Raw genomic sequence first — 54,673 nt, forward strand, 5'->3', positions numbered from 1 at the left:
TATGAATCGCCCGAGGGTGATCGGGTGATTCTCACCGATGAGGATTTCTCGAAACTGCCGGCGGCGGAGAAGCACGAGATTCCGGTGTTGCAGTTCGTGCCGTCGGATCAGATCGATCCGATTCTGTACGACAAGAGTTATTACCTCGAACCGGATTCCACCACGCCGAAAGCGTATGTGCTGCTGGCGAAGACGCTCGAAGAGGTGGATCGGGTGGCGCTGGTGCACTTCACGCTGCGGCAGAAGACGCGGCTGGCGGCGCTGCGGGTGCGCGACGGGGTGCTGGTGCTGCAGACGCTGTTGTGGCCGGACGAGGTGCGGGCCGTCGCCTTCGACAAACTCGACGGGGTCGGCGAACCCAAGGCGCAGGAATTGAAGATGGCGGAGACCCTGGTCGATACGCTGTCCGATGATTTCGATCCGGGCCTCTACGTCGACGAATATCAGATCGAATTGAAGCGGCTGCTCGACGAGGCCATTGCCAGCGGCAGCAGCAAGGTGACCCGGGCTCCGGAGGCGGCCGCGCCGGAGATGGACGCCGAGGTCGTGGACCTGGTCGCGGCCTTGCAGCGCAGCCTCGAAGCCTCCGGCCGCCGCGCCGCCAAGTCCGCGCCCGCCGCACCGGCCAAGGCCACCAAGGCGGCGAAGGCCGCACCGGAGATAGCCACTGCCGAGAAGAAGCCGGCCAAGAAGGCCGCGAAGAAGGCGCCCAGCAAACAGGCCCGCAAGGGCGCCTGATAGCACGGCGGCCGCTCGGCGGGCACACCCGGAGGGTCCACGCCCGAACAGCAGCTACCTGGCAAACTAGGCGTCATGGAATCCGACATATCCATCCATTCCGAGATCGCCATCGTCCCCATGGGGCTCGGGCATCTGCGCCAGGTCATCGACCTCGGCTACCAGGTGTTCGACACCTACGCCAAGCCCTACACCTCGTGGTCGCTGACCTCGGTGGCCGAGCACCTGGACAGTGCGGGCAAATCCTGCTGGGTGGCGGTGGATTCGGATCGGGTGGTCGGATTCGTGCTGGCCTCCATGGAATTCGAGCTGCGCGAGGACTGGGCCTATCTGGAGTGGATCGCGGTCTCCCCCGATATGCAGGGCCGCGGCGTCGCCGGCAAGCTCATGACCGCCTGCTGCGACACGCTTTTCAAGCACGGCGCGCGCCGCATCGTCACCGATGTGGAGAACCACAATGTGGCCTCGGCGTCGATGATGCGCAAGAACGGTTTCACCGAGGGCACCACGGTGACCCTGTTCGTGCGGCCGAACCCGGACGAGACGGTCGCCGGCGACGAGCAGGTCACCCTGGGTCCCGGCACCAAGCGCGACCTCATCCGCCGCGGCCGGATCGCCGGCGACGGCCGCCACGGCCGGGTGACCCGCTAGCCGGAGGCCCCGCGCGGGGCCGGAGTCTGTCGGTCCCCGCGCGTACGGTGTCGCCATGACCTCAGTCGACGAGACCATGGCCGCCATCAATGATGCTGTAACCCTTGGGCGGCAAGGGGATCCGGTGCGCGCCCGCACCGAGCTCGCCGCCCTGTGGGAGCGGATCGGGGCAGCCGGTGACGCACTGCACCGGGTCAGCCTGGCGCACTTTCTCGCCGATCTGCAGGAGCACGCGGCCGACGCGCTGACCTGGGATATCCGGGCGCTGGACGCGGCCGACGCACTCACCGACGAGCGCGCCAAGCAGGAGCACGAATCGCTGAGCGTGCAGGGTGTCTATCCCTCGCTACATCTGAATCTCGCCGACAATTACCGGCGCCTGGGTGCATTCGATACGGCACAACGGCATCTGGACGAGGCCACGGAACGGCTGCACGTGCTCGACGAGGACGAGTACGGACTCGGGGTGCGGGCGGGCATTGCCAATGTCGAAGCGGCACTGGCGAATCGGTCGACCGATCAGCTACCTACGCATCCGTGATCCGCTAGGCATCCTCGGCGGCGCGGATCCGGCCCTCGCGGAAGAACTCGAGCAGGCTCTCCACCGTGGGCACCTCCGCGCGCGGGCGCTTGGCGCCGAACGGGGCATTCCAGAACTCGCCGTGGCGGCGCGTCCACGGGCCCACATACGCGTAGGGTTGCGGGTTTTCCCAATCACCCGGGGAGACACCGTAATTCACCTCGTCCACGGCGACCGATAGGTCGAAGTGCTCCGGCCAGAGCACCGGCTGCTCCTCGGCGAAACGGCGCAAGGCGGTGTCCCCCACCGCGAACCAGTCGTGCACGGTGGAGGCGGCGATATCGTCGACGGTGAACGGTTCGTCCGGATCCATATGGGTGCCCTCGGTGTACAGGCCGTCGGGCGGGCCGTCGGCGGCGAAGCCGGCGGCCAGTGCGAGCTCACTGTAGGTGCCGTGCAGGCGGATGCGGCCCTGCGGCCACACCAGATCGGTGCCCGTCACCGACACCGGCCATTTGATGCCGGAGAAGCCACCCAGCACGATCCGCATGCGGATGCTGCCGAACCTGCGGTACTGCGGGCCGGCGATCAGCAGCTCGGCCGCCGCGTGCAACGCGAATCGGGTGTCCTCGTAGGTGATGTCGTCCACTACGAAATCATCTCCGGCCGAGCGGCCAGTTTGCTGGAAAATGGACTGTAGCAACCAGAAACGCAAACCGACCGGCACTCACGGAAGCAAACCGACCGGCAACCATGAACACGAAAATCCCGGCCGCTGCCACGGGAACGGGGCTTCCGTTCCCACGACCTCGACCGGGATCACGATCCCGCCGTTTCCGGCGTTCTAGTGTGCGTTGTCCGTGCAAGCGGACAGGATGACCTTGGCCTGGCGCGGCGAGGCCGACCCCGAATCCGGGAAGGACGGCGCGCTCTTGCCCAGCGCGTCGACGGCGGCCGACTCGGCCTCCACCTTGCTCGGCGCCCACGCCCACCCGAAGCGGGTGTCGGCGCCCTGAGCGACGGCACCGCAGGCATTGGCGAAGTGCACCACGACCTGACAGTCACCGCCGCCGCATTTGCTGACGGCCGCGTCATCGGCGCCGTCATAACCGCCGTAATTGACCGCGTAAGCGACATTTCCGGAGCTCCGGGACAGCGCCAGGGCGCCGTAGAGATCGCCCGAGGTGGCGACGAACACCGGTTCATTGTCCGCCGCGCTGGCGGAACCGGCGGACACCGCGCCCATCGCGGCCATCGATGTGACGGCGAGGCCGACACCGGCCTTGCGCAGCAACGACATTCGATACTCCCCGTGATGAAAGGTGATAACGGGACGAATCATGGTCGAGCGGAACCCGGTTGTCCAATCCGACCCGCCCTTTTGGTGGGGACGATATTCCGGTCAGGCACCGATGTCGAATCGGACACCCGCCTCCAGCACCGCCGTCGCCGAGGTTCCGAACGTCTCCCGGAAGGTGTCACTGAAGTGAGAAGGGGACGCGAAACCCGCCTCGATAGCACTCCTGGTCAGGTCATGGCCCGCCGCCAGCCCGCCGATCACATGCCGCAACCGCGCCCACTGCTGGTACCGACGGAAGGTGGTGCCGGTCGACTGCGCGAACAGCCGCAGGAAATGCGAGGCCGACAGCCCGAGCTCCGCCGCGGTGGCGGGCGCCCGATACTCCCGGCCGGGATCGGATCGAATTGCGATCGCCAGTGCCGTGATCCGCGGATCCGCGGCCATGGCGGCGCCCGCCGCGGCGCGCACCACCACCGCCGGGTCCGCGCCCGCCAGGCACGCCGTGCTCAGTGCCTGTTCCCGCCGATGCCCGAGTCCGAACGGACCGGCGAATTCCCGCATGGCCGCCGCCGTGTCCGCGGCCCGCGGGCCCGCCGGGTCGAGGAACAACAGCAGAATCCTGCTCTCCGGCGCGATGATTCGATGCGAGGCCCGCGCGGGGGCGTACACGCTGCGCGCGGTGGCGCCCGGGCATTCGGGCGCCTCCAGCAGGATCGGCCCGTCCACGCCGACCGTGAGCACCGCGACCGAGGTCGAGTGCAGCGCCACACCGAGATCCGGCCCGAAGTACCCGATCGAATCGGGCCGCACCCAGATCACCGGATCACCGCACGTTTCCGGAAGCGCCACACTCAACACCTCAACCAGGCTATTCATACGACGCGACCGCGTCGACCGGCCGGCCGTCGGCATGAATACGCCACCGCGGCAGCACGAAAGGACTTCCCATGACCTCGCTGCGCAATGATGCCGAGCGGGACGTGCGCGCACCCGGCAGCTCACCCGGGCTCTATCGCGCCGGCGCCGGCGAGCCGCTGGTGCTGCTGCACGCACCCAACCTCAGCTGGCACATCTGGCAGCCGGTGCTGCCCGAACTCGTCGCCCGCTACCAGGTGATCGCGCCGAACCTGCCCGGCCATCCGCACGCGCCGGAGTTCCGCGACCCCGAGCCGAGCATCGCGAGCATGGCCGACGTGTTCGAGAAGTACCTGGAGGAACTCGGGATCGAGGACGCCCATCTGGCCGGTATCTCCGGAGGCGGCACGCTCGCAATGGAATTGGCCAAGCGCGGGCGCGCCCGCAGCGTGGTGGCCATCGGCCCGGTGGGCGGCTGGCCCGACGGCAGCCGGGACGCGGACCGCATCGCCGACGGCTTCGTGCGCCAGCACCAGCTCATCGAGCGCACCGCCGGCATCATGCCGGCGGTGGTGGCGCGGCCGCTGCTGCGCCGCTACGTCATGCGTAATTCGTTCCGCCGCGGCGAATTGGTGCCCGCCCGGGAGGTGCTGGGCATGGCGGAGGTGATGTCCTCGGGCACCTTCTTCGCGACCGATATCGCCATGCTCCGCGCCGACCGGCTGACCGTCACCGACCTCGATCGGGTCGCGGCCCCGGTCCTGTTGGCCTGGCCCGAATTCGACCGCGTCGTCCCCAAGGAGACCTGCTCGCAACGCTTCCGGGCGGAGCTGCCCACCGCCGAGTACCGGGTGCTGCCCGGTCTCGGCCATCTGGCGACCTGGGATGACGCTCAGCTGGTCGCCAGCACCATCATCGACTGGATCACACGCGCCGCATGACGGAGACGACCTTGCCCAGCACCATGGCCTTGTCACCGTCGATAACGGAGTAGGCGGGGTTACGCGGTTCGAGGTAGACGTGGCCGTTGGCGCGCCGGTACACCTTCACGGTGGCCTCGCCGTCGATCATGGCGGCCACGATCTCGCCATTGTGCGCCTCGTGTTCCTGGCGCACCACGACGATGTCGCCATCGCAGATGGCGGCGTCGACCATCGAGTCACCGCGCACCCGGAGCCCGAAAACCGTTCCCCGGCCGACCAGTTCGCGCGGCAGCGACAGCACGTCGTCGGTGTGCTGTTCGGCGAGGATGGGCGTTCCCGCGGCGATATCGCCGACCACGGGCACGGACACCGAATCCGCGTTCTGCTGCTGCGGCGCGCCCGCCTTGAGGAACAGTCGCACGTCCATGGGCCGGGTCACCGACTCGCTGCGCTTCAGGATGCCCTGATCCTCCAGCGCCTTCAGATGCCGCGACACCGTCGACGACGATTTCAGCCCCACGGCCTCGCCGATCTCCCGGGTGCTGGGCGAATACCCGTGCCGCTGCACCCAATCCCGGATGGTCAGCAGAATCCGCTGTTGCCGCTCGGGCAGGGTGGAGGTGTCGAAATGTTCGAACCCGTCGAAGTCGTCGTATCCGGTCACCGGGGCATCCTAATGGCGTATGCGCGGATACTGCCGCAGCGCCGCCTTGAATAGGCTTGTGGCGTGCAAGATCACGAGAAGCTTTTCGACCGGGTACGCGGGTCCATGGTGGGCGGGGCGATCGGGGACGCTCTGGGGTGGCCCATCGAGTTCTTGACACTGAAGCAGATTCGCGGGCGCTACGGGGCGGCAGGCGTCATGGACTACCTGCCGAACGTGACGCCGGGGGCGCCGCAGCAGATCACCGATGATACCCAGATGACCCTGTTCACGGCCGAGGGGCTGCTGCGCAGTCCCGCCGATACCGATCCGGCGCCGGCGCTGCGGCGGGCCTACCTGCGCTGGTATGCGACACAGCGGCAGGAGAAGCCCGATCCGCACGCCGATGGCTGGCTGGCCGGGTTGCCGTTCCTGTACGCGGTACGCGCGCCCGGCAATGCGTGCCTGGGCGGGCTGCGGCAACAGGTCGACGAGTACCTGCCGCCGCTGGAGTTCGGCGAACCGGGACCGGTGAATCCGAAATCGAAGGGCTGCGGCAGCGTCATGCGCGCCGCACCCTTCGGCCTGACCGGCGCCGGTCCGGATCGCGCGTTCTACAACGCCATGCGCTGCGCCCAGATCACCCACGGCCACCCGACCGGGTATCTGGCCGCGGGCGCCTTCGCGACCATTGTCGACAGCGTGCTCGGCGGCGCCGAACTGCCGATCGCGGTGCGCGACACCATCGATCGGCTCGCGGTCATGCCGTCCAGCGCCGAAACCGTGTCGGCGCTGAGCGGCGCGCTCGCCATCGCTCATCTGGGCGAGGCCACGCCGGAACGGCTCGAGATGGTCGGTGCGGGTTGGTGTGCCGAGCAGTGCCTGGCCATTGCCGTCTACTGCGCGTTGCACACCTATCGGACCGGGGATATCCGCGCCGGATTACTGCTGTCGGTCAACCACTCCGGCGATTCCGACTCCACGGGAGCGGTCACCGGCAATCTACTCGGCGCCATGTACGGCGTCTCGGCCCTGCCGATGGAGTGGATAGCTCCGCTGGAGGGCCGGGACGAATTGTTCCGTATCGCAGACGATCTCGTCCTGAACTTCTTCTATCAGGACCGTTCCGGCTTCGGCGATCGCTATCCCATCGACCGCGCGATCCAGTACTGATCCGGTACTAGACGGTGAAGCCCAGGGCGCGCAGCTGTTCGCGGCCGTCGTCGGTGATCTTGTCCGGGCCCCACGGCGGCATCCAGACCCAATTGATCTGCAGCTCTTCGGCCAGCCCGGAACGCACCAGGGCATTGCGGGACTGGTCCTCGATGACATCGGTCAGCGGGCAGGCCGGGGAGGTCAGCGTCATGTCGAGCTTGGCGATGCCGTCCTCGAAGGCCATGCCGTAGACGAGGCCGAGGTCGACCACATTGATGCCGAGTTCGGGGTCGACGACGTCACGCATCGCCTCTTCCATGTCCTCGAGGTGCTGGATCTCCTCGGCGGTCAGTTCCACCGGCGCCGCTTCCTGGGCCTGCTGCTCGGTTTCGCTCATGTTCTCTACTCCCCGTTGCCTGTAGTGCCGTTGCCCATGGCCTGCTTGGATTCCTCCGCGGAGGCTATCCGCACCACGGCGTCCTTGAACGCCATCCAGCCCAGCAGTGCGCATTTCACGCGGGCCGGATACTTGGCGACGCCGGCGAAGGCCACACCGTCGCCGATCACCTCTTCGTCGCCCTCGATGGTGCCGCGGCTGGTGATCATCTCGTCGAAGGCCTCGACGGTCTTCAGCGCCTGCTGCAACGGCAGGCCGATCACCTGGTCGGCGAGCACCGAGGTGGAGGCCTGGCTGATCGAGCAGCCCTGCCCGTCGTAGGACACGTCTTTCACATCGCCGTTGTCGTCGATGTGTACGCGCAGCGTCACCTCGTCACCACAGGTCGGGTTGACGTGGTGCACCTCCGCACCGAAGGGCTCACGCAGTCCCCGGTGGTGCGGGTGCTTGTAGTGGTCCAGGATGACTTCCTGGTACATCTGCTCCATGCGCATGATCTATGCAACTCCGAAGAAGCTCTGAGCCTTCCGCACCGCGGCCACCAGTGCGTCCACCTCATCGAGGGTGTTGTACACGGCGAAGGAGGCGCGAGCGGTGGCGGCGACACCGAAGTGACGGTGCAGCGGCCAGGCGCAGTGGTGGCCGACCCGGATCGCGACGCCCTCGTCATCCAGGATCTGCCCCACATCGTGCGCGTGAATCCCGTCGACGACGAAACTCACCGCGCCACCGCGGTTCACGTTCTCCGTCGGGCCGATGATGCGCACGCCGTCCAGCGCGCTCAGGCCCTCGATGGCCGCGCTGACGAGCCGGTGCTCGTGCGCCGCAACGGCATCCATGCCGATCGCTTCCAGATACCGCACCGCCGCGCCCAATCCGACCACCTGCGAGGTCATCGGCACGCCGGCCTCGAAACGCTGCGGCGGGGCGGCGTAGGTCGAGTGGTCCATGAAGACGGTCTCGATCATGGAGCCACCGGTGATGAACGGCGGAGTCTGCTCCAGCAGCGCGTAACGGCCGTACAGCACGCCCACGCCGGAGGGGCCGAGCATCTTGTGCCCGGAGAAGGCGGCGAAGTCCACGCCCAGCTCACGGAAGTTCACCGGCATGTGCGGCACCGACTGGCAGGCGTCCAGCACCACCAGCGCGCCGACTTCCTTTGCCCGGCGCACCAATTCGGCCACCGGGCCGATCGCACCGGTCACGTTCGACTGATGCGAGAACGCGACCACCTTGGTGGCGGCGGATAGCTCGAGCGAATCCAGGTCGATGCGGCCGTCATCGGTGATGCCGAACCACTTCAGGGTGGCGCCGGTGCGCCGCGCGAGTTCCTGCCACGGAACGAGATTCGCGTGATGCTCCAGCTCGGTGATGACGATCTCGTCGCCGGGGCCGACGTGGTACGGGAACCGGTCGTCGGCGAAGGCGTAGGTCACCAGGTTCAGCGATTCGGTCGCGTTCTTGGTGAACACGATCTCCGACGCCTCCACGCCCACGAAGCGGGCGATATCGGCGCGCGCGCCCTCGTAGGCGTCGGTGGCCTCTTCGGCCAGCTGATGCGCACCACGGTGCACCGCCGCATTGTTCCGGATCAGGAAGTTACGTTCCGCGTCCAGGACCTCCATCGGCCGCTGCGCGGTGGCGCCCGAGTCCAGATAGACCAGGGGTTTGCCGTCGCGCACCGTGCGGCTGAGGATCGGGAAGTCGGCCCGGATCCGGGCGACATCCAAGGCGGGCTCCCCGGCGAGCCGGGAATTCTGCACCGTGGTGGTCATGATCGTGAGCTCCTAAACAGCAGCAGCGGAAGTGAAACGCACGTAGCCGTTCGCATCGAGTTCCTCGGCCAGCTCGGCACCGCCCTCGGCGACGATCCGGCCGTTCACGAAGACGTGGACGAAGTCCGGCTGGATGTAGCGCAGGATGCGGGTGTAGTGGGTGATCAGCAGCACGCCACCGTTCTCGCGCTCCCGGTAGTTGTTGACGCCCTGGGAGACGATGCGCAGCGCGTCCACGTCCAGACCCGAGTCGGTCTCGTCGAGGATGGCGATCTTCGGCTTGAGCAGGCCCAGCTGCAGGATCTCCTGGCGCTTCTTCTCACCGCCGGAGAAGCCCTCGTTCACCGAGCGCTCGACGAAGGCCGGATCGATGTCCAGCTCCGCCATGTTCTCCTTGACTTCCTTCACCCAGGTGCGCAGCTTGGGCGCCTCACCGCGGATGGCGGTGGCGGCGGTGCGCAGGAAGTTCGAGACGGAGACGCCGGGGACCTCGACCGGGTACTGCATGGCCAGGAACAGGCCCGCACGCGCGCGCTCGTCCACGGTCATCTCCAGGACGTCCTCACCGTCGAGGGTGATGGAGCCCTGCGTCACCGTGTACTTGGGGTGGCCGGCGATGGCGTACGACAGGGTCGACTTGCCGGAACCGTTGGGGCCCATGATCGCGTGGGTCTCCCCGGACTTCACGGTCAGGTTCACGCCCTTCAGGATCTTGATGGGCTCGCCGGTCTCGTCCGGGTTGGCGACCTCGACGTGCAGGTCCTTGATCTCCAGGGTGGTCATCGAATTCGGATTCCTTTGCGGGATGGGAAGTTTGGTTTAGACGCCGACGGCGGCGAGTTCGGCCTCGATGGCCGTCTCGAGCCGCTCCCGGACCTCGGGCACGGCGATCTTCTGAATGATCTCGTGGAAGAAGCCGCGCACGACCAGCCGTCGCGCCGCCTCCTCCGGAATGCCGCGCGAACGCAGGTAGAACAGCTGCTCGTCATCGAAACGGCCGGTGGCCGAGGCGTGCCCGGCGCCCACGATCTCGCCGGTCTCGATCTCCAGGTTCGGCACCGAGTCGGCGCGCGCACCATCGGTGAGCACCAGATTGCGGTTGGCCTCGTAGGTGTCGGTGCCCTCCGCCGCGGCGCGGATGAGCACATCGCCGACCCACACGGTGCGTGCATCGGGCTTGTTCGAGGCCGGATCGCCCTGCAGCGCACCCTTGTACAGCACGTTGGACTTGCAGTTCGGCTGCGAGTGATCGACCAGCAGCCGCTGCTCGAAGTGCTGGCCGTCATCGGCGAAGTACAGGCCGAGCAGTTCGGCGTCCCCGCCGGGGCCGTCGTAGCGCACGGTCGCGGTCAGCCGCACCAGATCGCCACCGAGGGTGACATTGGCGTGCCGCAGGGTCGCGTCGCGCCCCAGCTTCGCGTGGTGCGCGGTGGCGTGCACGGCGTCATCGGCCCAGTCCTGGACCACGATGACATCCAGCTTCGCGCTGTCGCCCAGCACGAATTCCACGTTCTCCGCGTAGGTTCCGCTGCCGCGCTGGTCGATGACCACGTGCGCGGTGGCGAAGTTCCCGAGACGGACCTGCGTGTGACCGTAGGCGGTCTTGCCCGCACCCGGGCCGGTGATGGTCACGACGACCGGTTGCGCCACTTCGGATTCCGCGCCGACGGACACGATGGTCGCCTGCTCGAAACCCGAGTACGCCTGTGCGGCAACGCGATCGGTCGGGGTACCGGCCTCGCCGAGGCGGGAGTCGGTGCGCTGCACCGTTTCCACGGTGACGCCCTCGACCGAGTTCACCTCGACCGTGGCCTGCCCGTCGCGCACCGCGGTGCCGTCGTGCAGGCCGTGCAGGCGACGCAACGGGGTGAAGCGCCACGCTTCGTCGTGCCCGGACGGCACTTCGAAGGCGTTCACGTCGAACGACGCGAACACCTCACCCTTGTTGACCGCCGGCACTCGGGCCTCGGCCGCAACGGCTACATTCTCGACCGTCATCAGCCGACGGCTCCTTCCATCTGCAGTTCGATCAGGCGGTTCAGTTCCAGGGCGTACTCCATGGGGAGTTCCTTGGCGATCGGCTCCACGAAGCCGCGCACCACCATGGCCATGGCCTCGTCCTCGGTGAGGCCGCGGCTCATCAGGTAGAACAGCTGGTCCTCGGACACCTTCGAAACCGTGGCCTCGTGGCCCATGGTCACGTCGTCCTCGCGGATGTCGACGTAGGGGTAGGTGTCGGAGCGAGAGATGTTGTCCACCAGCAGCGCATCGCACTTCACGGTCGACTTCGAGCCGTGCGCACCCTTGTTCACCTGCACCAGACCGCGGTACGAGGCGCGACCGCCACCACGCGCCACCGACTTGGAGATGATGGTCGAGGAGGTGTGCGGCGCCAGGTGCAGCATCTTCGCACCGGTGTCCTGGTGCTGACCCGCACCGGCGAACGCGATGGAGAGCACCTCGCCCTTGGCGTACTCACCGGTCATCCACACGGCCGGGTACTTCATGGTGACCTTGGAGCCGATATTGCCGTCGACCCATTCCATGGTCGCGCCCGCCTCGGCCTTGGCCCGCTTGGTGACCAGGTTGTAGACGTTGTTCGACCAGTTCTGGATGGTGGTGTAGCGGCAGCGGCCGCCCTTCTTCACGACGATTTCCACGACCGCGGAGTGCAGCGAGTCCGAGCTGTAGATCGGCGCGGTGCAACCCTCGACGTAGTGCACGTAGGCATCCTCGTCGACGATGATCAGCGTGCGCTCGAACTGACCCATGTTCTCGGTGTTGATCCGGAAGTAGGCCTGCAGCGGGATGTCCACGTGCACGCCCTTCGGCACGTAGATGAACGAACCGCCCGACCAGGTGGCCGAATTCAGCGCGGAGAACTTGTTGTCGCCCGACGGGATGACCGAGCCGAAGTACTGCTGGAACAGCTCCGGGTGCTCCTTGAGCGCGGTATCGGTGTCCAGGAAGATGACGCCCTGCTTCTCGAGGTCCTCACGGATCGAGTGGTAGACGACCTCGGACTCGTACTGCGCCGCGACACCGGACACCAGGCGCTGCTTCTCCGCCTCGGGGATGCCCAGCTTGTCGTAGGTGTTCTTGATGTCCTCGGGCAGGTCGTCCCAGGTGGCGGCCTGCTTCTCGCTGGAACGAACGAAGTACTTGATGTTGTCGAAGTCGATGCCGTCGAGGTTGGAGCCCCAGCTCGGCATGGGCTTCTTGTCGAAGATGCGCAGCGCCTTCAGGCGGAAGTCGAGCATCCATTCGGGCTCGTTCTTCTTGGCCGAGATGTCGCGTACGACCTCCTCGGACAGGCCGCGTTTGGCACTGGCACCGGCGACATCAGAGTCGGCCCAGCCGTACCCGTAGTTACCCAGGGAGGCAATCGTCTCTTCCTGGGACAGCGGCTGCACCTGGTCGGTGGTCGTCGTCATTCGGCACTCCTTCCGGAGTCATCTGTAGATGTCGTTGCGGGCTGTGCAACGGGGGTTTCTGCGGTATTCGATTGGGCGCCACCGGTGCTCGGAACGGGCATCAGCGGGACATGCGTGGTGCATGCGCAATCGCCGTTGGCGATGGTCGCCAACCGCTGCACATGCGTGCCGAGAATCTCCCGGAAGGCCTCCAGCTCGGCGGCGCACAGCTCCGGGAACTCCTCGGCGACGTGCGATACCGGGCAGTGGTGCTGGCAGATCTGTACTCCCGCACCGACTTTCCGCGTGGAGGCGGCGAAACCGGCTTCGCTGAACGCGTCCGCGAGCTCCTCGGCCTTGGCTTCCGTCTCGGCCGGCGTGTGCCGGTCCAGGCGGTCGACCCCGGCGACGATGGCCCCGACCCGTTTCCGGGCGAAATCGGTGATGGCCTGGTCGCCGCCGATCTCGCGTAGCTGTCGCATGGCGGCACCGGCGAGGTCATCGTAGGCGTGGCCCAGGCGCCCGCGACCGGTGGAGGTCAGCTGATACTGCTTGGCGGGACGCCCACGGCCCTGCTGCTGCCATTTCGCGGACCGGGTGGCCCGCGCCTCGCCGGATTCGATGAGCGCCTCGAGATGCCTGCGCACTCCCGCCGGGCTCAGGCCGAGCCGCTCGCCGATGGCGGTCGCGGTGATCGGACCCTCCTCCAGCAGCAGTTTGACCACGGCTTCGCGGGTGTGACCTTCGCCGGCGGGTGCAGACACGGCAACAGTCCGGGCGCCTTGCCGGCGCCCGGACTCCGCCTTCGCGTTCCGCAAACCCACGGTTTTCACAACATCAGTGTGACGGAATTCCATTCCGCGTTCCAGTAAGGGTCCCCTGACCGACTATCCCGCGACCAGCGACGACGCCGCGGGCTGTGACCTGTCACACAGAATCGGCGAGAATATATCCCTGGAGTCAGTCGTGGAAAGGGTCGGCGTCCGCGCCCGGGAGCCAGGATCGCCCGGCCTCGGTCCAGCCGTTCGCCTTGACCATCTTGCGGGCGGCGCGCTGATTGCGGCCGATCAGGCGATCCAGGTAGAGATGGCCGAGCAGGTGATCGGTCTCGTGCTGCAGGCAGCGGGACAGGTAGCCGGTGCCCTCGACGGTGACGGGCTCACCGTGGATATCCACGCCGGTCACCTTCGCCCAGTCGGCGCGGCCGGTCGGGAACCATTCGCCCGGCACCGAGAGGCAGCCTTCGACATCGTCGTCGGGATCGGGCATGGTCTCCGGGATCTCGGAGGTCTCGAGCACCGGGTTGACCACGTAGCCGCGGTGCCGCACCGACTGCTGCTGCAGGTCGTAGACGAAAACCGCTCGGGGATCACCGATCTGGTTCGCGGCCAGGCCCGCACCCCGGGCGGCGGTATTGGTCTCGAAGAGGTCCTCGACGAAAGCGGCCAGCTCGTCGTCGAATTCGGTGACGGGAACCGCCGGTGCGGTCAGGCGCGGGTCACCGCAGATGAGAATGGGTCGTACTGCCATTCCACACAGAATAAGGAGACCCGCGCGGGCCGCCGACGCCAGGGCCTGCGGCTATGGCTCAGGGCCGTGCGGTATTGCGCCGAGCGGACCCGGCGAGGCGACGGTCCGGCGGGCGCAATGCCCACGACACGAAGGTCAGCAGCACCAGCGCGGACAGCAGCGCCACCTCCCAGCGGTCGTACCCCACCGTCAGGTGCGAGGCGATGGCGCCCGTGTACACGAAAACGATTCCCGCATAAGCCCACTCCTTCACCAGCGGCCACCCCGGCAGCACCAGCACGAGCGCCGCCGGCACCTTCCACACGCCGAGTATCACCAGGAGATACGTCGGATACCCCAGGTGCACGACGATGTCGCGGACATACGAGACCCGCGCGATATCCCACCAGCCGCCCACCGCCGATTCGGCCACCACGGCCGCGGTGGCCGACCAGTAGAGGATCCGGCGGACCGGAACGGCGCGGGTCGGCTCCATGATCTGTGTAGTCATGCCCGGGAGACGTCCGGCGGGCGCAAGATATGTCTTGTGAGCAATCGGACGTTCCCGGCGGCCCGGTTCGAGGAGCATCGCCCGCGGCTGCGCGCGATCGCCTTCCGCATGCTCGGCGCCTCCGGCGAGGCCGAGGACGCCGTCCAGGAGACCTGGCTGCGCCTACACCGCGCCGGCGCCGAGGACATCGACCGCCCGGACGCCTGGCTGACCACGGTCCTGTCCCGCATCTGCCTCGATATGCTCCGCAAACGCCAGGTCCGCCGCGAATACCCGTTCGGCGAGCAGGTACCGGATGTCTTTCCGGACTCCGCCAACGACGGCCCCGAGGATCTGGCCGTCCGCAACGAATCCCTGGAACGCGCCGTTCTGGTCCTGCTGCACCGTCTTTCGCCCGCAGAACGGATCGCCTTCGTTCTGCACGATATGTTCCAGCTGCCCTTCGACGATATCGCCACCGTGCTCGAACGCTCCCCCAACGCGGCGCGTCTGCTCGCCAGCCGCGCCCGCCACCGGGTGCTGGAGGACCCCGCCGCCACTACCCCGCAGGCCCTGCGCGAAAGACGAATAGTCCGGGCCTTTCTCGCCGCGGCCCGCGCCGGCGACCTCGAAACCCTGCTCACCCTCCTCGACCCCGAGATCACCATTGCCGCCGACCGCTTCGCCACGCCGGCAGGCACGGCGATCACGATCAGCGGGGCACGCACCGTCGGGCAGCAGGCTGTGGTGTTCGCCGGCCTGTCCGATTTCGGCGAACTCGTCGTGGTGGACGGGCTCCCCGGCGCGCTCGTCGCCGCCGGACCGCACCCGCCCTCGATCATGGGCTTCGTCGTACACGGCGACCTGATCACCCGCATCGATGTGATCGCCGACCCGGATTCCCTTGCTCACCTGCACGTCACGCTCCCCGGCCCGAGCGTCGCCTGACCTCCTCAGTTGGTCGCGACCAGCTTGACCGGACCTTCCAGGAGCGCGTCGATCGAATCCGCCAGTGGGACCGTGCGGGTGGTGACCGGGGACGGGTCGAAGCGGCCAGTCGCCACCAGGTCGAGGACATGCGGAATCGACGGGCGGGCGTGGGCGCGGCCGGTGTGGAAAGTGCAGCAGCGCGAATACATTTCGAGCATGGGCAGGGCGGTGTCCTTGGCTTGGACACTGACGCTGGTACACCAGCCGTCGTTCGCCGTGGCGCGGACGGCGGCGATCAGGGCCTTCGAACCACCTGCCGCCTCGACCACGATGGGGAAGCGGCCTACGCGTTCGGCAGGGGCCCCTTCGATGGGTTCGGCGCCCAATTTGGCTGCGATGCTCAGTCTTTCGGGGTCGGTGTCGAGGTAGACGGCGCGGGACGCTCCCAGCGCCACTGCCAGACCCGCCGCATAGAGACCGATCGACGGGGCGGCGGGGCCGCCCAGCACGAGTACCTCGGCCCCGGGATAGGCCGCCAGTTGCGGGGCGACGGCCCGGTAGGCGTCGGGGATATTGTCGCTGGCGCTGGCCACGGTGATGGGGTCGATGCCGTCGGGGAGCTTGACCAGCATGGCGTCGGCGTGCGGGATGCGGGTGAGGTCCGCCCAGAGGCCACCCCAGTCCAGGCCACCCAGTGGGCCGAGGCCGAAGCTGGACATGAGGGGGTGGGCGGCGCAATTGCCGGTATTGCCGCGCAGGCAGGGTCCGCATGCGCCGCAGGAGATCTGGAAGGGGACGACGACTTTGTCGCCCGGCCGCACGGTGCGCACTTCCTCTCCTACGGCGACCACCTCGGCTACGCCCTCGTGGCCGAAGGGATATGGACCGGCCAGCGGGAATCGTCCCTGCAGGACCGCGGGATCGAGGTCGCAGGTGGCCAGGGCCACGGGGCGGACCAGGGCCTGGGCGGGGGCGTCGAGGGTGGGTTCGGGGGCGTCTTCCCAGCGCAGCGCGCCGGGGCCGTCCAGCATGAGTCGCTTCATTACTCCATAGTCGCTAGAACGTTCTTTCTAGGCAACCCCCTCTAAGATGAATTCTGCTCGGCGACAGCTACTTCCGCGAGACTCAGCCGGATCAGCCGGGCCATGGCCGCCGCAACGGTGTGCAGCGGCTCGTCGGTGCGGCGCACCCGCGCCAGCAGGGTCGCTCCCTCGTAGGCCGCGACCACGGTGGTGGCAAGCTCGTACGCCTCCCCCTCCGGCAGGCCCAGGTCCGCCAATAGCTCTGCGAAGCCTTGCCCCATGGCGTCGAATGCCGAAACACAGGCGGTACGCACCGATTCGACATCACTGCCGCCGTCCAGGGCGGGCGTGCCGACCGGGCAGCCGTCGGTCCATTCGGAGGCAGTGAGTTTCGCCGCCATGAAATCGAACAGGCTTGCCGCCGTACCGAACACATCCGCGGGCGCCTGCTGGATCATGCGCCCCACCAGCACCCCCGTGCCCGCGATCGCGGACACCGCGATCTCCTCCTTCCCACCCGGAAAGTGGTGATAGATCGAGCCGTACGGGAGACCCGCCGCCTCGCTCAGCTTCTTCAGGCCGAAACCGTGATAGCCGTGACGGGCGAGCAACCCGGCCGCGGCCACCTCGATTCGCCGTTTCGAATCGGACACCATTCATCCAGAGTATGAGCGGGGTACGACAGCGGCAGCGTAAATCGGCCGTACACGGCAGATGAGAGCCTCAATACGATTGGCCCGTACGCGGTTTCGCGTTCAGCGAACCGGCGCGGACAGCGGCGCCAGATGTGCACGGCGGACCCGCTGCAGGAAATCCTCCAGCGGCGCCTCGTCCGCGTGCTCGGGCAGCACCGTGCGCGCGGTCTCGAATTTCGTTTCGTACTCGGCGATCAGCTCCCGCGCCGCCCGTGCCTCCGGATCGGCCGTGATGCGCCGCCCGAACTCGAAGTACCGGTCCGGATCCACGACCCGGATCGGCAGCACGCCGGTGGTGTAGAGCTCATAGCCCTGCCACAGCAGCCGCATGGTGTGCCGCGCATGCTTCTCCCGCCGGGTCTCCAGCGAACCCTGGAAGCGGCCGCGGTCCACCAGCCGGTGGAACTGCGAAGTGGCGTAACCGAAGAACGACTCCCGCACCAGCCGCGCCGACAGGAAGCACCCGCGCAGCCCGATCAGCTCACGGCCGAAATCCGTGGCGGCCGTATGGGTATCGAGCCACAGGATCTCCGAGGCGGTCGGATTACACTTCAACATGAGCCCCATGGCCTTGCCGAGCTCGTGATAGGTGGCGTCCGCTCCCCCGCGGCCCTGCCGGGTCGCATGCTCGCGCGCCGGCGGATGCAGGCCGAGCAGACTGCTGGTCGGCTGCACGTAGATACCGGCGTAGTCGAGGTCGCTGGCGGGGGTGTTCAGACCGTAGGCGGTCGAACCCACGACGCCTTCGAGGAGCAGATCGGTCATGGACGAGTCGGACATCGGTCCACAGTGCCGGATCGGGGCCCGGTGGGCCCAGCGATTTTCGCCTGCCCGGCGGAGGTCGCGCGGTTATAGCCACCGCGATGAGGGTCATCGGCACCGGGCCCGACTACGCTTCGGCGATGTGGCGGTAATGGAAGGCGCGCGGCGCGGAGTAATGGAGATCGGACGCCGGGCCCTGGGCCTGGACGTCCCGGCCGCCGACCACACCGTCGCCGTCCTGCACAGTGTAGATACCGACCGGCCCGGACTCGACCGGCGAGAAACCCTGCAGCTGACGCGGATCCGCCTGCTCGGCGCCACCGGCGTGGTCATCATGGCCATATCCGCGCTCGGCGTGGGCGCGCAACCGGTCCACCAGAACCCCACCTCCGGACTGCGGGTCCTCGGATTCTTCGCGCGGGCGCACACTTCCACACTGGCCATGTGCCTGATCGGCACGGTGCTCGTGATCATGGCCTGGCTGCTGCTGGGCCGCTTCGCCGTCGGCGGCCTGGGCGGGAATCCGCAGCACCGGCTCAGCCGCTCGCAGATGGACCGGACGCTGCTGCTGTGGATCATCCCGCTCAGCGTCGCACCGCCCATGTTCAGCAATGACGTGTACTCCTATCTCGCGCAGAGCGAGATCGCGGCGCGCGGGCTCGACCCGTATCAGGTCGGACCGGTCGAGGGCCTCGGGCTCAGCAATGTGCTGACCAACAATGTGCCCAATATCTGGCGGGACACGCCCGCGCCCTACGGGCCGCTGTTCCTGTGGATGGGCCGCGGCATCGCTGAGCTGACCGGCGACAACATCATTGTCGGCGTATGGCTGCATCGGCTGCTCGCACTGGCCGGCGTGGCCCTGATCGTGTGGGCGCTGCCGCGGCTGTCGCGGCGCTGCGGGGTCGCACCCGTGAGCGCGCTGTGGCTGGGCGCGGCCAATCCGCTGGTGCTGTTCCATCTGATCGGCGGCGTCCACAATGACGCGCTCATGCTGGGACTCATGCTGGCGGGCGTGGAGCTCTGCCTGCGCGCGCTGGAGGATTACCCGAGCTTCGACCGGAAAGCCTGGGCACTGCTCATATTCGGCGCGGTGGTCATCACGCTGTCCTCATCCATCAAGATCACCTCGATCATCGCGCTCGGCTTCATCGGCATGGCGCTGGCCCGGCGCTGGGGCAACGGTTTACGCGGAATACTCTGCGCCGCGGGCATACTCGGGGCGATAGCGGTGGCCACGACCTTGTTCGTCAGTACCGCGAGCGGACTCGGATTCGGGTGGGTGAACACCCTCAATACCGCCAGCGCGGTGCGCAGCTATCTGTCCCTGCCGACGGCGATCGGGATCATCACCGGATTCGGTGGCGTGCTGCTCGGGCTCGGCGATCACACCACCGCGCTGCTCGACATCACCCGGCCGCTGGCCGAAGTGGTCGCGGCGCTGATCATTCTGCGCATGCTCATCGCCACCTGGACCGGCCGCCTGCATCCGGTCGGCGCGATGGGTGTCGGGCTCGGCGCGCTGGTGCTGCTGTTCCCGGTCGTGCAGCCGTGGTATCTGCTGTGGGCGATCGTGCCGCTGGCGGCCTGGGCCAACCGGCCCGCGTTCCGGGTACCGGCCGTGGTCATCTCCGTGGTCGTGAGCGTGCTCGTGATGCCGCGTGGCGCGGATTTCTATGTCTTCCAGATCGTCGAATCCGCCGTTGCCACCGTGATCGTCGGACTGCTGTTCATGTTCCTCACCCGAAATGTGCTGCCGTGGCGCAAACAGCCGGGGGTGTCGGCTCGGTCACACCGGACCACGCCTTACGGTGTCTCTTCGTGACCGCAGCATCCGCACCCGCCGTACGCGTCGACGGCGTCGTGAAACGCTACGGCGAGATCACCGCGGTCGACGGCATCAGCTTCGAGATCGAACGCGCGCAGGTGCTGGCACTGCTCGGTCCCAATGGCGCCGGCAAGACCACCACCACCGAGATGTGCGAGGGCTTCGTCGCCCCCGACGCCGGTCGCGTGCGGGTGCTGGGCCTGGACCCGGTCGCCGATTCCGACGCCCTCCGCCCGCGCATCGGCGTCATGCTGCAGGGCGGCGGCGCCTACCCGGGGTCGAAGGCCGGGGAAATGCTGGATCTCGTCGCCTCGTACTCCGCCGATCCGCTGGATCCGGCCTGGCTGCTCGACACCCTGGGCTTGAAGGATGCGCGCCGGACCCCGTATCGGCGGCTCTCCGGCGGGCAGCAGCAGCGGCTCGCGCTGGCGTGCGCACTGGTCGGGCGGCCCGAGATCGTATTCCTCGACGAGCCGACCGCCGGATTGGACGCGCAGGCACGGCATCTGGTGTGGGAACTCATCGACGCGCTGCGCCGCGACGGGGTCAGCGTGCTGCTCACCACGCACATGATGGACGAGGCCGAACAGCTCGCCGACCAGTTGGTCATCATCGACCACGGCCGGGTGGTGGCCCACGGCACGCCGAGCGAGGTCACCTCGCAGGGCGCCGAGGGGCGGCTGGCCTTCACCGCGCCACCCAATCTCGACCTGACGCTGCTGGAAGCCGCACTGCCGGAAGGCTTCGCACCGAAGGAGAACACGCCCGGCCAGTACCTGGTACAGGGCGATATCACCCCGCAGGTGCTCTCCACCGTGACCTCCTGGTGCGTGCGAATCGACGTGCTGCCCAGCGATATCCGCATCGACCAGCGCAGACTGGAAGACGTGTTCCTCGAACTCACCGGACGGGAGCTGCGCGGGTGACCGAGACGCTGAACCGATTCGCCACCGGCACCTTCACGCCCGCGCCGCGGCCCACCACCCGGGCCAAGATGCTGGCCGCGCAGACCCGCATGGAGCTGATCCTGTTGCTGCGCAACGGGGAACAGCTGCTGCTCACCATGTTCATTCCGATCACGCTGCTGATCGGGTTGACCTTGCTGCCCGTCAGCGGGCTGGGCGAGCATCGGGTGAACCGGGTGGTGCCGGCGGTCATGATGGTGGCCATCATGTCCACCGCGTTCACCGGGCAGGCCATTGCGGTGGGGTTCGATCGCCGGTACGGGGCATTGAAACGCCTTGGCGCGACACCGCTTCCGCGCTGGGGCATCGTGGCGGGCAAGTGCGCCGCCGTACTCATCGTGGTGGTGTTGCAGTCGGTGCTGCTGGGCGCCATCGGCGTCGCGCTGGGCTGGCGGCCCTCGCTGACCGGGCTGCTGCTGGGCGCGGTCGTGATCGCGCTGGGCACCGCCACTTTCGCCGCGCTGGGACTGCTGCTGGGCGGGACGCTGAAGGCGGAAGTCGTGCTGGCGCTGGCGAACATTCTGTGGTTCATCATGCTCGGCACCGCCAGCCTCGTCTTCATGTCCGATGATGTGCCGCATGCGGTGAGCCTCATTGCCCGGATCATCCCCTCGGGTGCGCTGTCGGAATGCCTGGATCGGGCCATGCACAACAGCATCGATTGGTACGGGCTCGCGGTACTCGCGGGCTGGGGCGGGCTCGGCGGCTGGCTCGCCACCCGGCTCTTCCGGTTCGATTAACCCTGCTGTGCGCGAACCGTTTCGTCCCAGTCGATGACGAAGCGGTGCACGGGGCCGAACATCTTCTCGGCCTGCAGGAAGGTGCGCGTAGCGATCGGCATGACGAGGCCCATCATGGCCTTGGCCACCGGACCGGAGGTCTTGCCGTTGTTGGTCTTCGCCGCATTGTCGGAAATGTCCTCCACCCGCGGGCGGCGCAATCCTTCGTAGGTGGCGAACGCCTGGGTGGGATCGGCGATATCGCGCAGGCAACGGGCCAGTTCGACGGCCGATTCGATGGCCAGTGAGGCGCCCTGCCCGGAGCTGGAGGAGGGGGCGTGCACGGCGTCGCCGACCAGTACGACGCGGCCGCGGTGCCAGGTGGGCACATGCGGCATGCGCTCCATCGGACCGGTGACGATCATCTTGTCGATGCTGGTCTGCGCGAACAATGATTCGCCCGGCCGGTCACCGATGTGGGCGGCGCGCAGCTTGTCCAGCCACTCCTGCGGGGGCACGGCCTTGGCCTCGGCCAGGGTCATGGGCTCGGCCTGCGGGAAGTTGCTGAAGAAGACCTTGCTGCCGTCGGGCTGCCGCCAGTAGCCGTAGAAGGCGCGCTTGCCGAAGGCGAAGTGCATGGCGTCGATATCGCCCTTGCCGCCGTCGGAAAGGTTTCCGTCACTGTCGAATTCGCCGAAGCCGAAGCTCATCAGGCCGGTGTATTCGGGCTCGGGGGCCTGCGGGTCGATGAGCTTGCGCACGGTGGAGTGGATGCCGTCGGCGCCGATGAGGATGTCGGCGGTGGCGGTGGTGCCGTCGGCGAAGCGGACGTGGACACCGGTCCGGGACTGTTCGAAGTCGATCAGGCGCTTGCCGTGCTCGATGGTGATGCCGTTGGCCACCGCGTGGTCGTGCAGCACCCGGAACAGGTCCGCGCGCAGCAGGGTGCAGCTCGGGGGCAGGCCGGGCAGGGTGTCCACCTGCATCAGCTTCTTACCGCTGCCGGTCTCCATGACCATGCTGTGCAGCGGGTGCCCGACGGCTTCTACGAGCTTGTCCGCGCCGATGATCTCCAGCGCCGCAAGGCCGTTCGGGGCGACCGTGAGCATGGCGCCCGCCTGCGTCGCGGTGCTGTCGTAGGCCTCGAACACCGTCGCCTGGATGCCCGCCTGCTGCAGGGCCAGTGCGGTGACGGGTCCCGCGATGCCGCCGCCGATTACGAGTGCCGTCCGAATGCCGTTCATGGTCTTCGCCTTTCGAGGAGGTCCGGTCGAGTTCTTGACCGTGCACTCATAGTATTCATGAAACTAGTTTCTTGGCAACTAGTTCTTTGAACACCGTGGCTCATGCCGCGAATCAACACGGCAGGAGAATGAATAACGACACGACGTAGTAGGCCGGGTGACAGCGCGATTCACGCTCCCGTTACCATCTACGGGTGCTGAATCGCGCCTTCCAGCGACTTGCCGACCTGTTCCCGATGCCTTCGCTGCGGGTGCAGCGCATCATCGCCTTCCTGGTGGTCCTCTCCCAGGCGGGTATTTCGGTGACCGGCGCCATCGTGCGCGTCACCTCCTCGGGACTGGGTTGCCCCACCTGGCCGCAGTGCTTCCCCGGCAGCTTCACGCCGACCACCGTGGCCGAGGTGCCCGTCATCCATCAGGCCGTCGAATTCAGCAATCGCATGCTGACTTTCGTGGTCGTCGCGGCCGCGGCCGCGATCGTGCTGGCGGTCACGCGGGCACGGCGGCGACGCGAAGTGCTGGTCTACGCGTGGCTCATGCCCGGCGGCACCGTGCTGCAGGCCGTGATCGGCGGGATCACCGTACGCACCGGACTGCTGTGGTGGACCGTGTCGGTGCACCTGCTGGCGTCCATGCTCATGGTGTGGCTGTCGGTCCTGTTGTGGGCCAAGATCGGCGAACCGGACGACGGCATCGACACCGTGCGCGCGCCCGCGCCGCTGCGGCTGCTGACCGCACTCAGCGGTGTCGCGCTCACCGCGACGCTCGTCGCGGGCACCATGGTCACGGGCGCCGGACCGCACGCCGGCGACAAGAGCGCCGAGAAGCCCGTCGAACGCCTGCAGGTCGCGATCACCACGCTGGTGCACGCGCATGCCGAAATGGTCGTCGCCTACGTCGCACTGCTCGTCGGCCTGGCCTGCGGGCTGGCCGCCGTCGGCATGAGCGGCACCATTCGCAAGCGCCTCGTCCTCGTCATCGCACTGGTCCTGGCCCAGGGCCTGGTCGGCATCGTGCAGTACTTCACCCATGTCCCGGCCGCGCTGGTGGCCGTGCACGTGGGCGGCGCGGCCGCCTGCACCGCCGCCACCGCCGCCCTGTGGGCGGCCATGCGCACGCGGGAACCGGTGCCCGCCAACGTTTCCGAACCGATCCCGGCCTGAGCCTCAGGAGCGGTCGGCGACGACGATCCGTCCACTGCCGAGGAAGGCGGCGCGATTGCCGTCCACCCCGGCCTCGGTCGCGACCGTGAGCAGGTTCCGGTCACTGGTCGCGGTGAAGCCGTGCGCGCGCAGCACCGCGGCCAGTCGTTCGGGAGTCCAGCTGGAGCGCTGCGGTTCCCGTGCCATGGGGCTGGTGCGGCCGCTCACCGAGAGCAGGACGTCCACGGCCTTGCGGCCGTAGTGGTACACCAGGTTCGGGGTCGGGTAGGTGATGATCAACCGGCTCCCCGGCGCACTGCGCCGCGCGATCTCGGCGATCGTCGCGGCGACCTCATCGGAAGTCAGGTAGGGCACCACGCCTTCCCAGATCCAGGTGGTCGCCCGGGTCTCGTCGTGGCCGGCCTCAGCGAGCGCGGCGCTGAGCACGTCCTTCCCGAAGTCCACCGGCACGAATCGCACTGTGGCGAGGGCGGCGCGCTCCCCCATCCGCGCGTGCTTGACCGCTTGCGAGGCAGGATGATCCACCTCGAACACGGCGACCTCGGCGAGTTCCGGCATGCGCCACGCCCGCGCGTCCAGGCCCGCACCGAGAATCACCAGTTGCGGATTGCCGCGCTCGCGCACCGCGTCGTCGATGGCCACCGTGCGCGCGGCGAGCACTTCCGCCGTGGTGGACAACATTTCGTATTCCATGCGCGGGCCGAACGATTTCGGCCGCGCTCCGGCGCGCACCTCGTCGACCAGTCGTTGTTCATCCGGCTCGAGTAGTTGCAGCGCAATGGGATCGGAGAACCGCCCCACTGCCATCCGTCCATCCGCCACGGCGCGGGCCTGGCACACCAGCACCGCTGTCCGACTTGCCTCGCGTTCGGCCATGACGCCCATTATGGGCGCGGTGATCTCCACGTGCCCAGTGCGCGCAGACCAACGATGCCGAAGGCAGCGTCGGCGAGAATCTCGAATACGGCCGAAAACCACGAGAAGCCGGTCACTTTCGCCGCGGCGGGCGCATTGATGAAGCTGTCGCTGAACGGGCCCAGCCAATCCGGCAGCAGATGGACGACGGCGAACGCGAGGGCGCTCACGAAGCCGATCGCCACTGCCGCCCACGCCGCCCAGCGCAGGCCGAGGAATACCGCGACCACGGTGACAGCGGCGAGGATGAGCTGTGTGGTGCCCAGTGCCATGATCGTCGACGAGACGGTGTTCATGCCGCGGCGCAGATGATCGGCGCCGTGGGTCAGCACCGCAATCGCGAAAAGCGCTGCGAACCATCGCAATTGCGCTGCGCGCGCCTCGACTGTCGTTGGAACGAGTGTCCCGGACCTGGTCATGACCGCCCCCTCGGGTGATGAACCGGCAAGCCTCTGCTACTACTAACTGTAGTAGCAAGGGCTCGTCGAGGGAATGCCCGATTCAGGCGGGCAGGACCCGCACGCCCAGGCTGGTCGCGAGAACGATGGCCTGGTGCTGGTCGACGATCGCGCGGCTGATGATGGTGACCAGCGGATCGAGCGAGGAGATATCGCTGCCACGCAGGTCGGCGTCGCTGAAATCGGCCTTGCTGAGCCAGGCTCCGGATAGGTCGACGTCCCGGAAGCTGGCTTTGGCGCAGCGTGTGAAGGTGAAGTCGACCTCGCGCATGCGCAGGTCGCTGAAGGAGGTGCCGCGCAGGTCGGCGCCCGGGAAGCCGGTGAACGACCAGTCGCCGCCCGTGGCTTTCAGCAGCGAATACGTGCAGCGGTCGAACATGCTGCCGGTGAGCTTGCACGCGGTGAACTCCGCCTCGAAGAACTGGCAGGCGGTGAACGTGCAGTTCAGGAAGGCGGTATTGGTGTGCGAGGACTGGTTGAAGCTCACGTTCCGGAAGGCGCATTCGGTGAAAACCGCATTCCGCGTGACGCTTTCACTCAGGTCGACATCCAGGAACTCGACGCGGGTGTACTTCTCGTCGACGAGCTCTCGCTGGTACCAGTCCCCGCCCCGAATGGTGCTCTCGGTCGGTGGCGCCTGCTCGCCATCTCTTCGATCAGCCACGGCACATCCCGGCATCCGATGTCATGCGGTCACCGTAGAGCAACCCTCCGACAATTCCCGGTCCGAAGCGACCGCGAGGACGGCCTTCCCGCGCAGCCGGCCGTGCGCCATCTCCTCCAGCAAGCGCGGAGTGTGACTCCAATCGTGCCGGTGCCCGATCTCCACCCGCAGCCGGCCGTCGGCGACCAAGGCGAACAGCTCCTCCAGATCCCGGCCGGCGCGCGGATTGTCGCCGAAGACGAACTGCCGCAGCGTCAGTGCCTGTCCCGCGCCGAGTACCTCGAAGAAGTCCGGGTGCAGTGGCTCTCCGCCGGCCTGCCCGAACCACAGCAGCAGTCCGGCGGTCCGCAACTTGTGTACCGCGGCCGAGCCCAGCGGACCGCCGACCGACTCCAGCACCAGGTCGACGGACCCGTCCGGCAGCTCGGCGAGGTCGCGGATCACCTCGGCGCCGGTCGCGGCGAGGTGCTCGGCAGGTTGGCCGGGTTCGACGACCGCGATCACCCGCGCACCGGCGGCTACGGCGAGCTGGGTCACGAACTGCCCGACGCCGCCGCCCATTCCGGTTCCCAGCACCGTTGTCCCCGCGAGCGGTCCGGCCGCCTGCAGTAGTTGCGCGGCAACCAGACCCGAGAGCGGTATCGCCGCCGCCGTGGCGGCGGGCACCGCGTCGGGGATGCGTGCGAGCCGATCCGCGGGCACCGCGACGAATTCCGCCGCCGCGCCGCCGGACGGCAGATGGAAGGCCACGCGCGTGCCGGGTTCGGGTCCGCTGCCGTCGGCGGCCGCGGCGGCCACGACACCGGCGGCATCGACGCCCGGCCGGAATCCGGCTGTGCCACTGCGCAAATACAGCAGATCAGCCCGGTTCAACGAGAACTCGGTGACCCGGATGAGGGCCTCGTGGTCGCCGGGCGCCGGGGCGTCGATCTCCTCGATCTCGGTGAGGTCGCCGGGGCGTCGAGCGGGAACAAGTGCGCGCATAGGTGATCATCCTCCATAAAACGGTAGTGCTACTACCGTTTCACCGTACCGCACAAAACGGTAGTATTACTACCGTTTCCTCCCGGAGGTGTGATGACCGAGACAACCCGCGCACCGCGCAAGGATCAGCTGCGCAATCGCCGCAAGCTGCTCGACGCCGCCCGCGTCGCCTTCACCGAGCAGGGCGCCGACGTCGGCATCGAGGCCATAGCCCGGCGCGCGGGCGTCGGCGCGACCACCTTCTATCGGCACTTCCCCACCAAGGAAGCGATCGTCGAGCAGCTGCTCGGCGAATTGACCGAGGGCGCACGCGAAGTCGCCGACCGCGCTGCCGCCATGAGCGACGACCGGCAGGCCTTCACCACCGTCTTCACCGAGGGGTGCGTGCTCGACCCCGCCGACCTGCGTCTGTTCGACATCCTCTGCCGCACCGGAACCGCCGCCGCCGAACAGGGCCGCCGCGCCACCGTCGACCTCATCGCCCCGGTCGTCCACCGGGCACAGCGGGCGGGCCTGCTACGCGATGAGGTGACGGTCGACGATATCGCCGCGTTCATGCGCATGGCCGACTCCGCGGACACGCTCGAGCAACGCCGCCTTACCCACACCGTCCTGCTGGCCGGTCTCGCACCGTGATTCGGTGGTGCCGTCCGACCGCGGCGAATAATGTCGTCCTGCAACCGAAATGAAGTGAGGCATCATGAATACCTTCAGCAGCCTCGACGAGCTGAGCAAGCACGTCGGCGAAGTCCTCGGCGTCAGCGACTGGATCACCATCGAACAGGGTCGCATCGACACCTTCGCCGAGGCCACCGAGGATCGTCAGTGGATCCACGTCGATCCCGACCGCGCCGCGCAGGGCCCCTTCGGCAGCACCATCGCCCACGGCTACCTGACCTTGTCCCTGCTGGCACATTTCTCCTGGGATCAGTTCCAGCTCGAGGGCGCCAAGATGGCGGTCAACTACGGCCTCAACAAGGTCCGCTTCCCGTCGCCCGTCCCCGTCGGATCCCGCTTGCGGGCAACGGGCCGCCTCGACTCGATTCGCGAATTGCCCGAGGGCTGGGTGGAATTGACGGTCACGCAGACCGTCGAGATCGAGGGCGCCCCCAAACCGGCCTGCGTCGCCGAGACCGTGAGCCGAGTCCTCTGGTCCTGAGCGCGGATTCGGCGATCAGTAGCGGCCGAAGGCGAGGGCCACATTGTGGCCGCCGAAGGCGAAGCAGTTGTTGATCGCGTAGTCGATCGCCTGGCGGCGGGCGACGCCGTGGACCACGTCGAGGTCGATTTCCGGGTCCTGGTTGTCCAAGTTGAGGGTGGGCGGGACGATTCCGTCGCGGATGGCGAGGATGGTCAGGACGGATTCGAGGGCGCCGACCGCGCCGATCGAGTGGCCCAGCGCGGATTTGGGCGCGTAGACCGAGGCGTGGGCGATACCGGCTCTGTGGATCGCGTTCGCTTCGGAGAGATCGCCGATCGGGGTGGCGGTGGCGTGGGCGTTGACGTGGGTGATGTCGGCGGTGCTGAGCCCGGCGGTGTGCAGGGCGCGCTGGATGGCGCGGGCCGCGCCGCTGCCTTCCGGGTCCGAGGCGACCAGATGGTAGCCGTCGGAGGTGACGCCCGCGCCCAGGATGCGGGCGATGATGGTGGCGCCGCGGGCCTTGGCGTGGGCCTCGGATTCGAGGGTCAGGAGGGCGCCCGCTTCGCCGAAGACGAAACCGTCGCGGTCCTTGTCGAAGGGGCGGGAGGCGGCCTTCGGATCGTCATTGCGGGTGGACATGGCGCGCATCATGGAGAAGGCCGCGATGGGGACCGCGTCGATGTAGCCTTCGACGCCGCCGGCGACGACCATGTCGGCATCGCCCATGACGATCATGCGCCAGGCTGCGGCAATGGCTTCGGCGCCGGAGGAGCAGGCCGAAACCGGGGTCAGGACACCGGCTTTCGCGCCGAGTTCCAGTCCGACGACGGCGGCGGGACCGTTCGGCATGATCATCTGCACGGCGAGCGGTGAGATCTTGCGGTAGCCGGCCGCCTTCAGCTTCTCGTCCGCGTCGACGAGGGCGTCGACACCGCCGACGCCGGTGCCGATGGCCACGCCGAGACGCACGGGATCGATCTCCGGAGCGCCCGCTTGCTGCCACACCTGCCGGCCGAGCACGAGGGCGAGGCGTTCGATGTAGGCCATGCGGCGGATCTCGACCCGGGTGAGCAGACTGTCCGGCGATACCTTCAGGTGCCCGCCGATGCGGACGGGCAGCTGATACTTCTCGACGAAGTTGTCACCGAGAACATCGATTCCGCTCTCTCCGGCGAGCAGGCCCTGCCAGGTCGCCTCGATGTCGCCCGCGAGCGAGGTGGTCGCCGCGAGGGCGGTGACCACGACATCGGGGAAGGTCCCGTCGGCGCTGAAGGGATTGCTGGCGGCCGGGGTCACTCGAGGTGGCCTTCCTGGTTCTTCGCCTTGAGTTCCTCGGCGAGCTCGGGGTTTTCGGCTTCCATCTTCTGGACGTAGGCGACCGCGTCGCCGACGGTGCGCAGGCCGGTGAGGTCTTCGTCGGGGATCTTGACGCTGTACTTGTCCTCGAGTTGCACGGCGATCTCCACCAGTGACAGCGAGTCGATGTCCAGGTCTTCGACGAAGGCCTTCTCGATCGTCACGTCGGCGGCGTCGATACCGGTCACCTCCTCGACGATCTCGGCGATTCCGGCGACGATCGCTTCCTGTGAAGTTGTCACAAAGCTCCCCTTGTTCCGACCGAAATGGTCTGCGGTGCAGGCATTTTCACAAGCCCTGCCGCCGTCAAACGTAGCCATGGGGATACCGCCGGGTAAGTGGCAGCGGCCGACAACCTTTGACCCCGATCTTGTGGGAAACCTCCAATGGTCTTGTAGCACGAGATATCCGATCGTGACTTCCCTTACGGCTGTGACCAGCATCGTTGCCAGATGGCAGGAATGTCTGGAGTATCGAGGGTGATCGACCGAGGTTGTTCGAGGAGTGTCGGGGTAGGGCTGTCGGGTGCGGGTGCGCCGAGACCCATGGAGTGCCACCGGGGTTCGCGCTTGTCACCGGAAAGGGATCGAAAAATGACAGACAGCATGATGGACATTCCCACCGCCCGCCTGCGGATCGCGCAGCCGGTACAGGGACCGCCGCCGCAGGCGTGGCAGGGACCGGTACCGGGACATGGACCGAACCTGGTGCACAGTCGAGGGCAGGGCCCGGCGCAGGGGCAGGGTCCGAATCAGGGGCATATACCGAGCAGCTCGAGCGCCGCGGCCGCCATCTGGCGGGAAGCGAAAACCGTTCTGGTGACCCGGGTCACCGGTCCGCAGCAGTTGAAAACGGTGCCGCGGTTGGTGATTCCGGTCGGTGATACCCAACTCGCCTTCCGCACCTCCTCGTATTCGGTGGAGGCGGAGGAGCTGGCGCAGGACGGCCGGGTGCTGGTGCAGCCCGGCGATTGGCGCGGCAATCCGTCGGTCGGCTCCCATCAGAAGGCGGGCCGGGCCCAGCTGGTGACGGCGGGCACGCTACTACCCCACGTGCACACCGAGATCGAGACCAAGTACCGGTGGCGGCTGTCATTCGCCCGTGCGGCCCACCGCATGTCCAACGGCTCGACGCCCTACGGCGATATCGTCGTGCTGGTGACGGTGTTCGAGCCGGGCCCGATGGCCCTGATGCCGCCGCGCGGCTAGCGGTTCAGCCGATCCACCCGTTCAGCAGCTGGGTGGTTCTGCCGCTGCGGATCTGGAGTTCCAGCCACGCGTTCACCACGGCGTCGAAGGCGGTGTCGCCGCGCGGCAGCAGGTACGCCTTGGTCGCGGAGTCGAAGGGCCGGTCCGGGTGCAGCACCTGCAGGTCCGGGTGGGTGCGCTGGCGGTACCGTCCCTCGATGGAGTCGGTGACGAACACGTCGGCCTTGCCCTGTTCCAGCTGGTCGTAGATGGTGAGGTTGTCCGGCCACACCGCGATCTGCGCATTCGGGAAGTTGGCGCGCGCGAACTTCTCATTGGTGCCACCGGGATTCACGATGACCCGTACGCCCGGCTGGTTGATCTCGTCGACGGTGCTGTAGGCGTCGCCGGAGCTGCGGCGGGTGACCGGCGTCTTGCCGTCGGTGGTGAGCGCGACCGAATAGTCGGCCACCCGGCGGCGGTCGGCGGTATCGGAGATCCCGCCGACCGCGATATCGCAGTGTGCGGGGAAATCGGTGGTCAGGGTGCCCCACGTGGTCGGAACCCATTGCGGCACAGCGTGCAGGACCGACGCCAGGTCGGTGGCGAGGGTGATGTCGACGCCCTGGTAGCCGCCGTCCGCGCCGCGCAGGGTGTAGGGCGGGTAGTCCCCGGTCGTGCACACCCGCAGCACTCCCGACTGCGGCACGCTCAGCAGTCGCGAGGGCGCGGCGTCCGCGGCGGCGGGACCGGCCGATCCGGCGGCGATCAGCCAGCCTGCCAGTACCGTGTTCAGAATCGGCCAGAGCCGCAGCGGTTTGCGCACGCGCCCTAGATTACTCGAGAGCCGCAGCCGGCTCGAGAGCGTCGGAAACTCTGTCGGTCAGAAGCTCTGCCAGGACGGCTTGTTCGCGACCGCGAACCGGTAGTACTCGACGGCCTGCAGTTTCGCGGCCGCCTCCGGGTCCACGATCACCGTGACGTGCGGGTGCATCTGCAGGATCGAGGCCGGGCAGAACGCCGAGACCGGGCCTTCGACGGCTGCCGCCACCGCATCGGCTTTGCCGGCGCCCGTGGCCACCATGAGCAGGTGATCGGCATCGCTGATGGTGCCCAGCCCCTGGGTGAGTACGTGTGTGGGCACCTGCGCCAGGTCGTCCTCGAAGAACCGCGCATTGTCCTCGCGGGTCTTCGGGGTCAGCGTCTTGACGCGAGTCCGGGAGCGCAGCGAGGAGCCGGGCTCGTTGAACCCGATGTGCCCGTTGGCCCCGATCCCCAGAATCTGCACCGAGACCGGTCCGTTCTTGGCGATGCCGCGCTCGTATTCGGCGGCGGCGGCCGGAATGTCGGTGGCATTCCCGTCGGGGCTGTGCACCGAGGCGTCGTCGAAGTCCACGTGTGAGGTGAATTCGTCGCGAATGAACTGCCGGTACGACTGCGGATGACCTACCGGCAGCCCGATGTACTCGTCGAGCAGATATGCCTGCACCCCGGCGAAACTCAGGCCCTCGTCGCGGTACTGCCGGATGAGTTCCCGGTAGGCCCCCAGCGGTGAGGAGCCGGTGGCCAGGCCGATGGCGCGGGCGCCGCGGCGCACATGGTCGGCCATGATGCGCCCGGCCAGCACACCGGCTTCGGCCGCATTGTCGGTGATCACGAGTTCCATGGGCGTCCGTCCTTGTACACGGTGGTTGGGGTGAGCAGCGGGTTGGTGACGAGCACGTCGGCCTGCATACCGGCGTGCAGGGCGCCGACTCGATCGGCGAGCCCGAGCAGGCGGGCAGGCGTGGCGGCGGCGGCCGTGGCGGCGGCGGTGAGCGGCACGCCGGCGTGGAAGACGGTGCGGCGCAGCACATCCGCGGCGGTCGCGGTGCCGCCCGCGATGGCGCCCTCGCCGTGCGGGTCGTAGAGCCGGGATACACCGTCCTTCACCACGACATCCAAACTACCGAGCTGGTAGCGGCCGTCGGGTTCGCCGGCGGCGGCCATGGCGTCGGTGATGAGGGCCAGGTTGTCGGGGCCGATGGTGTCGAACACCATGCGCACGGTGCCGTCGGCGAGATGTACGCCGTCGCCGATGACCTCGGCCACCACGTCACCGCGCCCGGCCGCGGCCATGGCGGCGGTGAGGAAGTTGGCGTCGCGGTGCGCGAGCTCGGGCATGGCATTGAACAGGTGGGTGATCGAGACCCGCCGGCCGCGCCGGATGGCGTGCACCGAATGCTCGTAGTCGGCGACGGTATGGCCCAGGGACAGCACCACATTCGCGGCGGCGAGCACGTCGGCGAGTTCGTCGAATCGCTCGGTCTCGGGCGCGATGGTGACCGAGACGATCCGGCCGCCGGCATGGTCGATGAGCCGTTCCAGCATGGCGGGGTCACCGGGCACGATGCGGTCCGGATTGTGGGCGCCGCGCCGATGTTCGCTGATGAACGGGCCTTCGAGGTGGATGCCCGCGAGCAGGCCGTCGTCGATGGCCTTGCCGAGGATGTCGATGCGTTCGCGCAGTTCGGTTTCCGTGGCCGATACCAGGGACGCCACCAGGGTGGTGGTGCCGCGGCCGCGATGGAAGTTCGCGGCCGCGAGCACGCCGTCGGCATCGGTTTCGGGGAAGCCGTATCCGCCACCGCCGTGGCAGTGCACATCGATGAGGCCGGGCAGCACGATGGCCGGCTCGTCCGCGGGTTCGGGCAGGTCACCGCCGAATCCCGCGGCCGGGCCGACATAGTCGAGGCGCGGGCCGTCGAACGAGACCACACCGTCGGCGAGTTCGCCCGCCTCGGTGAGAGTGACGACCCGGCCGCGCAGTGTCGTTCTCACCTATATCGCCCCGAGTGCGGTGCGGGCCGCCGTGGCGGCTTCCTCGGCAGTGCGGGCGGCTAGCACCGCCGCGGCCGCTGTTTTGCATTGCTCCAGCGTCACGGCGGCGAGCCGCGCGCGCACCCCGGCCAGGGATCGTGGCGCCATGGACAGCGTTTCGATGCCGAGACCGACCAGCACACAGGCGAATTCGGGATTGGACGCCGATTCGCCGCAGACGCCGACCTTCACACCGCGCTTGTTCGCGCCCGCGACCACCATGGCGATGGTGGCGGCCAGGGCGGGCTGCCACGGATTGTGCAGCGGCGCCAGGCCGGAGGACATGCGGTCCGCACCGAACAGGTACTGCGACAGGTCGTTGGTGCCGATGGAGAAAAAGTCCACCTCGGCGCCCAGCTGCTCGGAACGGATTGCGGCAGCAGGGATTTCGACCATGATGCCGCGGGTATCGATACCGGCATCCGCGGCCTTGGCGGCGAAGTAGCTCGCTTCCTCGGCGGTGGCGACCATGGGCGCCATCACCTTGACCGTGGCCCCGGTGGCCTTGCGCGCGGCCTCGATCGCCCCGAGCTGGTCGAGCAGCGCCCCCTCATCGACGCTGCTCAACCGCAGTCCGCGCACACCCAGCGCGGGGTTCTCCTCCGCCGGCAGGTTCAGGAACGGCAGCGGCTTGTCCGAGCCCGCGTCGAGCGTGCGGACGGTGACGGGCCGGTCGCCCATGATGCGGAAGATCTCGGCGTACTGTTCGGTCTGCTCGGCGACGGTGGGCGCCGACTTGCGGTCCAGGAAAAGGAATTCCGTGCGGAACAGGCCCACACCCTCGGCGCCGAGATCGACCGCGAGCTGCGCGTCGGCGGCGCTGCCCACGTTGGCCAGCAGCGGCACCGCGTGCCCGTCGGAGGTGCGACCGGGCCCGGTGGGCGCGTCGGCCTGACGGGCGCGAGCGGCCAGGACTTCCTCGCGGCGCTGCGCGCTCGGGTCGAGTTCGACCGTGCCGGCGGTGCCGTCGAGCACCACCTCGGCGCCCTCCGCGATTTCGGCTGCGCCCGGGCAGGCCACCACGGCCGGAATGCCCAGGGCCTTGGCCAGAATCGCGGTGTGCGAGGTGGGTCCGCCGGCCACGGTGAGCAGGCCGACGACCTTTTCCGGGTCCAGGGTCGCGGTGTCCGCGGGCGCCAGATCCTGCGCGGCGAGCACGAAAGGCGTTGTGCTGTCCGGGATTCCGGGCGGATCCACGCCGAGCAGTTCGGCCACCACGCGCTGTCCGACGTCCCGCAGGTCCGAGGCGCGTTCGGCCATCATGCCGCCGAGCGCGGCCAGCTGCTCACCGAAGTGCCCGACCGCCAATGTCACCGCATGCGCCGTGGGCTGACCGGATCCGATGCCCGAGCGCACCTGATCCAGCAGCGCCGGATCCCCGGCCAGGGCCGAGGTCATGAACAGGATGTCGGCGGCCGGGCCCTTCGCCTCCAGCGCCTGGGCGGAATAGCGCCCGGACACGGTCTCGAAAGCCTTTTCGGCGCGAGCGATTTCGGCGTCGGTGTCGGCGCCGCGGGCATCGTCGGGGCTGGTGACCGGCGCGGACGCCAGCCACTTCACCGGTCCGACGGCCAGGCCCGGGGCGGCGGCGACGCCCCGGATGACACCGGCGGCCTTGCCCTCGCCGCCGCCCTGGGAATCAACGACGCCCTTGCCCTGACCGGCCGCCGCGCGGTGGCTGGCGGCCTCGATATCGCCGACGCCATTGCCCTGACCGACGCCCTGGGTATTACCGGCGCCGCTGGTATCAGCGGCGCCGTCTGCTTCACCCGTCAAGATCGGTCTCCAGCATCCCGACCAGCTTGTCCAGCGCCGCGTCGGCGCCGTCCTCGGCGTGCAGGGTGACGGTGTCGCCCTGCTTCACGCCGAGGGTCATCACCTGCAGCATGCTGTTGGCGGCGACGGGGTCCTTGCCGTCCTTCGAGATCTGCACGGGCACACCGGCTTCACCGGCGGCCTTCACGAAGAGCGCGGCAGGACGGGCGTGCAGCCCGCTCTTGGACGCAACGACAGCGGTGCGCGTGATCATTGGGCGATGTTCTCCTTTTCGGTTTCGGCCTCGTCGTCTTCACGGCCGGGGGTGCGCAGGTTCCAGCGCTTGATGATGAAGCTGAAGGTGAAGTAGTACAGCGCCGCGTAGCCCAGGCCGATGGGGATGAGCAGCAGCGGGTGGGTGGCCTTGCCGAAGTTCAGCAGGAAGTCGATGCCGCCCGCGGAGAAGTTGAATCCGTCGTGGATGCCGAGCCAATTGCACAGTGCCAGCGAGGTTCCGGTGAAGATCGCGTGGATGAGCAGCAGCGGCCAGGCCACGAAGATGAACGAGAACTCCAGGGGCTCGGTGATTCCGGTGACGAAGGAGGTCAGCGCGGTCGAGAGCATGATGCCGCCGACGAGCTTCTTGTTCTCGGGCTTGGCGGTGCGCCAGATGGCCAGTGCCGCGGCGGGCAGGCCGAACATCATGATCGGGAAGAAGCCGGTCATGAAGGTGCCCGCGTGCGGATCGCCCGCCAGGAAGCGCGGGATGTCGCCGTGCACGCCGTGGTAGTCGCCGATGGTGAACCAGACCACCAGGTTGATGATGTGGTGCAGGCCCAGCGGCAGCAGCAGCCGGTTGACGAACCCGAAGATGCCGCCACCCACGACGGCGTTGTCGGCGACGGTGTTGCCGAGCCAGGTCAGGCCGGAGTGGAAGGCGGGGTAGATGAACGACATGAGTACGCCGATGACCACTGCCGCGCAGGCCGTCAGGATGGGCACCAGACGGCGGCCGGCGAAGAAGCCGAGATAATCCGGCAACTGGGTGCGGTGGTAGCGCTGCCAGAGGATCGCGGCGGTCAGGCCCATGACGATGCCGCCGAGGACTCCGAAGTCCACCAGTTCCTGCGCGCCCTTGGCGTCGGTCTTGCCCGAAAGCACGACCGAGGACATGGCTTTGAGGACGCCGTTGAAGGCGAGGTATCCGACGACCGCGGCGAGTGCGGTGGAACCGTCGGCCTTCTTGGCCCAGCCGATGGCGATGCCGACCGCGAACAGCAGGGGCAGGTTGTCGATGAGTGCGCCGCCGGCGCCGGCGAGGACAGCGGCGACAGTTTTCAGGGCCGACCAACGGCCGAGCATGTCGTCCTGTCCCAGCCGTAGCAACAGGCCGGCAGCGGGTAGCGTGGCAATCGGCAGCATCAGGCTGCGGCCGAGCTTTTGCAGTCCGGATAGATCGAGCTTCTTGCGAACGCTCTGGGCGGCATCGGCCATGGCGGTGGTCCTCGGTCTGTGAATAGCGTCACGCAGCGAATTGGTGACTGGTTATAACCAGAGATATACTGGTTATAACCAGTTTTGTCTACTCGACACGCACGGAGGAACGATGTCCAAAGCTGATCAGATCGTCGCAGGCCTGGGTGGCGCAGACAACATTGTGGAGGTGGAGGGCTGTATCACCCGCCTGCGCTGCGAAATCAAGGACGCCAGCCTGGTCGACGAGAAAGCACTCAAGACCGCCGGCGCGCACGGCGTTGTCAAGATGGGTAACGCCGTACAGGTCGTGGTCGGACCGACGGCCGACGCCCTCGCCGAAGACATCAACGACCTGATCTGACCACCGTGAGCATCGATATCCTGGCGCCCCTGGACGGCACCGCCATCCCCCTGTCCGAAGTCCCCGATCCGGTCTTCGCCGCGGAGATGGTCGGGGCGGGCCTCGCCATCGAACCCGCGGATACGGATGACCAGGTCACCGTGGTCGCACCCATCTCGGGATCGATCGTGAAACTGCACCCGCACGCCGCCGTCATCGTATCCGATTCCGGTACGGGCGTGCTCCTCCACGTCGGCATCGACACCGTCGGCAAGCCCGAACTGTTCGAGGTCAAGGCCGCCGAGGGCACCCGCGTGGAGGCCGGCGATCCGCTGGTCGTGTTCTCCCCCAATGCCGTCCGCCGCCTCGGCCTCAGCGCCGCGGTACCGGTGGTGGTGATGGACTCGGCGCCGGGCTCGATTCCGGCCGCCGTCACCGGGCCCGTCACCACGGGCGCGGTGCTCTACTCGGTCTGAGCGCCATCCGAACCGCATATCGGCAAACGGCGGGCCACCTCCCTCGGGGAGGCGGCCCGCCGCTCTGTCGATGAACACCGTGTCCGTGAGCATCGGAACCGTTGCGGCTCAGGCGTTCTGGCTGTCCTCCGCGGAGACGGTCATGTAGACCTGGTAGCGGTCCGACCGGTACCAGGACTGCGCGTGCTCCACCGGCCGGTCCCGCGAATACGAGATGCGGTCGAAAGCCAGTAGCGGAGACCCGGTTTCGGTGCCCAGCCAGCCGGCATTGCGCTCATCGGCCGCCACCGCGCGCACACTCTGCTCGGCACGGTCGATGGGGCAGTCGTACTCCTTGGCGAAGAGCGCGTACAGCGACTGCGTCAGATCGCGTTCCAGCAGACCCGGCACCAGTTCGGCGCGGTACCAGCCGTCATCGATGGACATGGGCAAACCGTCGGCCAACCGCAACCGCACCAGATGGAAGGCCATCTCATTGGTCGCGAGGCCGAGCGCGGTCACCGTGGCCTGCGGCGGCACCGCATGATCCGAATGCAGCACAACGGTGCTCGGCGTCCGGCCCAGGCGGCGCATATCGTCGGAGAACGAGGCCATGTGCAGGCGCGAACGCGCTACCCGCTCCGCCACGAAGGTGCCCTTGCCCGGGACCCGGGTGATGACACCGTCGGTTTCCAGCTGGCCCAGCACTTCCCGCACGGTCATGCGGCTGACCTGATAGTCGTCGCACAGCTGGCGTTCGCTCGGCAACATCTCCCCCGGGCGCAGCGTCGCGCACAGGGTGGTCAGTGCCGAGCGCAGCTGCGCCTGTTTGGTCACGCGGCCGGCCACGATAATCCTTTGATCCTTATCGCCCCCACTTGCGGGCGCGGTCACTTCTCGTTGCGCGCCTTGGGGAATCGGCTCTGATGCGCGACCCACCCGGCCATCTTGGCCCAGTGGCCCTTGCGCGGGGTGACCTTGGAAACCAGCTCGCGGTTCCACTCCTCGGTCGCGGTCAGCCCGTCGACGGTCTCGACCAGCGCCTTGGCGGCCTCGAGATCACCGACGACGCGGTCACCGAGAATGCCGTCCGCGCCGACCAGGGTGACGCGGACGCCGATACGGCCGATGGGCTGCAGCACCGCGGTGGCCGATCCGCCGTGCTCGACGACGAAGCCCTTCACGGAATCGACAACGGACGGCGACAACTTCGCTGGTGCCGGGGCGGTGGTAGCGCTCATGAGGTGGAGTTTACCCATCGGTAAAACGGAGTCCATGAGCCGCCGCGCATCTCACACTCGAGCGGCGAAGTGGAAGACTCGGATCCATGCGCGCAATCGAGGTTTCCGAGCACGGTGGTCCCGAAGTACTGCGACTCGTGGAGGTCCCGGATCCGACGGTCGGGCCCGGTCAGCTGCTGGTCGAGACCGAGGCCATCGGGATCAACTTCATCGACACCTACATTCGCACGGGGCGCTACCCGACTCCCGTGCCCTACCTCCCCGGGGCGGAGGGCTCGGGCGTGGTGACCGCGGTGGCGCCGGATGTCACCGACTTCCAGCCGGGCGACCGGGTCGCGTGGGCGACCGCGCCGGGCAGTTATGCCGAAAAGGTGCTGGTCTCCGCGGCGGTCGCGATTCCGGTGCCGGATGGGGTGCAACCGCCGGTGGCGGCTTCGGCGCTGCTGCAGGGTATGACGGCGCACTACCTCATCGAATCCATCTACCGGCCCGAGCCGGGCGAGGCGGTGCTGGTGCACGCGGGCGCGGGCGGCGTGGGGCTGATCCTGACCCAGCTGCTGTCCGCGCGCGGGGTCCGCGTCATCACCACGGTCTCCACCGATGAGAAGGAGAAGCTGTCGCGGGATGCGGGCGCTGCCGAGGTGCTGCGCTACGACGACGAGATCGCCACGCGCGTCCGGGAACTCACCGGTGGCGTGGGTGTGGCGGCGGCCTATGACGGCGTCGGCAAGGACACCTTCGAGGCGAGCCTGGCGTCGCTGCGCATCCGCGGCATGCTGGCGCTGTTCGGCGGGGCGAGCGGGCCGGTGCCGCCGTTCGATCTGCAGCGGCTCAATGCCGCGGGATCCTTGTTCGTGACGCGCCCGACGCTGGCGCACTACACCCGCGATCGCGCCGAATTGCTGTGGCGTGCAGGCGACATCATGAACGCCATCGCGGACGGCACACTGCACATCCGGGTCGGTGCCAGCTATCCGCTGGCGCAGGCCGAGCAGGCGCACCGGGATCTGGAGGGCCGCAAGACCACCGGCTCCATCGTGCTCCTGCCCTGACGGACCGTCCCCGAGTCCGCCGGGGCGCCACCGAGCCGGTCGGACTCACCTCACCATCGATTGACCGGAACGACCGGTCCGTCCGATTGTTCGATGCGTTCCGGGGCGGCACACCACCCTGCTCGCCGTCGGTGCCGATACCGGCACCGACGGCATCGGACCGGCCGGGACCCGGGACCCACATAGGCCGGGGATCATCCCGGAAACCACCTCTGACGACGGCGAACCCGCCAACGCACGGCGTACCTGCGAGGCCGCCGGCGACACCCGGACCCGCTGTCCAATCTGACAGGTATGTCGGTTTCATGGCTCGTTGAACGGCCGGTAGCCAGCCCCGGGCGCGACAATGCCCCGGACCATGGACAATGATCTTGCTGCCGCGCAAGACGATTCGCCGCGACCTGTCACCGGGACACCGTAAGGTGGTCGCGGCGAAGGGTTGGGCGGCCGGCAGGTAGAAGCATCGGTCAGAGGTGGTCCGGTTATGTTGGTGAAGGTTCGTAACGACGACCCGTCGCGGCTGTCGAGCACCGAGCGCACCGTGGTGAACTGGCTCAAGTCGTGGAGTGGGCCGCACGCGGTGCCCGGTATCGCGGTGGTGCAGTGCCAGGACGCCGATGTCGTGGTGTGGACGCCGCAGACCTGCGTGGTCGTCGGGGTGCACGGTTTCACCGAACGTGTCAATGGAACCCTCACCTGCGCCCAGGACGAACCCTGGACCGTCGACGGCAAACCCGCACCCATCGACGGGGACGCCGACCCGCTCGAACGGGTCCGGCGCCAAACCGTCGATCTGGCCCACCAATTGCGTTCCGCGCCCGGACGCGAGCATGTCCCGGTCAGCGGACTGGTCCTGCTGGTACCGCAGCTGGGCAGCCGGGTGAAACTCGAAAAGGGGCCGCTGCCAGCGGGTATCGATGTGCTGATCGGCGATGGGCCGTCCTCGCTGCGGGCCTACTTCACCAAACTCGCCGAGGGCGCGGACCCGTCCTGGGATGCCGCACAGGTCGGGCAGGCGCTGGGCGCGCTCGGATTCGCCGCCGCGGCAACCTATTCCGACCTGGTCTCCGAGGGCTTCCCGGCGCCGGAGACCGCACGCTCCGCCGCACCGCCACTCGCCGCGGCACCGACCGTGGTGGTGCCATCGGTTCCGGTGGAACCGGTGCGGCCTGCCACACCGCCTGTGGTGCCGGGCGTGCCGGCCGAGAGCGCCGGGCGTGATGTTCCTGCCGGACAGCAGGGTTCGTCCCCGGGACGGGCCGCGGCGGTCGTGGGCGTCACGGGTGCGGCGGCGGCCGCGGCGGCCTTGCGGGCCGTGGCGGGCACCTCCGAATCGCGGGAACACCAGGGCACTCCCCCATCCGGAATGCCTGCGCCGCTGGGTGGATATCACAAGCCCGCCTCCGCTTCGACGGGATCCGGCGCTCCGGCGGCCGGACAGCCCGCAGGCTCCGGGCAACCTCCGCAGGGAGGTCTCGGCGGCTACGCGCAATCCCCGCAGGGCGGGAGTCCCGCCGGATACGGCCGGCCCGCGCAGGCACCCGGCGCATACGGACAATCCGCATCGGGCGAACCACCGGCCGGGTACGCGCAGGCCGTACCGGGCGCACGACCGCCCGGATACGCGCAGGCGCCGCAGGGCGGTTACGGTCAATCGCCCTCCGGAGCCCCGGCCGGGTACGGACAGCCCACGCAAACCGCTGCGCAGCAAAGCTATTCCGCAGCGCCCGGGGCGCCCGGGCTCCCCACCTGGCAGGAGCAGGAGTCCACCCGGGCCCGGGGGTCACGCCGCCGGCGCCGCGATCTGCCGGTCGTGCTGGGCCTGGTGCTGGTCGTACTCGTCCTCATCATCGCGGTGGCCTGCACCGGCCACAGCAGCAGTGGTGGCGGCAACAAGCAGAAGCCCGCGAATCAGACCTCCGTCGAGCAGGTCACGACGACCACTTCGGCCGATCCGACCATCCCCTCGACCACCGACGCCCCCGCCTGCTTCCCGCTACAGCCCTGCAACTGAACGAGATTCGGCCGATCGCGAAAAACGGGTACTACACCCTGCCCGCGGCGTGAGACTCGATGGGATACGAGAATCGAAATCCCAAGGGGGAAAGCCGATGACGGATCTCGACAGCTATCGCCCGCTGGGCCGTTGACACGGCCAACGGCTACACCGACGGCACCGCCGAACAGCTGATCGGCGACTTCGCGCAATCCCGGAGCGAGCAGCCGGTGATCGCCACCAAATACTCGATGGCCACCCGGCCCGGCGACCCGAATTCCGGTGGTGCCCTCGACGCCGAACTGGACGCGAAACACCAGGCCCGCTTGGCCGAGGTGAGCGCCATAGATCTGGGCTTCCCGCACGAAGCCCTGCGCCGCATGTCAGCGCATTCCTGAACGCCGATCAGCCTCCGCAGATCGGCGGACCGCCGAGTTCCGGGCAACCGGACGCCGAGCCTGCCGGCGGCGAGGTGAACGATCCCGTACCGGGGGCACCGGCAACCGCTGTCGTGTGTTGCTGCGGAGGCGCGGGTGTGAGCGTTACGGGCTCAGCGGCAGCCACGGCGGCCGGAGCGAGCAGACCCGCAAATATCGTTACGGCCGCTACGGCGGTACGGACGGGGATAGGCATAGGTCAGATCTCCTTTTGGTCCAAGCGTTCTTGCTCGCAGAAAGCTAGTCACCGGCGCCCGCACGGCACGAGACGAGGAAATCGCTGGCACCAGAAGCGTTGGGGCTCGCAGCGGATTCCCGGTCGCCGGCGCGGCGGAAAAGAGACGGTCGCAACAGGTTAGGTCGGACGATCGTGTTCGTTTCCTGCATGATCATGTGCGGATTCCGTCTTGATCACGCCCGGAGGTGACCGGAAGGATCTGCGGCGCAGGGCTTTCGGTGCGATGAGGAGTGTGCGATGTACTTGGTGACCGGTGCGACCGGCAATGTCGGATCCGAGGTTGTGCGGGCGTTGCGGGCGGGCGGTTACCCGGTTCGCGCTGTCCTGCGCGATGCCCGTGCCGCTGCGGGCCTCCCTGCGGGAACGGAGCATGTCATCGGCGATCTCGACGATGCCGCGACGCTGGTCCCCGCCGTGGAAGGTGTCCAGGGCATCTTCCTGCTGCCGGGCTACACCGGTAATGCCGAGCTTCTCGCCGCCGCCGTGGGAGCTGAAGTCCCACGGCTGGTGCAGCTTTCCGGCGGGTCGGCCGGTTCCCGCGATCTCACCAACGCCGTCACCGCCATGATGGCCCAGGCCGAGGATCTCGCCACCGCTTCCGGCCTGTCCTGGACGATCCTGCGCCCTGCGTCGTTCATGTCCAACACCTTTCGCTGGCTCCCGCAACTCCGCGCCGGGGACGAACTGCGTCTGCCTTTCGCGCATGTCCCCACCGCCGTCATCGATCCCGCCGATATCGGCGCGGCCGCCGCGGCGGCCCTCACCTCCGACGAGCACGCGGGCCGCACCTACACCCTGAGCGGCCCCGAATCCCTCACGCCCGCAGACCAGATCGCCATCCTCGCCGAAGAGCTGGCCCGTCCACTGTCGGTCATCGCCCTGACCGACGAAGAGACCTACGCCGACTACCTCACCCAGATGCCCAAGGCGTACGCCGACGCCTTCATGGACTTCTACTCCCGAGGCTCCCTCGACGAATCAGCGGTACTCTCCACGGTCACCGACCTCACCGGCCGCGCGCCCGCCAACTATCGCGACTGGATCCGCGCCCACAAGGCCGACCTCGAGGCCTGACCAGATCGGCCCGTGCGGAATTCGGACGGCCCCGAGTTCGTTGACGGGACGGATATTTCGCAACTTCGAGGAGGCCGGGAACGTGCCATCGATCGACGTCCATGCACCAGTGGGCTTGTTCAGCGCGGAGAGTCAGGCGGTGCTGGCCGAGGAATTGGCCGGGGTCGCATTGCGGGCCGAAGGGCTGGAACCCACGCCATTTCTGCTGGAGAAGTCGTGGGTTTTCTTTCATCGGCATGCGGTGGAGGCGGTGCGCAGCGGACTCGGGACGGCGGCGGCGGGTGCGGTGCGAATTCAGATCCTCGCGCCGTATGGACGGCTCGGCGCGCAGGCTCGGGAGAAGTTGATACAAGACGCCACCGAGATCGTCGTGCGGACAACGGGTGATCCGACGCAGGCGGAACGCACTTTCGTGCTGATCGGCGAGACTGCTGAAAGTGGTTGGGGTCTTGCGGGATTGACCGGCGGCTCACTCGTGGCTTGGGCGGTCGGGCAGAGCGCCGCGACGGGTAGTGGCAGCGGAGAGAGTCGCGTCGAGTAGGGATTCGGCTGCGATGCGGGCGTCGGCGCCTGCCTCACCGGTGCCGTCGATCTGGGTCACCACGGTGGCGCCCTCGATCAGGAGGAGAAGTTGGCGGGCCAGGGGCTCGGGTGCCGGTACGCCCGTTTCGGTCAGGAGCCGTTCCAGTAGCTCACGGTATCGCTGCAGGTGGCGGCGGGTGACGTCGGTGACGGGCTGATCGCCGCGACTGTCGGCGGCGTAGTTGACGATCGCGCAACCACGGAAACGTTGTTCGGCGAACCAGCGCGTCAACAGGTCGAACAAGGCCACCACCCGGTCGCGGCCCGGGGGGATGTCGGTGAGGGAGGCCTCCAGCCAAGTGTGGATGCGGTCGCTGCGCTCACGCACCACCGCGGCGGCCAATCCCTCCTTGGATCCGAAGTAGCGGTAGATGGTCAGCTGTGAGGCATTGGATTCCGTCGCTATCTCACGCATTCCCACCGCGGCGAGGCTGCGTTCATAGAAGAGCCGAGCCGCCACGTCCAGCACTCGCGCCCGCGTCGCTTCGGGATCGATCGTCGATCCGGTTCTGACCGGCATGGCGCCACATTACCTCGCCGCGCGGCCGCGTGGACCATGCCAGCACGCTCGCGGTGATGGCGAAAACCGCAGCTGTGGGCAGTATCCAGGTCGGGGAGCCGGCGGTGGAGAGGATGACCGCGCCCAGGACGCTGGAGGCGAAGTTGCCCAGATATGCCGTCGACAGATTGAGTGAGGTCACCAGCGGCGCACCGCCCGGCGGCGCGAAGGCGATGATCCGATGCTGCTGCGGTCCGATCACGGAGAAGCAGACGAAACCGCTGAGCGCGTGCATGACGGCGACGGCCGCGAAACTCTCTCGCACGCCTGCCATTACGAGGAACACCACGGCCATGGACAAGGTGGCGCCGATCACGACGAGCCGGGCGTCGTATCGGTCGGCCAGTCGGCCCGCCAGCAGATTTCCGCCGGTCGCGAAGATTCCGAAGACCATCAGCAGCAGGGCGATCCGGCTCTGGTCGCCGCCGGTCGCGGGCGCGAAGACCGCGCTCATGTAGGTGAAGGGCAGGAAGACCGCGATGAAGGCCAGCAAGGTGACCACCAGGACCCGCAGTACGCGCATATCGGTCAGCGGCGCGAGACGTTGCCGCAGTGCGACATCCTGGTCGATCCTGATGGCGGGCAACAGGATCGCGATGGCCACCGCGACCGTGAGCGCGATGGCGGTGATGAACCAGATGGCCGCTTGCCAGCCCCACGTTTTCCCGATGACCGTGCCCAGCGGAGCGCCCAGCACGAGTGAGAGCGTCGAACCGGCGGTGACCATGGCGATGGCCGTCCCCCGGCGCCGGTCGGCGGCCAGATGTGCGGCGGTGGCGACCGCGCTCGCGGTGAACATCGCCGCGCCCGCACCCGCCAATATGCGGGAGGCGAGCACCAATCCGTAGTTGTCCGCCAATGCGGTGACCGCGTTTCCCGCGCCCAGCAGCATCAGCCCGGCGACGAGCACGCGCCGGCGCGGCCACCTGCCGGTGACCGTTGCCAGCAGCGGTGAGAGCAGCGCGTACACCAGCGCGAAGATGCTCACCAGCTGACCGGATGCGGCGATTCCGACATGCAGGGTGCGGTTGATCTCGGGGAGCAGTCCGACGAGGACATATCCGTCGGTTCCCACCGCGAAGGCGCCCAACGTCAGGATCGCGGTGCGCGCCCGCCAATTCCCTTGTCCCGGCGCAGCGTTCTCTTCATCGCCCATAACGCAAGATGGTAACGTCCGTTACCATCTTGTCAATGGTCGAGCTCGCTCACGAATCCGCCCGCACCTGACAGCCGGGCAGGGCATCCGGGTTCGCGCGCAGGTAACGGAGGCCCTGCTTCATGTACACGCGGGGATTGGTGTCGAGATGCCTGGCCCACAAGGGTTTCGGGTCGCCGCGCAGCACGGTCCAGCAGGCCAGCGCGTATCCGAACATCGGTGGTGACAGGTAGCCGAGGCGATGGGAACGCCAGCCCCGCGCATTCTGCGAGAATTGGAAGGCCGCATTGGCATTGAACACACCGAGCCCGAGATACACCGTCACCAGATCGGTGAGCTCCTCCCCGTCGCGCCGATCGCGGCCGATACGGTCCTCCCCCAGCAGCCGCTCGTGCGCCAATTCGTGGGCGACGGTGGCGATCAACGTGACCGGCGAACGCATCCGGTCCATATCCAGCGACACCACAGCACGCCCTTGTTCGAGCCGATAATGCCCGGCCTCGGCGTGCGAAGTCCCCTCCAGAAACAGGGCATCCGGCAATATCGCCCCGTTCGAATGCACCTCCACCACAATGCGATCCCGCCGCACCCCCATATATCCGCACACCCGATCGACGAGCGAGCGAATCTCGGGCAAGGTTTCGGGATACGAGCCGGGGAAGAAATCCGAAGTCGGCAGAATCACCGGCGACCGCAAGGTCCTGGGCCCGAACTGCGTGACGCACCAGCTCGACATCTCTTCGACCCAGAGCCGCTCCAACTCCCCCACGGGGCAGGACGGCCTGAAAATACCCATGCCGCATTATGTCCGGCCCCGCGCCCCGAGGCGCGCCCTAATTTCGGAGTGGGACGCCGACGTGGTGCAGGTGTCTCAGGGCCTCGCCGTAGGAGGAGATGAGGCCGGTTTCGTGGTAGGGCACACCGATTTCGGCGCAGTAGTCGCGGACGATCACCTGGGCGTGACGGAGATTCGGGGTCGGCATGCTCGGGAAGAGGTGGTGTTCGATCTGGTAATTGAGGCCGCCGAGGGCGAGGTCGGTCAGGGTGCCGCCGCGCACATTGCGGGAGGTCAGCACCTGGCGGCGGAGGTAGTCGGGGCGGTCGTCGCCGGTGAGAGTCGGCATGCCTTTGTGGTTCGGGGCGAAGATGCAGCCCATGTAGAGGCCGAACAGGCCCTGGTGGACGGCGATGAATACCAAGGCTTTGTCGGCGGGCAGCACCGCGAACAGTGCGGTCAGGTAGATCGCGAAGTGGCCGAACAGCAGTGCGCCTTCCAGGCCACGATGTTTGACCGATCGATTCTTCAGCGCGCGGACACCGGCCACATGGAGATTCTTCCCCTCCAGCAAAAGGAGGGGAAAGAAGAGGAAGGCCTGCGACTTCCCTATGACACGAGCCATGCCGCGGCTGGCCCGCGCCTGCCGTTGCGACCAGACCAGAATGTCGGGCGCGACATCGGGATCGAGTTCCTCATGGTTCGGATTGGCGTGATGCCGGGTGTGCTTGTCCTGCCACCACCCGTACCCCAGACCTATACCGGCATTGCCGACGATCCGTCCCACCAACTCCGTCGGCTGCCGCAGCCGGAAGACCTGCCGGTGCGCGACATCGTGCATGACGAGCGCGATCTGCGCGAAGGTCACCGCCATGAACGCCGCGACCAGCAGCGTCCACCACGAGTCGCCGATGAGGAAGAACGCCGCCCAGCCGCCCGCGAACGCGATCCCGACGAGGCCGAGCCGGACGGCGTAGTAGACGGGACGCCGGCTCATCAGTCCCGCGTCGGAGATGCGGCGCGACAGGCGGGCGTAATCGCCGTCGGCGCCGCGCCGCGGTGGCCGTGGAAATGCCTCTGGTGCCAGAGCGGATGTCGTCATGAACCCGAAGCTATCGGCCGGATTCTCGTTGCCTGTAACCCTTTGGTATGGCATGGAATAGGACTGCAGTGTGATACAGCCGACCCCACGCACGCCGACCGGCGGTCAGATCACGCCGTCTCGCACGCCGGCGGTGAAAGCGTGCCACTGCACCGCAGTGAACACGAGGGCAGGGCCGTCAGCGTTCTTGGAGTCGCGGACGCCGACCGCACCACCCTCGAGAAAGGCGACTTCCACGCACTGGCCGCTGGTTTCGCTGTACGTGCTCTTGAACCAGCGAGCTGCGGACAGGTCGACAGTCACTGTTCGAACCTCCTTGCCGCCTGCCGTAGCAGGTCTCGCGTTCGGACCTCATCCAGCGCGGTGCGCCGCACGGCCTCGGCGAATTCATGGTAGCGCTGCACGACTTCGCGCTTCTCGATGTAGACGTCGCTGCTCATCGCACCGTCGAGGTAGACGATGGGCGGTTCGACGGGTATTCCCCTGCTGTCGGTGCCGAAGTCCAACAGTACGAACGGGATTGCGGGCAGGCCCCACACCGATCCGGCCGAGAACGGATGTATCCGCACGGATACGTTGGGTTGTTTGCTGATCTCGGCGAGCTGCCGAAGCTGTATCGCCATCACACGCGGCCCGCCGATAACGCGATGCAGTGCCGATTCGTGAAGCAGGACATCCAGATTCAGCGGCCGAGTCCTGCGGGTGACGATGACCTGCCGGTCGAGCCGGATCTGTACCCGCTGATCGATCTCTTCCTCGCTGCCACCCGCGAAGAAAGCACTGATCATCGCCCGGGCATAGTCCGCGGTCTGCAACAGACCCGGGATCAGCTCCTGATAGGAGATCAGTTTCCATGCCGACCGTTCCATGCTCACGTACATGTTGAACGCGTCCGAGAACAGACCGCCCAGAGACGTGACTCCACCCTCGTCCTTGGCTGTCGCCGCGCGCGCGGCCAAGCCGACCGCCTTGCCTGTGTCCTCGACGTCGACCTCGTACAGCGAGCACAGTTCGCGCACATCCTGCCTGCGCGGGTTCACCGTGCGCCCGGTCTCGAGGCGTTGCAGGGCATTGAAACTCAGTTGGACCTCTTTGGCCGCATTGGCGATCGAGAGCCCACGGCCCTCCCGCGCCTCGCGGAGGAACCGGCCGAGCTGCCGTCGCAGCAGGGTCGGCGACGTGGTGTCGTCTGTCTCAGGCATGGCCGCACCCTCGTTCCGAATGTGCAAACAGCTGGAATCTGCCTATGGGTGTACCTCAGAAGCGCATCGCATCATGGGGTTTCGGATGACTTGGTCTGAATATTCAGATTCCACTTATGCAGTCAGAGGCCGGGTGATGTGCTTTCCGCATGGACGATATGCGGGACATCGAAATCCGCGTCCTGCGCGAGGTTATCGACGCGGTCGAGAGGATGCTCGAGGAGTTGGAGGCGGCGGGTGGGGCGATCGGTATGCCACGGAGTGAGGTGTACGCGATCGTCATTCAGGCCGTGATCGCGAGCGCACGCGCGGACGGGCACTACGGGTTCGGGAGTCTGGTGCGAGCGCCGCTGCTGGATGCGATTCTCGCGGGAGCCGAGGTGGAGCCGTGGGACGAGGCGGTTTTCACCGTTCTCATGGGCCAGCTCACCAGCCGGTGAGTGATCAGCCGAAGAAGGTGTGGCCGAGGGTGTGCCAGCCGAGGACGGAGTCCACGGCGAGGCCGCAGAAGACCACCGCGAGATAGTTGTTGGACTGCAGGAACAGTCGCAGCGGCTTGACCGATTCGCCCTTGCGGACACCGGAGTACAGCTGGTGGGCCATGAGCAGGAACCAGGCGCCGGCCACCAGGGCGGTCGCGGCGTAGATGGGTCCGGCGGCGGGGACCAGGGCGAGGGTGGCGAGGACGGTGGCCCAGGTGTAGATGACGATCTGCTTGGTGACCGTCTCCTCGGTGGCGACGACCGGGAGCATGGGAACGCCCGCGGCCTTGTAGTCCTCCTTGTAGCGCATGGCGAGCGCCCAGGTGTGCGGCGGCGTCCAGAAGAAGATCACCAGGAACAGCACGATGGCGGGCCAGCCGATATTGCCGGTGACCGCCGACCAGCCGACCAGGGCGGGCATACAGCCGGCCGCGCCGCCCCACACCACGTTCTGCGAGGTGCGGCGCTTGAGGCCGAGGGTGTAGACGAAGACGTAGAAAAGAATGGTCACCACGACCAGCGCGCCGGACAGCAGATTGGCCTGCCACCACAGCCACGCGAAGGACGCCAGCCCCAGGGTCACGCCGAAGATGAACGCATTGCGGGTGGGTACCGCCTCGCGGGCCAGGGGCCGCTTGGAGGTCCGCTTCATCACCTTGTCGATATCGGCGTCGGCCACACAGTTCAGCGTGTTGGCGCTGGCCGCGCCCATCCACCCGCCGAACAGCGTGGCGAGGATGAGCCGGATATCGATGTGCCCGCGATCGGCCAGCAACATCGTCGGGATGGTCGCGACGAGCAGCAGCTCGATCACGCGGGGCTTGGTGAGCGCGATGTAGGCGAGCACGCGCCGAGCGGCCACGGAAAGTGGTCCGGTGCCCGTGACGCGGTCGGCCAGCATCGTCCCGGAGGAGCCGTGAGCGCCACCCGGCTGTTGCCCAATCCCCACTGTTTCTCCTCGCACGCCGTGCATTATCCGATCCGGTCTGGATAGCAGCGTGCTCTGCCGTTCCCCAGACACAGCCCAGTGCGGCGCGGCGCTACTACTACAGAGCATGGTAGACCCCCGATGAGCGTGCTCCCGACCACGTCCCCTCATGGCGCGCAGCGAGACCGGTTCGCGACGCGTTCTCCGGGTAGTCACGAAGCGGTCAGCGGGAAGCTACGAACAACGACACGGCGACCGGTGAATCCGGGTTCCCGCGTGGGCATGAATCGCCCACCTTTAGGGTGGTGTCTGTATCGGTGCGCCGTGTCGCACCGGGATCAACCGCAGCGAACAACCCGCCGCCCACAACCGCATCGTTTGACGAGAAGGTCAGGAGAACCTCGGTCGTGTCAGTTACCGACGACATCCGCGCGCTCACTCAGCCGAACCACCCCACCGACTGGACCGAACTCGACACCAGAGCCGTTGACACGGCCCGGGTGCTCGCGGCCGATGCCGTGCAGAAGGTGGGCAATGGTCACCCGGGCACCGCAATGAGCTTGGCGCCCTTGGCCTACACCCTCTACCAGCGCGTCATGCGGTTCGATCCGAGTGACCCGGAGTGGGTGGGCCGGGACCGTTTCGTCCTGTCCTGCGGGCATTCCAGCTTGACCCAGTACATCGAGCTGTACCTGGCGGGTATCGGCTTGGAGCTGTCCGACCTCGAGGCCCTGCGCACCTGGGGTTCACTGACCCCGGGCCACCCGGAGTACCGGCACACCGCGGGCGTGGAGATCACCACCGGCCCGCTGGGTCAGGGTCTGGCCTCGGCGGTCGGTATGGCGATGGCGGCGCGGCGTGAGCGCGGGCTGTTCGATCCCGAAGCGGCACAGGGCGAGTCGGCGTTCGATCACTTCATCTACGTGATCGCCTCCGATGGTGACATCGAGGAGGGCGTCACCTCCGAGGCGTCCTCGCTGGCGGGCACCCAGCAGCTGGGCAACCTGATCCTGTTCTACGACGACAACAAGATCTCCATCGAGGACGACACCCGCATCGCCCTCACCGAGGACACCGCCGCGCGGTACCGCGCCTACGGCTGGCACGTGCAGTACGTCGAGGGCGGCGAGAACGTGACCGGCATCGAGCAGGCCATCGCGGCGGCCCAGGCGGTGACCGACAAGCCGTCGATCATCGTGCTGCGCACCATCATCGGCTACCCGGCCCCGAACAAGATGAACAGCGGCAGCGCGCACGGCGCGGCGCTGGGCGCGGACGAGGTCGCGGCCACCAAGAAGATCCTGGGCTTCGACCCGGAGAAGTCGTTCGATGTCGCCCCCGAGGTGATCGAGCACACCCGCCGGAACGCCGCCGATCGTGGCGCGGCCGCCCGCAAGACCTGGAACGACCAGTTCGACGCGTGGGCGCAGGCCAACCCGGACAACAAGGCGCTGTTCGACCGCCTGCAGGAGCGTCGCCTCCCGGCCGGCTGGACCGAGGTGCTGCCGACCCACGAGAAGGCCACCTCCACCCGTAAGGCGTCCGGCGCCGTGCTGGCCGCGCTCGCGCCGGTGCTGCCGGAGCTGTGGGGCGGTTCGGCCGACCTGGCCGAGTCCAACAACACCACCATGCCGAATCAGCCGTCCTTCGGCCCGGAGTCCATCTCCACCGGCATGTGGAAGGCGAACCCGTACGGCCGCACCCTGCACTTCGGTGTGCGTGAGCACGCCATGGGCGCGATTCTGAACGGCATCGCCCTGCACGGCCCGACCCGTCCGTACGGCGGCACCTTCCTGGTGTTCTCCGATTACATGCGTGGTTCGGTGCGACTGGGCGCGGTCATGCGCACCCCGGTCGTCTACGTGTGGACGCACGACTCTATCGGCCTCGGTGAGGACGGCCCGACGCATCAGCCGATCGAGCACCTGACCGCGCTGCGCGCGATCCCGGGCCTGAACGTGGTGCGCCCGGGTGACGCCAACGAGACCACCTACGCGTGGCGCACCATCCTGGAACGTGATTCGGCCGAACGGCATTCGCATTTCCTGGTGTCGGAGCCCGCGCATCAGGACGGTCCGTCCGCGCTGGCGCTGACCCGTCAGGATCTGCCGATCCAGGAGGGCACCAGCTACGAGGGTGTCGCCAAGGGCGGTTACGTCCTGGCCGAATCCTCCACGGCCACACCGCAGGTGATCTTGATTGCCACCGGTTCGGAACTCCAGCTCGCGACCGAGGCCCGCGCTACGCTCGAGGCACAGGGCGTCGGCACCCGCGTGGTGTCCATGCCGTGTGTGGAGTGGTTCGACGCTCAGGAGCAGTCCTACCGGGAGTCCGTGCTGCCGCCGGCGGTGAAGGCGCGGGTTTCGGTGGAAGCCGGAATTTCGATGCCGTGGCACCGGTTCGTCGGTGATGCGGGTGAAACCGTGTCCATCGAGCACTTCGGTGCCTCTGCCGACTACAAGACACTGTTCCGCGAGTTCGGTATCACCGCCGATGCCGTCGTCGCCGCTGCCACCCGCTCGCTCGACAAGGTGAAGGGATAGCCTCCATGACCCAGAACACGAACACCGCGGCACTGTCCGCCGCAGGGGTTTCGGTGTGGCTGGACGACCTGTCGCGGGATCGCATCAAGTCCGGAAACCTCCAGGGCCTGATCGATACTCGCAATGTCGTCGGTGTCACCACCAACCCGACCATTTTCCAGGGCGCACTCTCGCAGGGCCACTCCTACGACGAGCAGCTGCGTGAGCTGGCTGCCCGCAGCGCGGATGCCGATGCGGCCGTGCGCACCATCACCACCGACGACGTGCGCGCCGCCTGTGATGTCTTCGCCCCGGTCTTCGAGGCCAGCGGCGGCACCGACGGCCGCGTCTCCATCGAGGTGGATCCGCGCCTGGCGTTCGACGAGGACGGCACGGTCAAGCAGGCGATCGAACTGTGGAAGATCGTCGACCGCCCCAACCTGTTCATCAAGATTCCCGCCACCGAGGCCGGCCTGCCCGCCATCTCGCGGGTGATCGCCGAGGGCATCAGCGTGAACGTCACCCTGATCTTCTCGGTGGAACGCCACATCGCGGTCATGGGCGCGTACCTGGACGGCCTGCGCAGCGCGCACACCGCCGGGCACGATCTGGCCAAGATCCATTCCGTCGCTTCGTTCTTCGTGTCCCGCGTGGACACCGAGATCGACAAGCGGCTGGAGGCCATCGGCACCGAGGCGGCGCTGGCGCTGCGCGGTAAGGCCGGAGTCGCCAACGCCCAGTTGGCGTATGCGGCCTACCAGGACGTATTCGACGGCGGCAAGCACACTTCCACGTACGCGCTGCTGTTCTCGCAGGGCAGCGCGAACCGGCAGCGGCCGCTGTGGGCGTCGACCGGTGTGAAGAACCCGGAGTACCCCGACACCATGTACGTCACCGAGCTGGTGGCGCCGAACACGGTGAACACGCTGCCGGAGAAGACCCTGCAGGCGGCCGCCGACCACGCCGAGATCGTGCCGAACGTGGCGGTCGGCAAGGCGGCCGAGGCGCAGGCGGTCTTCGATCAGCTGACCGCCGTGGGCATCGACCTGGCCGACGTGTTCGGTGTGCTCGAGACCGAGGGCGTCGACAAGTTCGTGAAGTCCTGGGAAGAGCTGCTCGTCGCCACCACGGAGTCGCTGAAGGCGGCGGGAGGCAACTGACAGTGACCGGCGAGGCGAAGACGGTCACGACGGGGAACCCGCTCCGCGATGGGCGGGACAGCCGGGTTCCCCGCATCGCAGGACCGTGCAGCTTGGTGATATTCGGCGTAACCGGTGACCTGTCGCGGCGCAAAGTGCTGCCGGCCATCTACGACCTGGCGAATCGGGGGCTGCTGCCTCCGGGGTTCTCGCTGGTCGGGTTCGCCCGCCGGGATATGAGCGACGACGAATTCGCGGCCCTCGTGCACGAGTCCGTGAGCTCCTCGGCGCGTACCCCGTTCCGGGACGAGGTGTGGCAGCAGCTGAAGGAGGGATTGCGTTTCGTCCGCGGCACTTTCGAGGACGACGAATCCTTCCACAAGCTCGCGACCACGCTGAAGGATCTGGATCGGGATCGCGGGACGGGCGGCAATACCGCCTTCTACCTGTCGATTCCGCCGGGTGAGTTCCCGACCGTGCTGGAGCAGCTGTCCAAGAACGGTTTGGCGCAGCCCGCGGATTCGCCTGCGGGGCAGCCGAAGTCGTGGCGGCGCGTGGTGATCGAGAAGCCCTTCGGGCACGATCTGCAGAGCGCGCAGGAGCTGAACGCCCTGGTGAACACGGTGTTCCCGGAGCGTTCGGTCTTCCGGATCGACCACTACCTGGGTAAGGAGACGGTCCAGAACATTCTGGCGCTGCGCTTCGCCAACCAGCTGTGGGATCCGATCTGGAACGCCAACTACGTCGACCATGTGCAGATCACCATGGCCGAGGACATCGGATTGGGTGGCCGCGCAGGCTATTACGACGGCATCGGCGCGGCCCGCGACGTCATCCAGAACCACCTGATCCAGCTGCTCGCGCTGACGGCCATGGAAGAACCGGTCAGCTTCCAGCCCAA

At 67.7% G+C, this 54,673-nt stretch carries 62 protein-coding genes (2 of these 62 running past the window's edge); 24 read left to right on the forward strand and 38 right to left on the reverse strand.

The features are described 5' to 3' along the window. The 3 genes from ACIP5Y_RS28975 to ACIP5Y_RS28985 form a co-directional block, all read left to right on the forward strand. A protein-coding gene (locus ACIP5Y_RS28975) for a Ku protein (RefSeq protein ID WP_400354770.1) crosses the window boundary here: on the forward strand, positions 1-738 show its 3' portion. 189 nt of this gene lie to the left of the window's left edge; the window shows 738 of its 927 coding nt (coding positions 190-927); its start codon lies off the left edge, out of view; its stop codon occupies positions 736-738. Between the two features lie 75 nt (positions 739-813). Beyond that, on the forward strand, positions 814-1,389 hold the full coding sequence (locus ACIP5Y_RS28980; RefSeq protein ID WP_400354772.1) for a GNAT family N-acetyltransferase: 576 nt from the start codon (positions 814-816) through the stop codon (positions 1,387-1,389). Between the two features lie 55 nt (positions 1,390-1,444). Beyond that, a complete protein-coding gene (locus tag ACIP5Y_RS28985; RefSeq protein ID WP_400354774.1) occupies positions 1,445-1,930 on the forward strand; it encodes a hypothetical protein in 486 nt (161 codons plus the stop codon). Positions 1,931-1,934: 4 nt separating this feature from the next. Here ACIP5Y_RS28985 and ACIP5Y_RS28990 read toward each other — a convergent pair whose 3' ends face one another. From ACIP5Y_RS28990 to ACIP5Y_RS29000, 3 genes are all read right to left on the reverse strand, one after another. After that, on the reverse strand, positions 1,935-2,558 hold the full coding sequence (locus tag ACIP5Y_RS28990) for a hypothetical protein (RefSeq protein ID WP_400354776.1): 624 nt from the start codon (positions 2,556-2,558) through the stop codon (positions 1,935-1,937). Between the two features lie 195 nt (positions 2,559-2,753). After that, on the reverse strand, positions 2,754-3,209 hold the full coding sequence (locus tag ACIP5Y_RS28995; protein ID WP_397001865.1) for a DUF4189 domain-containing protein: 456 nt from the start codon (positions 3,207-3,209) through the stop codon (positions 2,754-2,756). A 102-nt stretch (positions 3,210-3,311) separates the two neighbouring features. Beyond that, on the reverse strand, positions 3,312-4,058 hold the full coding sequence (locus ACIP5Y_RS29000; RefSeq protein ID WP_400354778.1) for a helix-turn-helix transcriptional regulator: 747 nt from the start codon (positions 4,056-4,058) through the stop codon (positions 3,312-3,314). 98 nt (positions 4,059-4,156) lie between these two features. On the opposite strand from ACIP5Y_RS29000, the gene ACIP5Y_RS29005 reads away from it, so the two are divergent. Then, the gene (locus ACIP5Y_RS29005; protein ID WP_400354780.1) at positions 4,157-5,005 is read left to right on the forward strand and encodes an alpha/beta fold hydrolase; all 849 of its coding nucleotides are present in this window, start codon (positions 4,157-4,159) and stop codon (positions 5,003-5,005) included. Here ACIP5Y_RS29005 and lexA read toward each other — a convergent pair. Beyond that, positions 4,989-5,651 (reverse strand): transcriptional repressor LexA, encoded by a 663-nt coding sequence (gene lexA, locus ACIP5Y_RS29010; protein ID WP_400354782.1) that lies wholly within the window; start codon positions 5,649-5,651, stop codon positions 4,989-4,991. The genes ACIP5Y_RS29005 and lexA overlap by 17 nt on opposite strands. 63 nt (positions 5,652-5,714) lie before the next feature. Between lexA and ACIP5Y_RS29015 the strand changes: the two genes are divergently transcribed. Continuing rightward, the gene (locus tag ACIP5Y_RS29015) at positions 5,715-6,803 is read left to right on the forward strand and encodes an ADP-ribosylglycohydrolase family protein (RefSeq protein ID WP_400354784.1); all 1,089 of its coding nucleotides are present in this window, start codon (positions 5,715-5,717) and stop codon (positions 6,801-6,803) included. Positions 6,804-6,810: 7 nt separating this feature from the next. Here ACIP5Y_RS29015 and ACIP5Y_RS29020 read toward each other — a convergent pair whose 3' ends face one another. The 9 genes from ACIP5Y_RS29020 to ACIP5Y_RS29060 all read right to left on the reverse strand — a co-directional run bounded on the left by ACIP5Y_RS29020 (position 6,811) and on the right by ACIP5Y_RS29060 (position 14,390). Then, entirely contained in the window at positions 6,811-7,182 is a 372-nt protein-coding gene (locus ACIP5Y_RS29020; protein WP_397001853.1) for a metal-sulfur cluster assembly factor, read from the reverse strand. Positions 7,183-7,187: 5 nt separating this feature from the next. Further along, entirely contained in the window at positions 7,188-7,676 is a 489-nt protein-coding gene (gene sufU, locus ACIP5Y_RS29025) for a Fe-S cluster assembly sulfur transfer protein SufU (RefSeq protein WP_400354786.1), read from the reverse strand. Between the two features lie 3 nt (positions 7,677-7,679). After that, the gene (locus ACIP5Y_RS29030) at positions 7,680-8,957 is read right to left on the reverse strand and encodes a cysteine desulfurase (protein ID WP_400354788.1); all 1,278 of its coding nucleotides are present in this window, start codon (positions 8,955-8,957) and stop codon (positions 7,680-7,682) included. Between the two features lie 12 nt (positions 8,958-8,969). Continuing rightward, the gene (sufC, locus tag ACIP5Y_RS29035; RefSeq protein WP_400354789.1) at positions 8,970-9,740 is read right to left on the reverse strand and encodes a Fe-S cluster assembly ATPase SufC; all 771 of its coding nucleotides are present in this window, start codon (positions 9,738-9,740) and stop codon (positions 8,970-8,972) included. A gap of 36 nt (positions 9,741-9,776) precedes the next feature. Next, complete coding sequence (sufD, locus tag ACIP5Y_RS29040; RefSeq protein WP_400354790.1) at positions 9,777-10,955, reverse strand: Fe-S cluster assembly protein SufD; 1,179 nt, start codon at positions 10,953-10,955, stop codon at positions 9,777-9,779. Next, the gene (gene sufB / locus ACIP5Y_RS29045; RefSeq protein WP_400354792.1) at positions 10,955-12,391 is read right to left on the reverse strand and encodes a Fe-S cluster assembly protein SufB; all 1,437 of its coding nucleotides are present in this window, start codon (positions 12,389-12,391) and stop codon (positions 10,955-10,957) included. The genes sufD and sufB overlap by 1 nt, the downstream gene beginning before the upstream one ends. Then, a complete protein-coding gene (locus tag ACIP5Y_RS29050) occupies positions 12,388-13,227 on the reverse strand; it encodes a helix-turn-helix transcriptional regulator (protein WP_400354794.1) in 840 nt (279 codons plus the stop codon). Before ACIP5Y_RS29050 ends, sufB begins: the two co-directional genes overlap by 4 nt. Before the next feature lie 103 nt (positions 13,228-13,330). Next, positions 13,331-13,900, reverse strand: coding sequence for a peptide deformylase (locus ACIP5Y_RS29055; RefSeq protein ID WP_400354796.1), 570 nt, complete (start codon positions 13,898-13,900; stop codon positions 13,331-13,333). Positions 13,901-13,958: 58 nt separating this feature from the next. Then, the gene (locus ACIP5Y_RS29060) at positions 13,959-14,390 is read right to left on the reverse strand and encodes a DoxX family protein (protein WP_400354798.1); all 432 of its coding nucleotides are present in this window, start codon (positions 14,388-14,390) and stop codon (positions 13,959-13,961) included. Between the two features lie 36 nt (positions 14,391-14,426). On the opposite strand from ACIP5Y_RS29060, the gene ACIP5Y_RS29065 reads away from it, so the two are divergent. Then, entirely contained in the window at positions 14,427-15,317 is an 891-nt protein-coding gene (locus ACIP5Y_RS29065) for a sigma-70 family RNA polymerase sigma factor (protein WP_400354799.1), read from the forward strand. Between the two features lie 5 nt (positions 15,318-15,322). Here the strand turns inward: ACIP5Y_RS29065 and ACIP5Y_RS29070 are convergent, their stop codons facing one another. The 3 genes from ACIP5Y_RS29070 to ACIP5Y_RS29080 form a co-directional block, all read right to left on the reverse strand. Beyond that, a complete protein-coding gene (locus ACIP5Y_RS29070; RefSeq protein WP_400354801.1) occupies positions 15,323-16,342 on the reverse strand; it encodes a zinc-binding dehydrogenase in 1,020 nt (339 codons plus the stop codon). A gap of 41 nt (positions 16,343-16,383) precedes the next feature. Next, positions 16,384-16,977, reverse strand: a complete 594-nt coding sequence (locus ACIP5Y_RS29075; protein ID WP_400354803.1) for a TetR/AcrR family transcriptional regulator — start codon at positions 16,975-16,977, stop codon at positions 16,384-16,386. Between the two features lie 99 nt (positions 16,978-17,076). After that, on the reverse strand, positions 17,077-17,796 hold the full coding sequence (locus ACIP5Y_RS29080) for a DNA polymerase beta superfamily protein (protein ID WP_400354805.1): 720 nt from the start codon (positions 17,794-17,796) through the stop codon (positions 17,077-17,079). Positions 17,797-17,929: 133 nt separating this feature from the next. On the opposite strand from ACIP5Y_RS29080, the gene mptB reads away from it, so the two are divergent. The 3 genes from mptB to ACIP5Y_RS29095 are packed head-to-tail and all read left to right on the forward strand — an operon-like array spanning position 17,930 to position 21,311. Continuing rightward, the gene (gene mptB, locus ACIP5Y_RS29085) at positions 17,930-19,603 is read left to right on the forward strand and encodes a polyprenol phosphomannose-dependent alpha 1,6 mannosyltransferase MptB (RefSeq protein WP_400355846.1); all 1,674 of its coding nucleotides are present in this window, start codon (positions 17,930-17,932) and stop codon (positions 19,601-19,603) included. After that, complete coding sequence (locus tag ACIP5Y_RS29090; protein WP_400354807.1) at positions 19,600-20,532, forward strand: ABC transporter ATP-binding protein; 933 nt, start codon at positions 19,600-19,602, stop codon at positions 20,530-20,532. Before mptB ends, ACIP5Y_RS29090 begins: the two co-directional genes overlap by 4 nt. Next, positions 20,529-21,311 carry an ABC transporter permease gene (locus ACIP5Y_RS29095; RefSeq protein ID WP_400354808.1) on the forward strand — a complete coding sequence of 261 codons (783 nt, stop codon included), beginning with the start codon at positions 20,529-20,531 and terminating at the stop codon, positions 21,309-21,311. The genes ACIP5Y_RS29090 and ACIP5Y_RS29095 overlap by 4 nt, the downstream gene beginning before the upstream one ends. Here the strand turns inward: ACIP5Y_RS29095 and ACIP5Y_RS29100 are convergent. Continuing rightward, positions 21,308-22,534, reverse strand: coding sequence for an FAD-dependent monooxygenase (locus tag ACIP5Y_RS29100; RefSeq protein ID WP_400354810.1), 1,227 nt, complete (start codon positions 22,532-22,534; stop codon positions 21,308-21,310). The two genes, ACIP5Y_RS29095 and ACIP5Y_RS29100, sit on opposite strands and share 4 nt — an antisense overlap. A 194-nt stretch (positions 22,535-22,728) precedes the next feature. Here ACIP5Y_RS29100 and ACIP5Y_RS29105 point away from each other — a divergent pair, with 194 nt between their 5' ends. After that, complete coding sequence (locus ACIP5Y_RS29105) at positions 22,729-23,697, forward strand: heme A synthase (protein ID WP_400354812.1); 969 nt, start codon at positions 22,729-22,731, stop codon at positions 23,695-23,697. A 3-nt stretch (positions 23,698-23,700) separates the two neighbouring features. Here ACIP5Y_RS29105 and ACIP5Y_RS29110 read toward each other — a convergent pair whose 3' ends face one another. From ACIP5Y_RS29110 to ACIP5Y_RS29125, 4 genes are all read right to left on the reverse strand, one after another. Continuing rightward, positions 23,701-24,573, reverse strand: a complete 873-nt coding sequence (locus tag ACIP5Y_RS29110; protein WP_400354814.1) for a class I SAM-dependent methyltransferase — start codon at positions 24,571-24,573, stop codon at positions 23,701-23,703. A gap of 8 nt (positions 24,574-24,581) precedes the next feature. Continuing rightward, positions 24,582-25,031 (reverse strand): hypothetical protein, encoded by a 450-nt coding sequence (locus ACIP5Y_RS29115; protein WP_400354816.1) that lies wholly within the window; start codon positions 25,029-25,031, stop codon positions 24,582-24,584. Between the two features lie 82 nt (positions 25,032-25,113). Beyond that, entirely contained in the window at positions 25,114-25,734 is a 621-nt protein-coding gene (locus ACIP5Y_RS29120; RefSeq protein ID WP_400354818.1) for a pentapeptide repeat-containing protein, read from the reverse strand. A gap of 21 nt (positions 25,735-25,755) precedes the next feature. Continuing rightward, positions 25,756-26,718, reverse strand: a complete 963-nt coding sequence (locus ACIP5Y_RS29125) for a zinc-binding dehydrogenase (protein WP_400354820.1) — start codon at positions 26,716-26,718, stop codon at positions 25,756-25,758. Positions 26,719-26,811: 93 nt separating this feature from the next. Between ACIP5Y_RS29125 and ACIP5Y_RS29130 the strand changes: the two genes are divergently transcribed. Together ACIP5Y_RS29130 and ACIP5Y_RS29135 are read left to right on the forward strand one after the other, a co-directional pair. Beyond that, complete coding sequence (locus tag ACIP5Y_RS29130; protein WP_400354821.1) at positions 26,812-27,354, forward strand: TetR/AcrR family transcriptional regulator; 543 nt, start codon at positions 26,812-26,814, stop codon at positions 27,352-27,354. Between the two features lie 64 nt (positions 27,355-27,418). Then, entirely contained in the window at positions 27,419-27,877 is a 459-nt protein-coding gene (locus ACIP5Y_RS29135; RefSeq protein ID WP_400354823.1) for a MaoC family dehydratase, read from the forward strand. A gap of 15 nt (positions 27,878-27,892) precedes the next feature. On the opposite strand, the gene ACIP5Y_RS29140 is transcribed toward ACIP5Y_RS29135, so the two are convergent. Then, positions 27,893-29,155 carry a KasA/KasB family beta-ketoacyl-ACP synthase gene (locus tag ACIP5Y_RS29140; protein WP_400354825.1) on the reverse strand — a complete coding sequence of 421 codons (1,263 nt, stop codon included), beginning with the start codon at positions 29,153-29,155 and terminating at the stop codon, positions 27,893-27,895. Next, on the reverse strand, positions 29,152-29,457 hold the full coding sequence (acpM, locus tag ACIP5Y_RS29145; RefSeq protein WP_400354826.1) for a meromycolate extension acyl carrier protein AcpM: 306 nt from the start codon (positions 29,455-29,457) through the stop codon (positions 29,152-29,154). The genes ACIP5Y_RS29140 and acpM overlap by 4 nt, the downstream gene beginning before the upstream one ends. 351 nt (positions 29,458-29,808) lie before the next feature. On the opposite strand from acpM, the gene ACIP5Y_RS29150 reads away from it, so the two are divergent. Then, entirely contained in the window at positions 29,809-30,423 is a 615-nt protein-coding gene (locus tag ACIP5Y_RS29150; RefSeq protein WP_400354828.1) for a hypothetical protein, read from the forward strand. 4 nt (positions 30,424-30,427) lie between these two features. Here the strand turns inward: ACIP5Y_RS29150 and ACIP5Y_RS29155 are convergent, their stop codons facing one another. The 6 genes from ACIP5Y_RS29155 to ACIP5Y_RS29180 all read right to left on the reverse strand — a co-directional run bounded on the left by ACIP5Y_RS29155 (position 30,428) and on the right by ACIP5Y_RS29180 (position 36,510). Continuing rightward, positions 30,428-31,228: a transporter substrate-binding domain-containing protein gene (locus ACIP5Y_RS29155; RefSeq protein ID WP_400354830.1), complete on the reverse strand. Its 801-nt coding sequence runs from the start codon at positions 31,226-31,228 to the stop codon at positions 30,428-30,430. A 57-nt stretch (positions 31,229-31,285) separates the two neighbouring features. After that, complete coding sequence (nagB, locus tag ACIP5Y_RS29160; protein WP_400354832.1) at positions 31,286-32,068, reverse strand: glucosamine-6-phosphate deaminase; 783 nt, start codon at positions 32,066-32,068, stop codon at positions 31,286-31,288. Then, positions 32,056-33,222 carry an N-acetylglucosamine-6-phosphate deacetylase gene (locus tag ACIP5Y_RS29165; RefSeq protein ID WP_400354834.1) on the reverse strand — a complete coding sequence of 389 codons (1,167 nt, stop codon included), beginning with the start codon at positions 33,220-33,222 and terminating at the stop codon, positions 32,056-32,058. Before ACIP5Y_RS29165 ends, nagB begins: the two co-directional genes overlap by 13 nt. Continuing rightward, positions 33,223-34,863 (reverse strand): phosphoenolpyruvate--protein phosphotransferase, encoded by a 1,641-nt coding sequence (ptsP, locus tag ACIP5Y_RS29170; protein WP_400355847.1) that lies wholly within the window; start codon positions 34,861-34,863, stop codon positions 33,223-33,225. A gap of 163 nt (positions 34,864-35,026) precedes the next feature. Continuing rightward, on the reverse strand, positions 35,027-35,290 hold the full coding sequence (locus tag ACIP5Y_RS29175; RefSeq protein ID WP_400354836.1) for an HPr family phosphocarrier protein: 264 nt from the start codon (positions 35,288-35,290) through the stop codon (positions 35,027-35,029). Next, a complete protein-coding gene (locus ACIP5Y_RS29180; protein ID WP_400354838.1) occupies positions 35,287-36,510 on the reverse strand; it encodes a PTS transporter subunit EIIC in 1,224 nt (407 codons plus the stop codon). The genes ACIP5Y_RS29175 and ACIP5Y_RS29180 overlap by 4 nt, the downstream gene beginning before the upstream one ends. A 112-nt stretch (positions 36,511-36,622) precedes the next feature. Here ACIP5Y_RS29180 and ACIP5Y_RS29185 point away from each other — a divergent pair, with 112 nt between their 5' ends. Next, positions 36,623-36,853, forward strand: coding sequence for a glucose PTS transporter subunit EIIB (locus ACIP5Y_RS29185; RefSeq protein WP_400354840.1), 231 nt, complete (start codon positions 36,623-36,625; stop codon positions 36,851-36,853). A gap of 5 nt (positions 36,854-36,858) precedes the next feature. Then, positions 36,859-37,308: a PTS glucose transporter subunit IIA gene (locus ACIP5Y_RS29190; RefSeq protein ID WP_397001785.1), complete on the forward strand. Its 450-nt coding sequence runs from the start codon at positions 36,859-36,861 to the stop codon at positions 37,306-37,308. Positions 37,309-37,416: 108 nt separating this feature from the next. Here the strand turns inward: ACIP5Y_RS29190 and ACIP5Y_RS29195 are convergent, their stop codons facing one another. Then, entirely contained in the window at positions 37,417-38,136 is a 720-nt protein-coding gene (locus ACIP5Y_RS29195) for a GntR family transcriptional regulator (protein WP_400354842.1), read from the reverse strand. Between the two features lie 41 nt (positions 38,137-38,177). Beyond that, positions 38,178-38,528 carry a hypothetical protein gene (locus ACIP5Y_RS29200; protein ID WP_400354844.1) on the reverse strand — a complete coding sequence of 117 codons (351 nt, stop codon included), beginning with the start codon at positions 38,526-38,528 and terminating at the stop codon, positions 38,178-38,180. An 86-nt stretch (positions 38,529-38,614) separates the two neighbouring features. Between ACIP5Y_RS29200 and ACIP5Y_RS29205 the strand changes: the two genes are divergently transcribed. The 5 genes from ACIP5Y_RS29205 (at position 38,615) to ACIP5Y_RS29225 (ending at position 43,866) form a co-directional block, all read left to right on the forward strand. Continuing rightward, positions 38,615-39,580, forward strand: a complete 966-nt coding sequence (locus ACIP5Y_RS29205; RefSeq protein WP_400354846.1) for a quinone oxidoreductase family protein — start codon at positions 38,615-38,617, stop codon at positions 39,578-39,580. Positions 39,581-40,064: 484 nt separating this feature from the next. Next, positions 40,065-41,594, forward strand: a complete 1,530-nt coding sequence (locus ACIP5Y_RS29210; protein WP_400354847.1) for a hypothetical protein — start codon at positions 40,065-40,067, stop codon at positions 41,592-41,594. Positions 41,595-41,710: 116 nt separating this feature from the next. Next, positions 41,711-41,974, forward strand: a complete 264-nt coding sequence (locus ACIP5Y_RS29215; RefSeq protein ID WP_400355849.1) for an aldo/keto reductase — start codon at positions 41,711-41,713, stop codon at positions 41,972-41,974. Positions 41,975-42,488: 514 nt separating this feature from the next. Then, entirely contained in the window at positions 42,489-43,325 is an 837-nt protein-coding gene (locus ACIP5Y_RS29220) for an SDR family oxidoreductase (RefSeq protein ID WP_400354848.1), read from the forward strand. A gap of 82 nt (positions 43,326-43,407) precedes the next feature. Then, a complete protein-coding gene (locus ACIP5Y_RS29225) occupies positions 43,408-43,866 on the forward strand; it encodes a 4-oxalocrotonate tautomerase family protein (RefSeq protein WP_400354850.1) in 459 nt (152 codons plus the stop codon). On the opposite strand, the gene ACIP5Y_RS29230 is transcribed toward ACIP5Y_RS29225, so the two are convergent. From ACIP5Y_RS29230 to ACIP5Y_RS29255, 6 genes are all read right to left on the reverse strand, one after another. Next, entirely contained in the window at positions 43,795-44,427 is a 633-nt protein-coding gene (locus ACIP5Y_RS29230) for a TetR/AcrR family transcriptional regulator (protein WP_400354852.1), read from the reverse strand. The genes ACIP5Y_RS29225 and ACIP5Y_RS29230 overlap by 72 nt on opposite strands. Continuing rightward, positions 44,345-45,622, reverse strand: a complete 1,278-nt coding sequence (locus ACIP5Y_RS29235; protein ID WP_400354854.1) for an MFS transporter — start codon at positions 45,620-45,622, stop codon at positions 44,345-44,347. The genes ACIP5Y_RS29230 and ACIP5Y_RS29235 overlap by 83 nt, the downstream gene beginning before the upstream one ends. A gap of 49 nt (positions 45,623-45,671) precedes the next feature. After that, entirely contained in the window at positions 45,672-46,418 is a 747-nt protein-coding gene (locus ACIP5Y_RS29240; RefSeq protein WP_400354856.1) for a hypothetical protein, read from the reverse strand. A gap of 37 nt (positions 46,419-46,455) precedes the next feature. After that, a complete protein-coding gene (locus ACIP5Y_RS29245; RefSeq protein ID WP_400354858.1) occupies positions 46,456-47,499 on the reverse strand; it encodes a fatty acid desaturase family protein in 1,044 nt (347 codons plus the stop codon). Between the two features lie 105 nt (positions 47,500-47,604). Beyond that, positions 47,605-47,802 carry a DUF397 domain-containing protein gene (locus tag ACIP5Y_RS29250; protein WP_400354860.1) on the reverse strand — a complete coding sequence of 66 codons (198 nt, stop codon included), beginning with the start codon at positions 47,800-47,802 and terminating at the stop codon, positions 47,605-47,607. Then, positions 47,799-48,701 (reverse strand): helix-turn-helix domain-containing protein, encoded by a 903-nt coding sequence (locus tag ACIP5Y_RS29255; RefSeq protein WP_400354862.1) that lies wholly within the window; start codon positions 48,699-48,701, stop codon positions 47,799-47,801. Before ACIP5Y_RS29255 ends, ACIP5Y_RS29250 begins: the two co-directional genes overlap by 4 nt. Positions 48,702-48,850: 149 nt before the next feature. Here ACIP5Y_RS29255 and ACIP5Y_RS29260 point away from each other — a divergent pair, with 149 nt between their 5' ends. Beyond that, positions 48,851-49,141, forward strand: a complete 291-nt coding sequence (locus ACIP5Y_RS29260) for a hypothetical protein (protein WP_400354864.1) — start codon at positions 48,851-48,853, stop codon at positions 49,139-49,141. A 4-nt stretch (positions 49,142-49,145) separates the two neighbouring features. Here the strand turns inward: ACIP5Y_RS29260 and ACIP5Y_RS29265 are convergent, their stop codons facing one another. Beyond that, a complete protein-coding gene (locus tag ACIP5Y_RS29265) occupies positions 49,146-50,084 on the reverse strand; it encodes a heme o synthase (protein WP_400355851.1) in 939 nt (312 codons plus the stop codon). A gap of 434 nt (positions 50,085-50,518) precedes the next feature. Between ACIP5Y_RS29265 and tkt the strand changes: the two genes are divergently transcribed. The 3 genes in view from tkt to zwf are tightly spaced (at most 5 nt apart) and all read left to right on the forward strand, a layout consistent with a single transcriptional unit that may run on beyond the window. Beyond that, complete coding sequence (gene tkt / locus ACIP5Y_RS29270; RefSeq protein WP_400354866.1) at positions 50,519-52,654, forward strand: transketolase; 2,136 nt, start codon at positions 50,519-50,521, stop codon at positions 52,652-52,654. A 5-nt stretch (positions 52,655-52,659) separates the two neighbouring features. After that, entirely contained in the window at positions 52,660-53,793 is a 1,134-nt protein-coding gene (gene tal, locus ACIP5Y_RS29275; protein WP_400354867.1) for a transaldolase, read from the forward strand. 2 nt (positions 53,794-53,795) lie between these two features. Further along, positions 53,796-54,673: the 5' portion of a glucose-6-phosphate dehydrogenase gene (gene zwf / locus ACIP5Y_RS29280; RefSeq protein ID WP_400354869.1), read on the forward strand. 685 nt of this gene lie beyond the right edge of the window; only the first 878 of its 1,563 coding nucleotides appear in the window; the start codon lies at positions 53,796-53,798; the stop codon falls past the right edge of the window.

Source organism: Nocardia sp. NPDC088792 (assembly GCF_044750615.1).
Lineage (GTDB): Bacteria > Actinomycetota > Actinomycetes > Mycobacteriales > Mycobacteriaceae > Nocardia.

What these genes read in the sequence shown, in the direction of transcription:
- ACIP5Y_RS29075 (WP_400354803.1), bottom strand. Translation starts at nt 16,977, where the DNA reads ATGGTGTCCGATTCGAAACGGCGAATCGAGGTGGCCGCGGCCGGGTTG.
- ACIP5Y_RS29070 (WP_400354801.1), bottom strand. Translation starts at nt 16,342, where the DNA reads ATGAAGCGACTCATGCTGGACGGCCCCGGCGCGCTGCGCTGGGAAGAC.
- ACIP5Y_RS28980 (WP_400354772.1), top strand. Translation starts at nt 814, where the DNA reads ATGGAATCCGACATATCCATCCATTCCGAGATCGCCATCGTCCCCATG.
- ACIP5Y_RS29100 (WP_400354810.1), bottom strand. Translation starts at nt 22,534, where the DNA reads ATGAACGGCATTCGGACGGCACTCGTAATCGGCGGCGGCATCGCGGGA.
- sufD (WP_400354790.1), bottom strand. Translation starts at nt 10,955, where the DNA reads ATGACGGTCGAGAATGTAGCCGTTGCGGCCGAGGCCCGAGTGCCGGCG.
- ACIP5Y_RS29080 (WP_400354805.1), bottom strand. Translation starts at nt 17,796, where the DNA reads ATGTCCGACTCGTCCATGACCGATCTGCTCCTCGAAGGCGTCGTGGGT.
- sufB (WP_400354792.1), bottom strand. Translation starts at nt 12,391, where the DNA reads ATGACGACGACCACCGACCAGGTGCAGCCGCTGTCCCAGGAAGAGACG.
- ACIP5Y_RS29245 (WP_400354858.1), bottom strand. Translation starts at nt 47,499, where the DNA reads ATGACGACATCCGCTCTGGCACCAGAGGCATTTCCACGGCCACCGCGG.
- ACIP5Y_RS29055 (WP_400354796.1), bottom strand. Translation starts at nt 13,900, where the DNA reads ATGGCAGTACGACCCATTCTCATCTGCGGTGACCCGCGCCTGACCGCA.
- ACIP5Y_RS29265 (WP_400355851.1), bottom strand. Translation starts at nt 50,084, where the DNA reads ATGCTGGCCGACCGCGTCACGGGCACCGGACCACTTTCCGTGGCCGCT.
- ACIP5Y_RS29260 (WP_400354864.1), top strand. Translation starts at nt 48,851, where the DNA reads ATGGACGATATGCGGGACATCGAAATCCGCGTCCTGCGCGAGGTTATC.
- tal (WP_400354867.1), top strand. Translation starts at nt 52,660, where the DNA reads ATGACCCAGAACACGAACACCGCGGCACTGTCCGCCGCAGGGGTTTCG.
- ACIP5Y_RS28995 (WP_397001865.1), bottom strand. Translation starts at nt 3,209, where the DNA reads ATGTCGTTGCTGCGCAAGGCCGGTGTCGGCCTCGCCGTCACATCGATG.
- ACIP5Y_RS29240 (WP_400354856.1), bottom strand. Translation starts at nt 46,418, where the DNA reads ATGGGTATTTTCAGGCCGTCCTGCCCCGTGGGGGAGTTGGAGCGGCTC.
- ACIP5Y_RS29230 (WP_400354852.1), bottom strand. Translation starts at nt 44,427, where the DNA reads ATGCCGGTCAGAACCGGATCGACGATCGATCCCGAAGCGACGCGGGCG.
- ACIP5Y_RS29030 (WP_400354788.1), bottom strand. Translation starts at nt 8,957, where the DNA reads ATGACCACCACGGTGCAGAATTCCCGGCTCGCCGGGGAGCCCGCCTTG.
- ACIP5Y_RS28985 (WP_400354774.1), top strand. Translation starts at nt 1,445, where the DNA reads ATGACCTCAGTCGACGAGACCATGGCCGCCATCAATGATGCTGTAACC.
- ACIP5Y_RS29205 (WP_400354846.1), top strand. Translation starts at nt 38,615, where the DNA reads ATGCGCGCAATCGAGGTTTCCGAGCACGGTGGTCCCGAAGTACTGCGA.
- ACIP5Y_RS29115 (WP_400354816.1), bottom strand. Translation starts at nt 25,031, where the DNA reads ATGACCAGGTCCGGGACACTCGTTCCAACGACAGTCGAGGCGCGCGCA.
- ACIP5Y_RS29135 (WP_400354823.1), top strand. Translation starts at nt 27,419, where the DNA reads ATGAATACCTTCAGCAGCCTCGACGAGCTGAGCAAGCACGTCGGCGAA.
- ACIP5Y_RS29210 (WP_400354847.1), top strand. Translation starts at nt 40,065, where the DNA reads ATGTTGGTGAAGGTTCGTAACGACGACCCGTCGCGGCTGTCGAGCACC.
- ACIP5Y_RS29125 (WP_400354820.1), bottom strand. Translation starts at nt 26,718, where the DNA reads ATGCGCGCACTTGTTCCCGCTCGACGCCCCGGCGACCTCACCGAGATC.
- ACIP5Y_RS29020 (WP_397001853.1), bottom strand. Translation starts at nt 7,182, where the DNA reads ATGAGCGAAACCGAGCAGCAGGCCCAGGAAGCGGCGCCGGTGGAACTG.
- ACIP5Y_RS29235 (WP_400354854.1), bottom strand. Translation starts at nt 45,622, where the DNA reads ATGGGCGATGAAGAGAACGCTGCGCCGGGACAAGGGAATTGGCGGGCG.
- ACIP5Y_RS29005 (WP_400354780.1), top strand. Translation starts at nt 4,157, where the DNA reads ATGACCTCGCTGCGCAATGATGCCGAGCGGGACGTGCGCGCACCCGGC.
- ACIP5Y_RS29060 (WP_400354798.1), bottom strand. Translation starts at nt 14,390, where the DNA reads ATGACTACACAGATCATGGAGCCGACCCGCGCCGTTCCGGTCCGCCGG.
- ACIP5Y_RS29110 (WP_400354814.1), bottom strand. Translation starts at nt 24,573, where the DNA reads ATGGCCGAACGCGAGGCAAGTCGGACAGCGGTGCTGGTGTGCCAGGCC.
- nagB (WP_400354832.1), bottom strand. Translation starts at nt 32,068, where the DNA reads ATGGAACTCGTGATCACCGACAATGCGGCCGAAGCCGGTGTGCTGGCC.
- ACIP5Y_RS29185 (WP_400354840.1), top strand. Translation starts at nt 36,623, where the DNA reads ATGTCCAAAGCTGATCAGATCGTCGCAGGCCTGGGTGGCGCAGACAAC.
- ACIP5Y_RS29130 (WP_400354821.1), top strand. Translation starts at nt 26,812, where the DNA reads ATGACCGAGACAACCCGCGCACCGCGCAAGGATCAGCTGCGCAATCGC.
- sufU (WP_400354786.1), bottom strand. Translation starts at nt 7,676, where the DNA reads ATGCGCATGGAGCAGATGTACCAGGAAGTCATCCTGGACCACTACAAG.
- sufC (WP_400354789.1), bottom strand. Translation starts at nt 9,740, where the DNA reads ATGACCACCCTGGAGATCAAGGACCTGCACGTCGAGGTCGCCAACCCG.
- mptB (WP_400355846.1), top strand. Translation starts at nt 17,930, where the DNA reads ATGGAAGGCGCGCGGCGCGGAGTAATGGAGATCGGACGCCGGGCCCTG.
- ACIP5Y_RS29175 (WP_400354836.1), bottom strand. Translation starts at nt 35,290, where the DNA reads ATGATCACGCGCACCGCTGTCGTTGCGTCCAAGAGCGGGCTGCACGCC.
- ACIP5Y_RS29200 (WP_400354844.1), bottom strand. Translation starts at nt 38,528, where the DNA reads ATGAGCGCTACCACCGCCCCGGCACCAGCGAAGTTGTCGCCGTCCGTT.
- ACIP5Y_RS29220 (WP_400354848.1), top strand. Translation starts at nt 42,489, where the DNA reads ATGTACTTGGTGACCGGTGCGACCGGCAATGTCGGATCCGAGGTTGTG.
- ACIP5Y_RS29050 (WP_400354794.1), bottom strand. Translation starts at nt 13,227, where the DNA reads ATGGAATTCCGTCACACTGATGTTGTGAAAACCGTGGGTTTGCGGAAC.
- ACIP5Y_RS29255 (WP_400354862.1), bottom strand. Translation starts at nt 48,701, where the DNA reads ATGCCTGAGACAGACGACACCACGTCGCCGACCCTGCTGCGACGGCAG.
- ACIP5Y_RS29180 (WP_400354838.1), bottom strand. Translation starts at nt 36,510, where the DNA reads ATGGCCGATGCCGCCCAGAGCGTTCGCAAGAAGCTCGATCTATCCGGA.
- ACIP5Y_RS29150 (WP_400354828.1), top strand. Translation starts at nt 29,809, where the DNA reads ATGACAGACAGCATGATGGACATTCCCACCGCCCGCCTGCGGATCGCG.